This is a genomic window from Streptomyces sp. NPDC041713 (assembly GCF_055591085.1).
Map to the genome: position 1 here is coordinate 54,652 of NZ_JBVIZY010000010.1, position 55,097 is coordinate 109,748.

The 55,097-nt window shown below is 71.9% G+C and carries 54 protein-coding genes (2 of these 54 only partly in view); 29 read left to right on the top strand and 25 right to left on the bottom strand.

Going from position 1 to position 55,097, the window contains the following annotated elements:
• On the top strand, positions 1-462 hold the 3' portion of the coding sequence (locus ACZ6CV_RS27300; protein WP_469253290.1) for a GDSL-type esterase/lipase family protein. 741 nt of this gene lie to the left of the window's left edge; only the last 462 of its 1,203 coding nucleotides appear in the window; its start codon lies off the left edge, out of view; it ends in the stop codon at positions 460-462.
• Between the two features lie 53 nt (positions 463-515).
• On the opposite strand, the gene ACZ6CV_RS27305 is transcribed toward ACZ6CV_RS27300, so the two are convergent.
• Positions 516-1,346 (bottom strand): ANTAR domain-containing protein, encoded by an 831-nt coding sequence (locus ACZ6CV_RS27305; protein WP_469253291.1) that lies wholly within the window; start codon positions 1,344-1,346, stop codon positions 516-518.
• Positions 1,347-1,673: 327 nt separating this feature from the next.
• Here ACZ6CV_RS27305 and ACZ6CV_RS27310 point away from each other — a divergent pair, with 327 nt between their 5' ends.
• The 7 genes from ACZ6CV_RS27310 (at position 1,674) to ACZ6CV_RS27340 (ending at position 8,608) form a co-directional block, all read left to right on the top strand.
• Complete coding sequence (locus ACZ6CV_RS27310; RefSeq protein WP_469253292.1) at positions 1,674-2,810, top strand: LLM class flavin-dependent oxidoreductase; 1,137 nt, start codon at positions 1,674-1,676, stop codon at positions 2,808-2,810.
• A 62-nt stretch (positions 2,811-2,872) separates the two neighbouring features.
• Positions 2,873-3,895, top strand: a complete 1,023-nt coding sequence (locus ACZ6CV_RS27315; protein WP_469253293.1) for an alpha/beta hydrolase — start codon at positions 2,873-2,875, stop codon at positions 3,893-3,895.
• An 81-nt stretch (positions 3,896-3,976) separates the two neighbouring features.
• A complete protein-coding gene (locus tag ACZ6CV_RS27320) occupies positions 3,977-5,380 on the top strand; it encodes a DUF6421 family protein (protein ID WP_469253294.1) in 1,404 nt (467 codons plus the stop codon).
• A 26-nt stretch (positions 5,381-5,406) separates the two neighbouring features.
• Positions 5,407-6,147, top strand: a complete 741-nt coding sequence (locus ACZ6CV_RS27325; protein WP_469253295.1) for an SDR family NAD(P)-dependent oxidoreductase — start codon at positions 5,407-5,409, stop codon at positions 6,145-6,147.
• A complete protein-coding gene (locus ACZ6CV_RS27330; RefSeq protein WP_469253296.1) occupies positions 6,144-7,214 on the top strand; it encodes a threonine aldolase family protein in 1,071 nt (356 codons plus the stop codon). Before ACZ6CV_RS27325 ends, ACZ6CV_RS27330 begins: the two co-directional genes overlap by 4 nt.
• Positions 7,215-7,283: 69 nt before the next feature.
• Positions 7,284-7,877: a transglutaminase domain-containing protein gene (locus ACZ6CV_RS27335; protein WP_469253297.1), complete on the top strand. Its 594-nt coding sequence runs from the start codon at positions 7,284-7,286 to the stop codon at positions 7,875-7,877.
• A 26-nt stretch (positions 7,878-7,903) separates the two neighbouring features.
• A complete protein-coding gene (locus ACZ6CV_RS27340; RefSeq protein WP_362370066.1) occupies positions 7,904-8,608 on the top strand; it encodes a B3/B4 domain-containing protein in 705 nt (234 codons plus the stop codon).
• Here ACZ6CV_RS27340 and ACZ6CV_RS27345 read toward each other — a convergent pair whose 3' ends face one another.
• Positions 8,609-9,337 carry a lysophospholipid acyltransferase family protein gene (locus ACZ6CV_RS27345; RefSeq protein WP_355813075.1) on the bottom strand — a complete coding sequence of 243 codons (729 nt, stop codon included), beginning with the start codon at positions 9,335-9,337 and terminating at the stop codon, positions 8,609-8,611.
• A gap of 188 nt (positions 9,338-9,525) precedes the next feature.
• Between ACZ6CV_RS27345 and ACZ6CV_RS27350 the strand changes: the two genes are divergently transcribed.
• From ACZ6CV_RS27350 to ACZ6CV_RS27365, 4 genes are all read left to right on the top strand, one after another.
• Complete coding sequence (locus ACZ6CV_RS27350) at positions 9,526-9,891, top strand: thioredoxin family protein (RefSeq protein WP_469253298.1); 366 nt, start codon at positions 9,526-9,528, stop codon at positions 9,889-9,891.
• Positions 9,892-10,125: 234 nt separating this feature from the next.
• On the top strand, positions 10,126-10,635 hold the full coding sequence (locus ACZ6CV_RS27355) for a flavin reductase family protein (RefSeq protein ID WP_469253299.1): 510 nt from the start codon (positions 10,126-10,128) through the stop codon (positions 10,633-10,635).
• A 231-nt stretch (positions 10,636-10,866) separates the two neighbouring features.
• Positions 10,867-11,652, top strand: a complete 786-nt coding sequence (locus tag ACZ6CV_RS27360; RefSeq protein ID WP_362370055.1) for an electron transfer flavoprotein subunit beta/FixA family protein — start codon at positions 10,867-10,869, stop codon at positions 11,650-11,652.
• A 58-nt stretch (positions 11,653-11,710) separates the two neighbouring features.
• Positions 11,711-12,673: an electron transfer flavoprotein subunit alpha/FixB family protein gene (locus ACZ6CV_RS27365; protein ID WP_469253300.1), complete on the top strand. Its 963-nt coding sequence runs from the start codon at positions 11,711-11,713 to the stop codon at positions 12,671-12,673.
• Between the two features lie 77 nt (positions 12,674-12,750).
• Here the strand turns inward: ACZ6CV_RS27365 and ACZ6CV_RS27370 are convergent, their stop codons facing one another.
• A complete protein-coding gene (locus tag ACZ6CV_RS27370; RefSeq protein WP_469253301.1) occupies positions 12,751-13,650 on the bottom strand; it encodes an endonuclease/exonuclease/phosphatase family protein in 900 nt (299 codons plus the stop codon).
• 253 nt (positions 13,651-13,903) lie between these two features.
• Here ACZ6CV_RS27370 and ACZ6CV_RS27375 point away from each other — a divergent pair, with 253 nt between their 5' ends.
• The 3 genes from ACZ6CV_RS27375 to ACZ6CV_RS27385 all read left to right on the top strand — a co-directional run bounded on the left by ACZ6CV_RS27375 (position 13,904) and on the right by ACZ6CV_RS27385 (position 17,633).
• On the top strand, positions 13,904-15,196 hold the full coding sequence (locus tag ACZ6CV_RS27375) for a DUF6986 family protein (RefSeq protein ID WP_469253302.1): 1,293 nt from the start codon (positions 13,904-13,906) through the stop codon (positions 15,194-15,196).
• Positions 15,197-15,301: 105 nt separating this feature from the next.
• Complete coding sequence (locus ACZ6CV_RS27380; protein WP_469253303.1) at positions 15,302-17,125, top strand: serine/threonine-protein kinase; 1,824 nt, start codon at positions 15,302-15,304, stop codon at positions 17,123-17,125.
• 25 nt (positions 17,126-17,150) lie between these two features.
• On the top strand, positions 17,151-17,633 hold the full coding sequence (locus tag ACZ6CV_RS27385; protein WP_469253304.1) for a hypothetical protein: 483 nt from the start codon (positions 17,151-17,153) through the stop codon (positions 17,631-17,633).
• A gap of 84 nt (positions 17,634-17,717) precedes the next feature.
• Here the strand turns inward: ACZ6CV_RS27385 and ACZ6CV_RS27390 are convergent, their stop codons facing one another.
• Positions 17,718-18,785: a LacI family DNA-binding transcriptional regulator gene (locus tag ACZ6CV_RS27390; RefSeq protein WP_362370038.1), complete on the bottom strand. Its 1,068-nt coding sequence runs from the start codon at positions 18,783-18,785 to the stop codon at positions 17,718-17,720.
• A 189-nt stretch (positions 18,786-18,974) separates the two neighbouring features.
• Between ACZ6CV_RS27390 and ACZ6CV_RS27395 the strand changes: the two genes are divergently transcribed.
• A complete protein-coding gene (locus ACZ6CV_RS27395; protein ID WP_469253305.1) occupies positions 18,975-19,943 on the top strand; it encodes an ROK family protein in 969 nt (322 codons plus the stop codon).
• A gap of 401 nt (positions 19,944-20,344) precedes the next feature.
• Here ACZ6CV_RS27395 and ACZ6CV_RS27400 read toward each other — a convergent pair whose 3' ends face one another.
• The 3 genes from ACZ6CV_RS27400 to ACZ6CV_RS27410 form a co-directional block, all read right to left on the bottom strand.
• On the bottom strand, positions 20,345-22,393 hold the full coding sequence (locus tag ACZ6CV_RS27400; protein ID WP_469253306.1) for an NPCBM/NEW2 domain-containing protein: 2,049 nt from the start codon (positions 22,391-22,393) through the stop codon (positions 20,345-20,347).
• 208 nt (positions 22,394-22,601) lie between these two features.
• On the bottom strand, positions 22,602-23,366 hold the full coding sequence (locus tag ACZ6CV_RS27405; protein WP_469253547.1) for a class I SAM-dependent methyltransferase: 765 nt from the start codon (positions 23,364-23,366) through the stop codon (positions 22,602-22,604).
• A gap of 131 nt (positions 23,367-23,497) precedes the next feature.
• The gene (locus ACZ6CV_RS27410) at positions 23,498-24,694 is read right to left on the bottom strand and encodes an epoxide hydrolase family protein (protein WP_469253307.1); all 1,197 of its coding nucleotides are present in this window, start codon (positions 24,692-24,694) and stop codon (positions 23,498-23,500) included.
• Positions 24,695-24,796: 102 nt separating this feature from the next.
• Between ACZ6CV_RS27410 and ACZ6CV_RS27415 the strand changes: the two genes are divergently transcribed.
• Positions 24,797-25,372, top strand: a complete 576-nt coding sequence (locus ACZ6CV_RS27415; protein WP_469253308.1) for a CGNR zinc finger domain-containing protein — start codon at positions 24,797-24,799, stop codon at positions 25,370-25,372.
• A gap of 28 nt (positions 25,373-25,400) precedes the next feature.
• Here ACZ6CV_RS27415 and ACZ6CV_RS27420 read toward each other — a convergent pair whose 3' ends face one another.
• Together ACZ6CV_RS27420 and ACZ6CV_RS27425 are read right to left on the bottom strand one after the other, a co-directional pair.
• On the bottom strand, positions 25,401-25,967 hold the full coding sequence (locus tag ACZ6CV_RS27420) for a VOC family protein (protein WP_469253309.1): 567 nt from the start codon (positions 25,965-25,967) through the stop codon (positions 25,401-25,403).
• A 129-nt stretch (positions 25,968-26,096) separates the two neighbouring features.
• Positions 26,097-27,422, bottom strand: coding sequence for a low temperature requirement protein A (locus ACZ6CV_RS27425; protein ID WP_469253310.1), 1,326 nt, complete (start codon positions 27,420-27,422; stop codon positions 26,097-26,099).
• A gap of 149 nt (positions 27,423-27,571) precedes the next feature.
• On the opposite strand from ACZ6CV_RS27425, the gene ACZ6CV_RS27430 reads away from it, so the two are divergent.
• Positions 27,572-27,835, top strand: coding sequence for a hypothetical protein (locus tag ACZ6CV_RS27430; protein ID WP_469253311.1), 264 nt, complete (start codon positions 27,572-27,574; stop codon positions 27,833-27,835).
• 62 nt (positions 27,836-27,897) lie between these two features.
• Here the strand turns inward: ACZ6CV_RS27430 and ACZ6CV_RS27435 are convergent, their stop codons facing one another.
• The 3 genes from ACZ6CV_RS27435 to ACZ6CV_RS27445 all read right to left on the bottom strand — a co-directional run bounded on the left by ACZ6CV_RS27435 (position 27,898) and on the right by ACZ6CV_RS27445 (position 30,289).
• Positions 27,898-28,770: a DMT family transporter gene (locus ACZ6CV_RS27435; protein ID WP_469253312.1), complete on the bottom strand. Its 873-nt coding sequence runs from the start codon at positions 28,768-28,770 to the stop codon at positions 27,898-27,900.
• Positions 28,771-28,921: 151 nt separating this feature from the next.
• On the bottom strand, positions 28,922-29,686 hold the full coding sequence (locus ACZ6CV_RS27440; RefSeq protein WP_469253313.1) for a DUF998 domain-containing protein: 765 nt from the start codon (positions 29,684-29,686) through the stop codon (positions 28,922-28,924).
• 207 nt (positions 29,687-29,893) lie between these two features.
• Complete coding sequence (locus ACZ6CV_RS27445; RefSeq protein WP_469253314.1) at positions 29,894-30,289, bottom strand: anti-sigma factor antagonist; 396 nt, start codon at positions 30,287-30,289, stop codon at positions 29,894-29,896.
• 286 nt (positions 30,290-30,575) lie between these two features.
• Here ACZ6CV_RS27445 and ACZ6CV_RS27450 point away from each other — a divergent pair, with 286 nt between their 5' ends.
• A complete protein-coding gene (locus ACZ6CV_RS27450) occupies positions 30,576-31,619 on the top strand; it encodes an NUDIX hydrolase (protein WP_469253315.1) in 1,044 nt (347 codons plus the stop codon).
• Between the two features lie 101 nt (positions 31,620-31,720).
• Here ACZ6CV_RS27450 and ACZ6CV_RS27455 read toward each other — a convergent pair whose 3' ends face one another.
• Positions 31,721-33,076 (bottom strand): M20/M25/M40 family metallo-hydrolase, encoded by a 1,356-nt coding sequence (locus ACZ6CV_RS27455; RefSeq protein ID WP_469253316.1) that lies wholly within the window; start codon positions 33,074-33,076, stop codon positions 31,721-31,723.
• Positions 33,077-33,223: 147 nt separating this feature from the next.
• Here ACZ6CV_RS27455 and ACZ6CV_RS27460 point away from each other — a divergent pair, with 147 nt between their 5' ends.
• On the top strand, positions 33,224-34,483 hold the full coding sequence (locus ACZ6CV_RS27460) for a geranylgeranyl reductase family protein (protein WP_469253317.1): 1,260 nt from the start codon (positions 33,224-33,226) through the stop codon (positions 34,481-34,483).
• A gap of 64 nt (positions 34,484-34,547) precedes the next feature.
• Here ACZ6CV_RS27460 and ACZ6CV_RS27465 read toward each other — a convergent pair whose 3' ends face one another.
• The gene (locus ACZ6CV_RS27465) at positions 34,548-35,066 is read right to left on the bottom strand and encodes a nitroreductase family deazaflavin-dependent oxidoreductase (RefSeq protein WP_469253318.1); all 519 of its coding nucleotides are present in this window, start codon (positions 35,064-35,066) and stop codon (positions 34,548-34,550) included.
• 139 nt (positions 35,067-35,205) lie between these two features.
• Here ACZ6CV_RS27465 and ACZ6CV_RS27470 point away from each other — a divergent pair, with 139 nt between their 5' ends.
• The 4 genes from ACZ6CV_RS27470 to ACZ6CV_RS27485 all read left to right on the top strand — a co-directional run bounded on the left by ACZ6CV_RS27470 (position 35,206) and on the right by ACZ6CV_RS27485 (position 38,917).
• Positions 35,206-35,922 carry a TetR/AcrR family transcriptional regulator gene (locus tag ACZ6CV_RS27470; RefSeq protein ID WP_469253319.1) on the top strand — a complete coding sequence of 239 codons (717 nt, stop codon included), beginning with the start codon at positions 35,206-35,208 and terminating at the stop codon, positions 35,920-35,922.
• Positions 35,923-36,271: 349 nt separating this feature from the next.
• Positions 36,272-37,684 carry a sensor histidine kinase gene (locus tag ACZ6CV_RS27475; protein ID WP_469253320.1) on the top strand — a complete coding sequence of 471 codons (1,413 nt, stop codon included), beginning with the start codon at positions 36,272-36,274 and terminating at the stop codon, positions 37,682-37,684.
• Complete coding sequence (locus ACZ6CV_RS27480) at positions 37,681-38,346, top strand: response regulator (protein ID WP_469253321.1); 666 nt, start codon at positions 37,681-37,683, stop codon at positions 38,344-38,346. Before ACZ6CV_RS27475 ends, ACZ6CV_RS27480 begins: the two co-directional genes overlap by 4 nt.
• 169 nt (positions 38,347-38,515) lie before the next feature.
• Positions 38,516-38,917: a MarR family winged helix-turn-helix transcriptional regulator gene (locus ACZ6CV_RS27485; protein ID WP_469253322.1), complete on the top strand. Its 402-nt coding sequence runs from the start codon at positions 38,516-38,518 to the stop codon at positions 38,915-38,917.
• A 27-nt stretch (positions 38,918-38,944) separates the two neighbouring features.
• On the opposite strand, the gene ACZ6CV_RS27490 is transcribed toward ACZ6CV_RS27485, so the two are convergent.
• Positions 38,945-39,751, bottom strand: coding sequence for a maleylpyruvate isomerase family mycothiol-dependent enzyme (locus tag ACZ6CV_RS27490; protein WP_469253323.1), 807 nt, complete (start codon positions 39,749-39,751; stop codon positions 38,945-38,947).
• A 51-nt stretch (positions 39,752-39,802) separates the two neighbouring features.
• A complete protein-coding gene (locus ACZ6CV_RS27495) occupies positions 39,803-41,137 on the bottom strand; it encodes an MFS transporter (RefSeq protein WP_469253324.1) in 1,335 nt (444 codons plus the stop codon).
• An 86-nt stretch (positions 41,138-41,223) separates the two neighbouring features.
• On the opposite strand from ACZ6CV_RS27495, the gene ACZ6CV_RS27500 reads away from it, so the two are divergent.
• Positions 41,224-42,456: an ROK family protein gene (locus ACZ6CV_RS27500; protein WP_469253325.1), complete on the top strand. Its 1,233-nt coding sequence runs from the start codon at positions 41,224-41,226 to the stop codon at positions 42,454-42,456.
• Here ACZ6CV_RS27500 and ACZ6CV_RS27505 read toward each other — a convergent pair.
• The 7 genes from ACZ6CV_RS27505 to ACZ6CV_RS27535 all read right to left on the bottom strand — a co-directional run bounded on the left by ACZ6CV_RS27505 (position 42,453) and on the right by ACZ6CV_RS27535 (position 49,145).
• Positions 42,453-43,721 carry an MFS transporter gene (locus ACZ6CV_RS27505; protein WP_469253326.1) on the bottom strand — a complete coding sequence of 423 codons (1,269 nt, stop codon included), beginning with the start codon at positions 43,719-43,721 and terminating at the stop codon, positions 42,453-42,455. The genes ACZ6CV_RS27500 and ACZ6CV_RS27505 overlap by 4 nt on opposite strands.
• A 121-nt stretch (positions 43,722-43,842) precedes the next feature.
• The gene (locus tag ACZ6CV_RS27510) at positions 43,843-44,442 is read right to left on the bottom strand and encodes a TetR/AcrR family transcriptional regulator (protein WP_469253327.1); all 600 of its coding nucleotides are present in this window, start codon (positions 44,440-44,442) and stop codon (positions 43,843-43,845) included.
• Between the two features lie 137 nt (positions 44,443-44,579).
• Positions 44,580-45,902 carry a hypothetical protein gene (locus ACZ6CV_RS27515; protein WP_469253328.1) on the bottom strand — a complete coding sequence of 441 codons (1,323 nt, stop codon included), beginning with the start codon at positions 45,900-45,902 and terminating at the stop codon, positions 44,580-44,582.
• A gap of 223 nt (positions 45,903-46,125) precedes the next feature.
• The gene (locus ACZ6CV_RS27520) at positions 46,126-46,860 is read right to left on the bottom strand and encodes a S1 family peptidase (protein WP_469253329.1); all 735 of its coding nucleotides are present in this window, start codon (positions 46,858-46,860) and stop codon (positions 46,126-46,128) included.
• 115 nt (positions 46,861-46,975) lie between these two features.
• A complete protein-coding gene (locus ACZ6CV_RS27525) occupies positions 46,976-47,920 on the bottom strand; it encodes a phosphotriesterase family protein (protein WP_469253330.1) in 945 nt (314 codons plus the stop codon).
• On the bottom strand, positions 47,917-48,501 hold the full coding sequence (locus tag ACZ6CV_RS27530) for a DUF4865 family protein (protein WP_469253331.1): 585 nt from the start codon (positions 48,499-48,501) through the stop codon (positions 47,917-47,919). Before ACZ6CV_RS27530 ends, ACZ6CV_RS27525 begins: the two co-directional genes overlap by 4 nt.
• Positions 48,502-48,554: 53 nt before the next feature.
• Positions 48,555-49,145 carry a TetR/AcrR family transcriptional regulator gene (locus ACZ6CV_RS27535; protein WP_469253332.1) on the bottom strand — a complete coding sequence of 197 codons (591 nt, stop codon included), beginning with the start codon at positions 49,143-49,145 and terminating at the stop codon, positions 48,555-48,557.
• 161 nt (positions 49,146-49,306) lie between these two features.
• On the opposite strand from ACZ6CV_RS27535, the gene ACZ6CV_RS27540 reads away from it, so the two are divergent.
• Genes ACZ6CV_RS27540 through ACZ6CV_RS27550 form a run of 3 tightly spaced genes read left to right on the top strand, consistent with a single transcriptional unit; the run spans position 49,307 to position 53,102 of the window.
• Entirely contained in the window at positions 49,307-49,609 is a 303-nt protein-coding gene (locus ACZ6CV_RS27540; protein WP_469253333.1) for an SHOCT domain-containing protein, read from the top strand.
• Positions 49,606-50,499, top strand: coding sequence for an ABC transporter ATP-binding protein (locus ACZ6CV_RS27545; protein ID WP_469253334.1), 894 nt, complete (start codon positions 49,606-49,608; stop codon positions 50,497-50,499). Before ACZ6CV_RS27540 ends, ACZ6CV_RS27545 begins: the two co-directional genes overlap by 4 nt.
• A 41-nt stretch (positions 50,500-50,540) precedes the next feature.
• Entirely contained in the window at positions 50,541-53,102 is a 2,562-nt protein-coding gene (locus ACZ6CV_RS27550; protein WP_469253548.1) for an ABC transporter permease, read from the top strand.
• Between the two features lie 164 nt (positions 53,103-53,266).
• Here ACZ6CV_RS27550 and ACZ6CV_RS27555 read toward each other — a convergent pair whose 3' ends face one another.
• Together ACZ6CV_RS27555 and ACZ6CV_RS27560 are read right to left on the bottom strand one after the other, a co-directional pair.
• Positions 53,267-53,740, bottom strand: a complete 474-nt coding sequence (locus ACZ6CV_RS27555) for an ATP-binding protein (RefSeq protein ID WP_358707630.1) — start codon at positions 53,738-53,740, stop codon at positions 53,267-53,269.
• A gap of 192 nt (positions 53,741-53,932) precedes the next feature.
• Positions 53,933-54,265, bottom strand: coding sequence for a hypothetical protein (locus tag ACZ6CV_RS27560; protein ID WP_362369948.1), 333 nt, complete (start codon positions 54,263-54,265; stop codon positions 53,933-53,935).
• Between the two features lie 326 nt (positions 54,266-54,591).
• Between ACZ6CV_RS27560 and cds1 the strand changes: the two genes are divergently transcribed.
• On the top strand, positions 54,592-55,097 hold the start of the coding sequence (cds1, locus tag ACZ6CV_RS27565) for an L-cysteine desulfhydrase Cds1 (RefSeq protein ID WP_469253549.1). 634 nt of this gene lie beyond the right edge of the window; 506 of the gene's 1,140 nt are visible here — the first part of the coding sequence; it begins with the start codon at positions 54,592-54,594; its stop codon lies beyond the right edge, outside the window.

Genomic DNA, 55,097 nt, shown 5'->3' on the forward strand with positions numbered 1-55,097 from the left:
GTGGTCAACGCCGACGTGATGCGGCTGCGCGCCTTCGCCCCGGCGGTGCACGGCTTCCTCGACACCATCCGCGAGGGACACCCCGACGCCCCGCTCCTGGTGGTCTCGCCCATCCTGTGCCCGATGCACGAGGACACCCCCGGCCCGAGCGCGCCCGACTTCAGCGACTTCGGCGAGGGCAGGCTCACGTTCAAGGCCATGGGCGACCCGGCGGAGCGGGCGAGCGGAAAGCTCACGCTCAACGTGATCCGCGACGAGCTGGCCCGGATCGTCGAGCAGCGCTCGGCCGACGACCCGAACCTGTACTACCTCGACGGCCGCGAGCTGTACGGCGCCGCGGACTCCGTCGAACTGCCGCTGCCCGACCAGCTCCACCCGAACGCGGCCGCGCACCGCCGCATGGGCGAGCGCTTCGCGGAACGGGCCTTCGCCACGGGAGGCGCCTTCGCGGAAGCAGGGTGAGCCCGCAGTCCGGCAAGGCCGGAAGCCGATGAGCCCGGTGCGCCCGTCGGTCGCTACCCGCGGGACGCGAGCGCGAGCCGGTGCAGGTCCCGCAGCGCGTCGACGAGCACGGTCTCCCGGTGCCACCTGATCCAGGTGCCGAGAGCGCGACTCGTGCCGTCCAGCGCCCTCAGCTGGGTCTGGGAGAAGCCGGCGAGGGGGCGGGCGTGGTGGGAGGAGATCACGCCGCGGACCGTGTTCCGGTCGTCCACCAGCGGGACGCTGTGGCAGGCGCGGCTGCCGGAGGAGAGGATGATCCGGCGGGTGTCGTCGTCGAAGCCGGCCGACGAGGCCACCTCTTTGACGGTGACCTGGCGGCTGGCGGCGGCCGCCCGGGCACACGAGGTGTTCCCGTCGACGAACGCGAAGTAGTCGGTGAACTGGCGGGGGAGACCCGCGTGTTTCGCCATGCGCAGGATGTCGTCCTCGACGAGCTGGACGTTCCCCATGTCCGTGTCGGTGACGGACAACACACGGCGCAGCGCGGCGCCGAGGACCTCACCCTGGTTCGTCGCGTCGAGCTGACCCGCGCCGAGCACGGTCAGGTCGGGGGCCGGAAGCGGGGCCTGTCTGACGATCCAGGTCTGCTCTCCCGGGGCCGGCCCCGGCGTGCGGGCGACCGCGGCGGCGAGCTGGTGCAGCTTGACGTTGGCCCGCTGGGACGCCTGGCGCAGCAGCGTGAACGCGGCCTGCGCGTCGGCCAGACGGTACCGCTCGACCAGGATGCCCTCGGCCAGCGCGACCCTCGCGCGCGCACGCGACTGCACCCGCAGCTCGGTCACCTGGTCGCGCAGCTGCTCGGCTTCGGACGAGAGCGCAGGCTGAATGATCGAACGGTCTTCCATGGCTGCACCCTGCTCCGGCCTGCTCGTCGTCGGTGAACGGCAGTGGTGGCGACACCGGTCGACCGTGCCCGGCTCCGTCCACAGGAGGGGCCTGCTCCTTCACACTTCCGTGACCGTAACGCGACCGGTTGCCGATGTCATGCCCCGCCCTGTGGCCCCACAGGCTGCCCGGGCGCTTCCAGGCCAGCGGCCGCAACGAGAAATGCCCCCGCGGGATCCCTTGCATGTTGACGATGTGACGACTAGTCATATGGCTGATCGAAACAAAGGCCGTGCCGTGCAGGCACCGCGGGCATGGCACCGAGGGCACCACACCCTGGAGGGCACATGAAGTTCTCCGTCATCTTCGAGGCGCAGCTCGCCGACCCCACTGTCGACCGCGAGCACCAACTCATCCACGACTGCGTCGAACAGGCCGTACTCGCCGAGGCCATGGGCTTCGACCGGATATGGGCGGTGGAGCACCACTCGCTCAAGTGGTACGCGCACATGAGCGCGCCGGAGATCTTCCTGACCTGGGTCGCCGCGCGCACCAGCACCATCAGGATCGGGCACGGCGTCGTCTGCATGCCGTTCAACTTCAACCACCCGGCGCGGGTCGCCGAGCGCGCCGCCATGCTGGACCTGCTCTCCGGCGGACGGCTCGACCTGGGCGCGGGCCGGGGCGGCACAGAGCAGGAGACGTCGCTGTGCGGGGTCGACAGGGACCGTACGACGCAGGAGGTCGAAGAGGCGCTGCGGATCATCGGCAAGGCCTGGGAGAAGGAGGAGCTGGAGCACCACGGCGCTCTCCTCGACATCGGCCCGCACCCGATCCTGCCGCGCCCCGCGCAGACCCCGCACCCCCCGCTCTTCCTCGCGTGCAGCCGCACCGAGACGCTGCGGCAGGCCGCCGAACTCGGCGTCGGCGCCCTGGTCATGGGGTTCGCGGGCCCCGATGCGATCGCCGACATGCGCAGGGCGTACGACACCGCGCTCGCGGCCCGCACCGGCGCGCGGTTCGTGTCGAGCGCCGTCAACGACCACTTCTCCGTGCTCTGCCCGACCATCGTGCTGGACGACCGGGAGACGGCGCGGCGCGTGGGCATCCGGGGGCAGCGGTTCTTCGCCCAGTCCATCGGGCACTGGTACGGCGGCGCGGGCATCCCCGACGAGGCCGTCGTCGAGGGCAGCGACGAGGCCGCCGAGATGCGCAGGGCCGCCGAGCAGGTCGTCGCACGGCTGCACGAGCACGACATCCCGGTGCGGCCCACCTCGACCGCCACGTTCAACGCCGACCACGCCTACGGCACCGCGGACGACGCCATCGCCTACGTGGAGCGGCTGCGCGACGCGGGCGCCGACGAGATCATGTGCCTCGTCCAGATGGGCACCGTCCCGCAGGAGGCCTGCCTGGAGACCCTGCGCCAGTGGGGCGAGAAGGTCATCCCGTACTTCCGGGCCCAGGAAGCGGCCTCCTCCTGATGCGATCGGAAGCGGCGAGCGGCCCGGACCGCCGCACCCCCGCGCAGGCTCGCACTCCCTCCGTGCCGGATCCCCCTCCCTCCGCGCCGGACCGTCTCGACCCCCTCGCCCGCCCCCTGGTCTCCGCCCTGAGCGCCGGCTTCCCCGACCTCGGCGGCGCCGTCACCGACGCCGCCGAGGCGCGGCGGATCCTCGCCGCCTCCGCCGCGGCGACGCGCGGGAGGGCCGAGCGGCCCGCCGTCGGCTCGGTCGCGGACCGGACCGTCCCGGGGCCGCCGGGCGCGCCCGAGATCCCCGTACGCGTCTACCTCCCGGACCCGCGGCGTCACCCCGGTCCGCGCCCGACCGTCGTCTTCTTCCACGGCGGCGGCTACACGCTCTGCGGCCTCGACTCCCACGACGCCACGGCCCGCCGCCTGACCGCGCGATCGGGCGCGGCGGTCGTCTCCGTCGCGTACCGCCTGGCTCCCGAACACCGCTTCCCGGCGGCCGTCGACGACGCGTACGCGGCGCTGTGCTGGGCCGCGGGCCGCAGTGCCGTGCTCGGCGGCGACCCGGGCGCCCTCGTCGTCGCCGGAGACAGCAGCGGGGGCGGGCTCGCCGCCGCCGTGGCGCTCCGGGCGCGCGACGCGGGCGGCCCCGCGCTCGCCCTGCAGGTGCTGCTCTACCCGCTCCTGGACGCCGCCCAGAACACCGCCTCGTACCGCGAGAACGCCCACGGGTACTTTTTGACCGCCGCGCACCTGCGCTGGTTCTGGCGGCAGTACCTCGGCCCCCACGGCGACGGCGCCCACCCCCTCGCCTCCCCGCTGCGCGCCGCCGACCTCACCGGGCTGCCGCCCGCCCACCTCGTCACCGCCGGCTGCGACCCGCTGCGCGACGAAGGGATTGCGTACGCGGAGCGGTTGCGGGCAGCCGGGGTGGAGGTCGCCCTGGCCCACTTCCCGGGGATGTTCCACGGCTTCCTCGGCTTCCCCGAGCGGCTGCCCGACGCCGGGCGGGCGCTGACGGATGTGGCAGAAGCGATCGGCTCGACGGTGACCCACAGGAAAAACAGCGGTGGATCAGGGGGTCGCGCAGGATGATTTCCCGGGACCCCCCTTGTCCCGGAGAACCTCGCCCGCATACGGTGTGCTGACGCGAGGTTCTCCCGTGGAGGATGGGTTATGACGGAAATTCTTGTGCAGTCGGGTACGGAGGGTGCGGTTCCTTCCGCTGAAGGGCGTGTGGTGGACCACCCGGCGTGGCCGGTGCTCAAGGGCGCCGTAAAGGACATCCGGCCCTGGCAGTCGGCCGACGGTTCCATCGACTTCGAGGCGGACGGCGCCCCGGCGCAGGGCACCGCCGAACTCGCCGTGGGGCGCGTCATATCCGCGGTCGAGGAGCTCTCCCCGCTCCTCCCGCACGACGCCGCGTACCACCGGGCGCTCGTCGCGGACCTGCGCCGCTGGGCCGACGGCGGCTTCCAGGTGCCGGACTTCCTCGACTCGCTGCTCGCCTTCCAGCCCGCGGCGCACCGCGAGGACGGCCTGCAGCACCTCGTCGTCTTCCCGATGTACACGCAGAACGGCAACCCCGACCGCAACCTCGAGGCGGTCGTGCTGCGCATGGTCTGGCCCGAGTGGCTGGCCGAGCTGGAGCGCACGCGCTACGACAACCCGCTCTTCTGCGGCATCACCTTCGAGGACTTCACCGCCGGGTACGACACGAACTCGGCCGTCCTCTTCCCCGAGACCATCGCCGTGCGCGAGGCCCCCGAGCGTTTCTCCTGGGGCGGCATCTTCTGTGACCGCGAGGCGGCCCGCTTCCGCCGCGTCACCGAGGCCGCCGTCGGCCTCCTCGGGCTCGAACTGCCCGACGACATCCGCGAGATGGTCGGCGATCAGGACCGCTGCCAGCAGGCGTTCGTCCTGTGGGACATGGTCCACGACCGCACCCACAGCCACGGCGACCTGCCGTTCGACCCGTTCATGATCAAGCAGCGCCAGCCGTTCTGGATGTACGGCCTGGAGGAGCTGCGCTGCGACCTCACCGCCTTCAAGGAGGCCGTGAAGCTGGAGGCCGAGGGCGTCCCGCAGGCGCGCGACGTGCAGTACGCCGTGCTCTTCGACCGGATGTTCCGCTTCCCGGTCACCGGCGACCGCGTCAAGAACTACGACGGCCTCGGCGGCCAGCTCCTCTTCGCCTACCTGCACAAGCACGACGTGGTCCGCTGGACCGACAACCAGCTCCGGATCGACTGGGAGCGCGCCCCGCTGGTCACCAACCAGCTGTGCGGCGAGATCGAGGACCTCTACCGGGCCGGCATCGACCGCCCGAAGCTGGTCCACTGGTTCGCGGCGTACGACCTGGTCTCCCGCTACCTCGCCCCGCACCCCGGATCGCGCTGGGCCAAGGGCCCGGACGCCCTGGACACCTCGCTTCCGCCGCGCAAGCTCGTCGACGAGGTGCTTCCCGACGAGTTTCCGCTCAGCATGTTCTATGAGGCGCTCTCCAAGAAGCTCAAGAACGTGATCGCCTCCACGAAGGGGATCACTGCTTCCTCGGACGCCGAGAAGGTCGCCGCGTGAGCGGCCGCCAGGAGGAGGCGAGGACCATGTCCGCACTCGATGGAGCCGTGATCGCGGTGGCCGGCGCGGCCGGGCCCGCGGGACAGGCCACACTGCTCAGGCTGGCCGAGGCGGGCGCCACCGTCGTGGCCTCGGACGCCGACGCCGGACGCCTCGCCGAAGCGGTGGACGCCGCGCGGTACGCGCACGGCGGCGCGACCGTGATCGGTGACACGGTCGACCTGCTGGACCTGGACGCGACCCGCGAGTGGGCCACGCGCACGGAGAAGGAGTTCGGGCGGATCGACGGCCTGGTCCACCTCGTCGGCGGCTGGCGCGGCAGCAAGAGCTTCGCCGAGACCGACCTCGCCGACTGGGACCTGCTCGAAAAGCTCCTGATCCGCACCGTGCAGCACACCTCCCTCGCCTTCGAGGACGGCCTGCGGCGCAGCGACCGCGGCCGCTATCTGCTGATCAGCGCGGCGGGCGCCAGCAAGCCGACCGCGGGCAACGCGGCGTACTCCGCCTCCAAGGCGGCGGCCGAGGCCTGGACACTCGCCCTCGCGGACGCCTTCCGCAAGGCGGGGGGCGAGGACGGGCCGCGGGCGGCGGCTGCGATCCTGGTGGTCAAGGCGTTGGTGCACGACGCGATGCGCGCGGAGCGGCCCAACGCGAAGTTCGCGGGCTTCACGGACGTCAAGGAGCTGGCCGAGGCCATCGCCGGCGTCTGGGAGCGGCCCGCCGGGGAAGTGAACGGAAACCGCCTGTGGCTGACCGAGAAGCCGTGAACCCTCCGAAGACCGACGCCCGGCGGCATCACGACCCCGACGTCCGCGGCTTCGCGAGCGACAACTACGCGGGCGCCCACCCGGAGGTGCTGGCCGCCCTCGCGCTCGCCAACGGCGGCCACCAGATCGCGTACGGCGAGGACGACTACACGGCCCACCTCCAGCAGGTGATCCGCGGCCACTTCGGTCCCACCGCCGAGGCCTTCCCGGTCTTCAACGGCACGGGCGCGAACGTCGTGGCGCTCCAGGCGGTCGCCGACCGCTGGGGCGCGGTGATCTGCGCCGAGTCCGCGCACATCAACGTGGACGAGGGCGGCGCCCCCGAGCGCATGGCCGGCATCAAGCTGCTGACCGTGCCCACGCCGGACGGCAAGCTCACCCCCGAGCTGATCGACAAGCAGGCGTTCGGCTGGGACGACGAGCACCGCGCGATGCCGCAGGTCGTCTCGATCGCGCAGAACACCGAGCTGGGCACGCTCTACACGCCCGACGAGATCCGCGCGATCTGCGACCACGCCCACCAGCTGGGCATGAAGGTGCACCTCGACGGCTCCCGGATAGCCAACGCCGCGGCCGCGCTCGACGTCCCCATGCGGACGTTCACGAACGCGGTGGGCGTCGACATCCTCTCGCTGGGCGGCACCAAGAACGGCGCGCTGTTCGGCGAGGCGGTGGTGGTCATCAACCAGGACGCCGTCCGCCACATGAAGCACCTGCGCAAGATGTCCATGCAGCTCGCCTCCAAGATGCGCTTCGTATCGGTGCAGTTGGAGGCCCTGCTCGGCAAGGACCTGTGGCTGCGCAACGCCCGGCACGCCAACGAGATGGCGCAGCGCCTCGCGGAGGGCGTCCGGTCGGTGCACGGCGTGGAGATCCTCTACCCCGTGCAGGCCAACGCCGTCTTCGCACGGCTGCCGCACGACGTGAGCGAGCGCCTGCAGAAGCGCTACCGCTTCTACTTCTGGGACGAGGCGGCGGGTGACGTCCGCTGGATGTGCGCGTTCGACACCCGCGAGGAGGACGTCGACGGCTTCCTCGCGGCGCTCAAGGAGGAGATGGCGCGTTGACTGCATAGATATACGGTCGACCGGAAAGTCATTGACGTACGGTCGGCCGTATTTCTATGCTCCCGTGCCATGCAGCTGATCCAGGAAAACCCTGACCTCTTGGCGTACTTGGCGGCCGATGAGGTCATCGACCACCATCACCCGCTCGTGCGCGAGACCTCCGCGCGCCTCGCGGAGCACGCCGCTGATTCATACGTATACGCCCAGGCCGCCTACGAATTCGTGCGCGACGGCATCCCGCACTCCGCGGACAGCGGCGATCCGCGCGTCACCTGGCGGGCCTCGGACGTGCTGGCGAAGCGCACCGGCATCTGTCACGCCAAGGCGCACGCCCTCGCGGCGCTCCTGCGGGCCGAGGACATCCCCACCGCGCTCTGCTACCAGCGGCTGACCCACGACGCGGGCACCGGGCACTGTCTGCACGGCCTGGTCGCCGTGCGCTTCAACGGCGCGTGGCACCGGCAGGACTGCCGCGGCAACAAACCGGGCGTCGACGCCCAGTTCTCCCTGAGCGGCGAGCGGTTGGCCTTCGTCCCGGACGCCAAGGACAGTGAGATGGACCATCCCGTACTCTTTGCTGCACCGCATCCGGCGGTCCTGCGCGCCCTGAAGGACGCCCCGGACCGGCCGCATCTGTGGGAGAACCTTCCCGACGCGCTCTGAGCAGCCCCGACGCAGCAAGGCATCCGATGACCCTTCCGTCCTCCGAACCCCTCGCGCTCACCGTCTCCGACGAGGTGCGCGCCCTCGCGCCAGGCTTCACCCACGTCGCCATCGAGGCCCACGGGCTCGTCAACGGCCCCAGCACCGACGACACTTCGGCGCTCCTCGACGACGCGGCCCGCCGCCTCGCCGCACGCCTCGACGGGCGTGCCCCGCACGAGGACCCGCACATGGTCGCGTGGCGCGCCGCCTACAGCGCGTTCGGCGCGAAGCCCTCGCGCACCCGCAACTCCGCCGAGGCGCTGGCCAAGCGGGCCCTCGCCGACGGGGGGCTGCCCCGGATCAACGTCCTGGTCGACCTCTACAACGCGATCAGCGTGGCCCACCTGATCCCGGTGGGCGGCGAGGACCTGGACCGGATCGAGGGCGGCATGCGGCTGGTGCGGGCCACCGGCGACGAGGAGTTCGTGACCACCGCGGGGGGCGAGCGGGTCGTCGAGAACCCCGGCGCGGGCGAGGTCGTGTGGTGCGACGGCAAGGGCGTCACCTGCCGGCGCTGGAACTGGCGCCAGGGCCCGCGCACCGCTCTCACCGAGGAGTCGGTGAACGCGGTCTTCCTGCTGGAGGGCATGGGTCCGGACGCCGGCCTGGAGGCCGCGGGCGCCGAACTCGCCGAGCTCCTGGCGAAGTTCAGCCCCGGCGCACGGATCAACGTCCGCGCGCCGGAGTAGTCAGGTCGCCTCTGCGGCCTTCACCTCGGCCGGGGTCGGCGCGGTCCCGCCGAGGTGGGCCGGCATCCACCACGTGTCGTCCGGGCCCTTGGGGCGCACCGGATAGGCGCGCTGGGCGGCCTCGAGCAGTTCCTGGCAGCGCTCGCGCAGCCGCCGGGTGATCGCGCCCGCGTACTGGTCCTTGGGGGCCTCCACCGGCTCGCCCACGCGGATCGTGATCGGCAGGTGGCTGCGCCGGAAGTTGCGCGGGTGGCCCTTGGTCCACAGCCGCTGGGTTCCCCACAGGGCCATCGGGATCAGCGGCACCCCGGCCTCCTGGGCCAGCCGCGCGGCGCCCGACTTGAAGGTCTTCAGGGTGAACGACTGCGAGATCGTCGCCTCGGGAAAGACGCCGATGATCTCCCCGGAGCGCAGCGAGTCGAGCGCGTGCGCGTACGCCGTCTCGCCCTGCGCGCGGTCGACGGGGATGTGCTTCATCCCGCGCATCAGCGGTCCGGAGATCTTGTGCCGGAACACCGAGTCCTTCGCCATGAAGCGGACCAGGCGCTTCTGCGGCAGGGCGGCGAGACCGTCGAAGATGAAGTCGAGATAGCTGATGTGGTTGCTGACGAGGACCGCGCCGCCGGAGCGTGGGATGTTCTCCGACCCTTTGCAGTCGATCTTCAGGTCCCATGCCTTGAACAGGGTTTTCGCGGCACCGATGACCGGACGGTAGACAAGCTCTGCCATGGGTGGGGAGGGCCCTTCGTTTCTGCCTGGGGAGGGGGCTCCCGGCGGGAGGTTACGCAGCCGTAGGTTTTTCGGCGTTGCGCAGATCGTGCCCCAAGAACGGACGGCTGACCAGCCTTGGTGCCGCAGATCCGGGAGATTCTCGTCACGTAGGAATGTTTGCGGGCCCACCCGTGCTGTACAGGGGAATGATCGGAAACCGGGCCCTCGGGGCGGGAGGCAAGGACGTGCCAGGAGGCGACGGCGGGCGGCGGCTCGGCGCGAGCGACATCGGCGAGCCACTGGGGGAGCGGGCGACGCTCGTGCAGTTCTCCAGCGCCTTCTGCCAGCCTTGCCGGGCGACGCGCAGAGTCCTCGCGGACGTGGCCGCACTGGTCCCCGGCGTGGCCCACGTCGAGATCGACGCCGAGGCCCGGCTCGACCTCGTCCGCGAACTGCGCGTGGTGAAGACCCCCACCGTGCTCGTCCTGGACGCCGCGGGACACGAGGTGCGCCGCGCCGCCGGACAGCCCCGCAAGGCCGATGTGATCGCCGCGCTCGGCGCGGCGGTATGACCGCTCGACCCGCAGGTCACCGGGGGTGGCGGGGCCCGTGGGGCGTGACGCATCTTTCATCTCCCGGAAAGGACTTGACCGCGTGTGGCATCTGTCGGGAGCCTGCTGTCATGCCTCGGGACCTCCTTCTGTACGAGCGCGTCCACGTGGACCTCGCCCGCCACGCCAGCGCGCGCTGTCCGCGCCGCTGAGCACCGACGTCTTCGCTCGTACCTCCGGCAGAAGGACAACTCCATGACGGCATCGACGGCCCTCGGCACACCCCAGCTCGCCACCCCCGACCTGCTGCGCTCGGTCTTCCGGCAGCACGCGGCGGGTGTCGCGGTGATCACCGCCGCCCAGGGCGCGCGCCCCGTCGGCTTCACCGCCACCTCGCTCACCTCGGTCTCCGCCACGCCCCCGGTGGTCTCCTTCGGCATCGGCACCGGCTCCTCCAGCTGGCCCGCGGTCTCCGAGGCCACCCACGTCGGCGTGCACATACTCGGCGAGCACCAGCAGGAGCTCGCGGCCACGTTCGCGCGCAGCGGAGCCGACCGCTTCGGCCCGGCCACCCAGTGGCGCGAGGGGCCGGAAGGGGTGCCCGTGCTGGACGGTGCGCTCGCCTGGCTGGTCTGCCGGATCGTCGCGCGCGTACCCGCGGGAGATCACCGCATCGTCCTGGCGGAGGCGGTCGTCGGCGACCGCGCGGGCGAGGGGCGCCCGCTCCTGTACCACCAGGGCCGCTTCAACGCGCTGCGCGACTGAAAGTTCCCGGTGGGGGCGGCTCTCGGGCGCTCACGGAGCGTTGGGAACGTCACAGTTCAAAGCGCTTGCTCAGCGGGAATGAACTGGGTGTACTCATGAGTAATATTTCGGTCGGAGCGCGGGCCGCCCCGACCGGGATCCGCCGCTTCAGGCGCCTATGCTGCTGCAAGAAGGCAGTAGCCATAAGCCAAGGCAGCAGCCCAGTAAAGACGATGCAGTAGGAGAGCCGGCGTGAGCTTGAGGATCGTTGTCTGTGTGAAGTACGTGCCCGACGCCACCGGCGACCGGCACTTCGCCGATGACCTGACCGTCGACCGCGACGACGTCGACGGCCTCCTTTCGGAGCTCGACGAGTACGCGGTCGAGCAGGCGCTGCAGATCGCCGACGAGGCGGACGACGCGGAGATCACCGTGCTGACCGTCGGCCCCGAGGACGCCAAGGACGCGCTGCGCAAGGCGCTCTCCATGGGCGCCGACAAGGCCGTCCACGTCGAGGACGACGACCTGCACGGCACCGACGTGATGGGCACCTCGCTGGTGCTCGCCAAGGCCATCGAGAAGACCGGCTACGACCTGGTCATCACCGGCATGGCCTCGACCGACGGCACCATGGGCGTGCTGCCGGCGATCCTCGCCGAGCGCCTGGGCGTCCCGCAGGTCACGCTGCTCTCCGAGGTCTCCGTCGAGGACGGCACCGTCAAGGGCCGCCGTGACGGCGACGCCGCCAGCGAGCAGCTCGAGGCCTCCCTGCCGGCCGTCGTGTCCGTGACGGACCAGTCGGGCGAGGCCCGCTACCCGTCCTTCAAGGGCATCATGGCCGCCAAGAAGAAGCCGGTGGAGTCGCTCGACCTGGACGACCTGGACCTGGAGGCCGAAGAGGTCGGCCTCGAGGGTGCCTGGACCAAGGTCGACTCCGCCGCCGAGCGTCCGGCCCGCACGGCCGGCACGATCGTCAAGGACGAGGGCGAGGGCGGCAAGCAGCTGGCTGAGTACCTCGCGGGCCAGAAGTTCATCTGAGCTTCAGTCACCCCCTCAACCGCCCCAACTTCTTGTAATCGCAGGAGATTGAAGTCCCATGGCTGAAGTTCTCGTCTACGTCGACCACGTGGACGGCGCCGTCCGCAAGCCCACCCTGGAGCTGCTGACCCTGGCCCGCCGCATCGGCGAGCCTGTCGCCGTCGCCCTCGGCACCGGCGCCGAGGCCACCGCCGCCACGCTCGCCGAGCACGGCGCGGTCAAGGTCCTCACCGCCGACGCCCCCGAGTTCTCCGACTACCTCGTCGTACCGAAGGTGGACGCGCTGCAGGCCGCGTACGAGGCCGTGTCCCCGGCCGCCGTGCTCGTCCCGTCGTCCGCCGAGGCCAAGGAGATCGCGGGCCGCCTCGCCGTCCGCATCGGCTCCGGCATCATCACCGACGCCGTCGACCTCGAGGCCGGCGACGAGGGTCCGGTGGCCACGCAGTCCGCGTTCGCCGCCTCGTACACCACCAAGTCCCGGGTCTCCAAGGGCACCCCGGTCATCACGGTCAAGCCGAACTCGGCCGCCGTGGAGGCCGCCCCGGCCGCGGGCACCGTCGAGGCCCTCACCGTCTCGTTCTCCGAGAAGTCCACCGGCACCAAGGTCGTCTCGCGCACCCCGCGCGAGTCGACGGGCCGCCCCGAGCTGACCGAGGCCGCGATCGTGGTCTCCGGCGGCCGCGGCGTCAACGGCGCCGAGAACTTCGCGATCATCGAGGCGCTCGCCGACTCGCTCGGTGCCGCCGTCGGCGCCTCGCGCGCCGCGGTCGACGCCGGCTGGTACCCGCACTCCAACCAGGTGGGCCAGACCGGCAAGTCGGTCTCCCCGCAGCTGTACATCGCCTCCGGCATCTCCGGTGCGATCCAGCACCGCGCGGGCATGCAGACCTCGAAGACGATCGTGGCCATCAACAAGGACGCCGAGGCCCCGATCTTCGACCTGGTCGACTACGGCGTGGTCGGCGACCTCTTCGAGGTCGTCCCCGCGCTCACCGAAGAGGTCAAGACCCGCAAGGGCTGACCCCGTCGGTCACCGAGGCCCTCGTCCCGCACCGCGCGGAACGGGGGCCTCGGTGCGTCGGACGGCGCCCAAGTGCGTCAGAGCGTCAGCGTCGCCTGGATCGGCAGGTGGTCGCTCGGGTACTGCCCGCCGAGCGTGAACGTGTTCACCGAGGCCGAGTGCACCTGCGCCGTCGGCCTGGTCAGGATCCAGTCGATGCGCCCGGCCCCCACGACGGGCGGCTTGTAGCCGCCGAACGTGCCGTACGCCGGCCCGCGTTCCTTCGCGGCGTCCCAGGTGTCGACGAGGCCGGCGCCCAGCATCGTGGTGTACACGGCGTTGTCGTGCGCCGTCGCGTTGAAGTCGCCCGTCACGATGAGCGGCGTGCTCGTCTTCATCAGGGCGATGCGCTCGGCCATGAGGGTCGCCGAGCGCTCGCGCGCGTTCTGGCTGACGTGGTCGAGGTGCGTGTTGAGGACGTACAACTGGGTGTTGGTGACCAGGTCGAGGAAGCGCACCCAGGTGGCCATACGGGGCGAGTTGGCGCCCCAGGTGTTCGAGGCGATGGTGTACGGCGTGTCCGAGAGCCAGAAGTGTTCGTATTCGAGCGGGAACAAGCGGCGGTTGTCATAAAAGACGGCCATGAACTCGTCGCGGCTGCCGCCCCCGACCCCGGTTCCGACCCAGTCGTAGTCGGCGCCGAGATCGGCCTCGATGTCCTGCAGCTGGAAGTACAGGCCCTCCTGGGAGCCGATGACGTGCGGCTTGGCGCGCAGCAGCAACTCGCGCGTCACCGGGCGGCGCTCGGCCCAGGTGTGCGGCGGCTTGCTGCTGGCGAAGCGCAGGTTGAACGACATGACCTCCAGCCGGGCCGCCTCCGGCGCGGGGGCGGCGTGCGCGGGGGTCGCCGACAGCGCCGAGCCGAACAGCGGGAGGGCCGCGCCCGCGGCGAGCGCGCGCAGTCCGGAACGGCGCGTGAAGGGGGAGTCGATCGGCATCGGCACGCGGTCTCCTTGGCTTCGGACCCGCGTGAGGAGGGCACCGGGGCACGCGGGGAGGATGGGGCCACCTTGTCGGCGTCGGCGCCCCGCGCGGCCCGGGACACGCGTGAAGCCGCGAGGTCGGGTACGGATGCAGGACACGGGAGGGTGTTGACCTGCACGAAGGTCACGGATAACTTCGCTATACGGATTGTTGATTCCGTGGAGCGGAAATGCCGGGCGCGGCACCGAGCGTGTGGAGGATGCAGGAATGGGTCAGCAAGAGAAGGTGGCAACGAGCCTCGCCGGCACGGTCAGCGAGGGCATCAGCGCTTCCCTCGCCTCCGTCGACGCGAAGCTGGAGCGCCTCTACCCGGGAGACCCAGGCACCCGCCAGCCCGTCCACACCGTGTACGTGCCCGGTGAGCAGTTCACCGCGGACTCCCTGCGCACCTGGGGCGACAAGGCCCTGGAGATGCTCGACGAGCACGCCCCCGACGCGGCCGCCTTCGCCGCCGTCCTCGGCCTGGACGGCGCGCTCGCCGACGACGTCTACACGCGCGTGCGCGCCAAGCTGGAGCGCGAGCCGGTCGAGGACCTGCGCATCGACTTCGAGGACGGCTACAAGGGCACCGACGAGGACCAGGACGCCGCCCGCGCGGCCCGGCTCGTCGCCGAGGCGTACAAGAACGGCACCGCCGCCCCGTACATGGGCATCCGCATGAAGTGCATGGAGGAGGCGGTACGCGACCGCGGCATCCGCACCCTCGACATCTTCCTGTCCGGCCTCATGGAGGCCGGCGGCCTGCCCGACGGCCTCGCCCTGACGCTGCCCAAGGTGACGTACCCCGAGCAGGTCACCGCGATGGTGCGGCTCCTGGAGGAGTTCGAGAAGGCGCGCGGCCTGGAGCGCGGGCGCATCGGCTTCGAGATCCAGATCGAGACCAGCCAGTCCATCATGGCCACCGACGGCACCGCCGCCGTCGCCCGGATGATCCAGGCCGCCGAGGGCCGCGCCACCGGCCTGCACTACGGCACCTTCGACTACAGCGCCTGCCTGCACGTCAGCGCCGCCTACCAGGCCAGCGACCACCCGGCCGCCGACCACGCCAAGGCCGTCATGCAGGTCGCCGCCGCCGGCACCGGGGTCCGCGTCTCCGACGGCTCCACCAACGTGCTGCCCGTCGGCACCACCGAGCAGGTCCACGACGCCTGGCGGCTGCACTACGGCCTCACCCGGCGCGCCCTGGCCCGCGCGTACTACCAGGGCTGGGACATGCACCCCGGCCACATCCCCACCCGCTACGCCGCCGTGTTCGCGTTCTACCGCGAGGGCTTCGAGGCGGCCGCCGCACGCCTGGCCGCCTACGCCGGTCACCACGAGGGCGGCGGCGTGGCCGACGAGCCCGCCACCGCCAAGGCCCTCGCCGGCTACCTGCTGCGCGGCCTGGACTGCGGCGCCCTCGACGCCGGCGAGGTGACCCGCCTCACCGGCCTCACCCTCGCCCGTCTGCAGGGCTTCTCGGGCCCGCGCCGCGGCGACCTCACCGTCTCGGGCAAGTAGCCGGACGGCCTGCCGGTGTCAGGCACGTAACAGCGGTCCCTGCCTGTCACAGCTGCCCCGTACTCTGTACGCCACGGAACGTGGTGTCGCAGGAACGGGGCAGCGGTGCATTCGGGGGACCAGGAACAGACGGACGGGGTCGGCAGACTCCTCGCCGGGCGCTATCGCGTTGTGGCACAACTGGGGCGCGGCGGCATGGGGGTCGTGTGGCGCGCCGTCGACGAGGTGCTGCACCGCGAGGTCGCGGTCAAGGAGCTGCGCACCTACACGGACGCGGCAGGCCCCGAACTGGCCGATCTGCGTCTGCGGATGCAGCGCGAGGCGCGCGCGGCCGCCCGCGTGCGGCACGCCGGCGTCGTCGCGGTGCACGACGTGACGGAGGTCGACGGGCGCCCCCTCATCGTCATGGAACTCGTGGACGGCCCCTCGCTGGACGATGTGTTGCGCGACCGCGGCACGCTCGATCCCCGCGAGGCCGCCGCCATCGGCGCCAAGGTCATGGAGGCCCTGGCCGCCGCGCACCGGGTGGGCGTCCTGCACCGCGACGTGAAGCCGGGCAACATCCTTCTGGAGGCCGGGGGCCGCGTCGTCCTCACCGACTTCGGCATCGCCACGATGGACGACCCGGGCGACGGCTCGGCCACGCACCTCACCCGCAGCGGTGAACTGGTCGGCTCCCTGGACTACTTGGCGCCCGAGCGCGCCCAGGGCCACGATCCGGGCCCCGCCTCCGACGTCTGGGCGCTCGGCGCCACGCTGTACGCCGCGGTCGAGGGCGCATCGCCCTTCCGCCGTACGTCGACGTGGTCCACGCTCACCGCGATCGTGGCCGACCCGCTGCCCGAGCCCCGGCGTGCGGGGCCGCTGACGCCCGTACTGCAGCAGCTCATGCACAAGGACCCGCAGACGCGCCCGGACGCGGACGCGGCGGGGCGGCTGCTCGCCGGGGTGGCGTCGGCGGCGGCGCCGTACGCGACCACGGAACGCAGCATTCCCAGCGCGCCCCCGCCGGGCTTCGGACCGCCACTCGCGGGAACGGGAGCGGCAACGGGAGCGGGAGCGGGATACGGACAAGGGCTGCCCGGGTCCGGGCAGATGGCGAGCCCCGTGCCGCAGGCCCCCGAACCCTACGTACAACACGTACAACACCAGATGTCGGCCGGGCCCGCGCCGGCGTCCGCGTCGCCCAGCCGTGCCGAGACCCGGGCCACCCGCAGCCGCCCGCGCCGGAGCCGCGCGGTGCCGGTCGCCGCCGCGGTGGCCGTCGTCCTCGCGGCGACCGGAGTCACCGTCGCCGTCCTCAACGCCAAGGATGATGGCGGCAGTCAGGCCCGGCAGGACACGGCGGCGCCGGGGCGCGCGGGCTCGTCCGATGACGACGACAGCCGCGGCCCGCTCGGCGGCGGCTCGAAGCGCCCCAAGCCCTCGCAGCAGGGGGACGGGAAGTCCCGCAAGCCCGACGGGAAACGCGCCGACGGCGCGAAGGACGCAGCCGACAAGGACTCGTCCGACGCGGCGAAAGGCGAGGACGGGAAGAAGGGGAAGGGCAAGGACGGCGACCCGTCCGGCGCACGCCCCGACCCCACCTCCAAGCCGACGAAGGGCGGTTCGGGCGGGCCGTCGGGCGGCGGCGATTCCGCACCGGCTCCCGTCTGTCATCCGGCAGGTGGCGGCAAGTACAACTGCGACGTGTGGCGCACCGCGTCGTCGTACACGGCGGGCGGCGCGCAGGTCGGCACCCTCAACAAGGGTGCCAACTACTTCTACTGCCAGCAGAACCTGGGCCGCCGCGAGACGTACGGGCGGTGGACCAACGTCTGGTGGGCCAAGACGGACGACGACAGCGGCAACACCAACGTTTTCGTGAGCGACGTCTACCTCAAAGGCGGCGACAACGACAAGCCGCTGCCGGGCCTGCCGACCTGCTGAGCCGGACGAGAAGGGAAGCGATCGGATGAACACACCCCGCGCGGGCGGTGACTCCGAGGCGTTGTACGCCCGGCTGGCCGCCGCGACCGCCGGCTCGGCGTACCGCCTGCGGCGCACGGAGCGCGGCTTCGACCTCGTCGTGGACGTCCCGCAGGCGACCCGCCGCGAGCAGGTGCTGCACACGTACCGCGTCGAACTCCTCGCGCGGGAAGGCACGTTCACCCTGACGGACGTGGTCCGCACCCGGCAGCGCGGCTCGCTCGCCGGGCAGGGCCTCAAGGTGGAGATCGGCCGCAGCAGATACCGGACCTGGGGCACATCGCCGGACGGCACCCGCTTCTCCTTCTCGTCGTCCGACGGCCACCGCCTGATCCGGGGCGCGGCCGAGGAGCTGGGCTGGCGCGAACGCAGGCCGGCCACCGCGAGAACCGCCCTCATCGCCGGCGTCGCGGGCGGCCTGATCGCCTTCGGCACCCTTCTCGAGCTGGCGATCGAGTTCTGGCTCTGACCGGGGATCGCGTCTGCCCCTGACCGGGATCGCGTTCCGGCCCTGACCGGGACCGTGGTCCGGTCGTGAGCCGGACGGGACCCCTCACCGCGACGGCGGCAGTTCCCCTGACCCGCGGGTGATGAGCCGCGTCGGCAGTTCGACCCGCTCCGGCCTCTCCGACGCCCCGTCCAGCTGGCGGAACAGCCGCTCCGCGGCCGTCCTGCCCAGCTGCGCCGCGTCCTGCGCCACGACGGTCACGCCGGGGCTCAGCAGGTCCGCGAGCTCGATGTCGTCGAAGCCGACGAGCGCCACGGGGCGGTCGAGCGCCGCCAGGACGCGGACGACGGTGACCGTCACCCGGTTGTTGCCCGCGAAGACCGCCGTGACGGGGTCGGGCGCGCCCAGCATCGCCTCGGCCGCCGCCCGTACCCGTTCCGGGTCGGTGACGCCGAGCGACACCCACGCCTCGTCGACCGGGATGCCCGCGTCCTCCATCGCTGCGCGGTAGCCGCGCAGCCGCTCTATGGCGGTGTGGATGCGCGGCTGGTCGCCGATGAAGCCGATGCGGCGGTGCCCGTGGGCGATCAGGTGCGCGACACCGTCCCGCGCGCCGCCGAAGCTGTCGGAGAGCACCACGTCCGCGTCGATCTTCCCGGCGGGCCGGTCGACGAAGACCGTGGCGACGCCCGCGGCGATCTCCGGCTCCAGGTAGCGGTGGTCGTCACCGGCCGGGATCACCACGAGCCCGTCCACCCGCCGGGCACAGAGCGCGAGCACCAACTCCTGCTCCCGCTCCGGGTCCTCGGCGCTCGACCCGTTGATGAGCAACGCCCCGTGCTCGCGGGCCACCTCCTCGACCGCGCGGCTCAGCGGCCCGTAGAAGGGGTCGGCGAGGTCCTCCAGGACGAGGCCGATGCTCGCGGTGCGCCCCTTGCGCAGCACGCGCGCGCTGTCGTTGCGGCGGAAGCCCAGGGCCTCGATGGCCTCCTGGACCCGGCGTTCGGTGTCGGGCGTGACGCCGGGCTCGCCGTTCACGACGCGCGAGACGGTCTTCAGGCCGACTCCCGCGCGCGCGGCGACGTCCTTCATGGTCGGCCGGTTGCCGTAACGGTTCTCGGGTCGTCGGGCGGCGGTCTCGGCCACGGTGCGCTGTCCTGTCCTGTCGTCCACGAAAGTCCGTCCGCGGAGATTCGTCCATGAGGTCGTCCACAGTGTTCCCACGGGACGTCCACGCTTCTTCCACGGGTCCGGCCATGAGCATGTGGCGTCGAGCATAGGGCCTGGACAACGTTGTCAGATGCAAGGGAGACTGACCTTCGCACTCTCCGGCCTGCCGATACACCAGGAGACCCGACACAGATGCACATGGACCTCGTCGCCGCCCTCGACATCGGCGGCACCAAGATCGCCGGAGCCCTGGTGGACGGCCTCGGCCGGATCCTCCTGCGCGCGCAGCGGCCGACGCCCGCGCGCGAGGACGGCGACACGGTGATGCGGGCGGTCGAGGAGGTCCTCGGAGAACTGGCCGCAGGCGAGCTGTGGGGCCGGGCGACGGCCGTGGGCATCGGCAGCGCGGGCCCCGTCGACGCGTCGGCCGGTACGGTCAGCCCGGTCAACGTCCCCGGCTGGCGCGGCTACCCGCTGGTCGAGCGGGTCCGCGCGGCCACCGGCGGACTCCCCGTCGCCCTGGTCGGCGACGGCGTGGCGATGACCGCGGCCGAGCACTGGCAGGGCGCGGCCCGCGGTCACGACAACGCGCTGTGCATGGTCGTCTCCACGGGCGTCGGCGGCGGTCTCGTCCTGGGCGGCAAGCTCCACCCCGGCCCCACGGGCAACGCGGGCCACATCGGGCACATCAGCGTGGACCTCGACGGCGACCCCTGCCCGTGCGGGGCGCGCGGCTGCGTCGAGCGGATAGCCAGTGGTCCGAACATCGCGCGGCGCGCCCTGGAGGGCGGCTGGGACCCGGGCCCCGACGGCGACACCTCGGCCGCCGCGGTGGCGACGGCGGCGCGTGCCGGGGACCCGGTCGCGCTCGCCTCCTTCGATCGTGCGGCGCAGGCGCTGGCCGCGGGCATCGCCGCGACGGCCACGCTCGTCGAGATCGACATCGCCGTGATCGGCGGGGGAGTGGCGAAGGCGGGCGACGTGCTCTTCACCCCGCTGCGCCGGTACCTGCGGGACTACGCCACGCTCTCTTTCGTCCGGCAGCTGATCGTGACGCCCGCGTTGACGGGTACGGACGCGGGCCTGGTGGGTGCGGCGTCCGCCGCGCTCGACATGGAGCCGAGCGCGACGGTGGGGCTGCGGCCGGCGGTGGGGGGCTGAGGGTGCGGGCCGGGGGTGGGGGTTGACCGTACGAGACGTGGGGAGCGTACGGGGTGTGCGCGGGGGACCTTGCCCATGAGGCGTGCGCATGGCCTGGCCCATGAGGCGTGCGCGAGGTCTTGCCCACGGGGCGTGCGCGAGGTCTTGCCCACGGGGCGTGCGCGAGGTCTTGCCCACGGGGCGTGCGCGAGGTCTTGCCCACGGGGCGTGCGCGGAGCCTTGCCTACGGGGCGTGCGCGAGGCCTTGCTCACGAGGCGTGCCCGGGGCCGTGCCCACGAGGCGTGCCCCGGGGCTGCGCGGGGCCTTGCCCACGAGGTGTGCGCGGGGCCTTGCCCACGGGGCGTGCGCCGAGGGCCTACCCCGGCGCCCCCTCCCCGCCCCCACTCAAGAACTCAGCAACTCAGCAACTCAGCGTGGCATCCGCCCAGTCGCCGTGGTCCGAGTCGACGCCGTCCCCGCCGTCCGTGGCGACGAGCCGTACGACCCGGGCGCCGCGCACGTCCGCCGACAGCGGCTGCGCCGGCATGGCGTGGGTGAGCACGCCGGTCGAGGCCGCCTTCTTCCCGTCCGCCCAGATCTCGAAGGCGACCGAACCCTTCGTGCTCTTCTCGTCGTCGACGCCGACCTGCGCGGTGACCTTCTCGCAGGCCGCTCCGGTGTAGTACTCGACGGCGCTCTCCGCGTGTACGCCGAGCCCCTTCTCGTACACCGTGCCGCCGATGGTGAGCGGGTTGCCGTCGCCCGCCTCCTGCTCGCCGTTGCTGGTGTCGCGCTCGACGGGTCCCCAGCCGTTGGTCGCCGAGAGCCACGGCTGGTCGCCCAGTGACGACGTGCCCGAGGGCGGTGCGACGACCACCTGTGCGGTGAGCGGCAGCACCCGTTCCGCCCGCGTGCCATGCGGCGAGCGGTACGTGGCCTTCAGGGGCACGTCGTACGAGCCCGGCTTCGCGGCGGCGGGCGCGGTGACCTTCCAGGACGTGGTGAGCGATGCGCCGGTCCGCAGTGACTTCACGGTGTTCGCCGACGTGGCCCTGGCGGTCCACCCCTTGGGGGCGTCGAGCGTCACGGACACCCGCTGGGCGGACGAGCGGCCCGCGTTGGTGATCTCGGAGGTGACCTCGGCCGGCGTACCCGCCTCCACCAACAGGTCGCCGTCCAGGCCCAGTTCGGTGGCCGGCGGCTGGTGCTCCCACGCGCCGTCCGCGGTCACGCGCAGCAGTACGGTGCCGTGCGCGGGCACCGTCGCCGCGATGCGGCCCGCGGTGTTGTAGCTCTTGTGCTGCCACAGGTCGCGCAGCGTGTACGCCTCGGCGTCGGGCAGGCCCGCCTCCTGTGCCGTCGTGGCCACGGTCTGCGCGCTGCCGGTCTCGTTGAAGAGGGCGACGGCCCGGCTGCCGTCCTTCATCTCCTTGGCGACGACCCAGCGCCCGTCCTGCGACGAGACCACCCGGCCCTGCTTGCCCAGGGGGTCCTGGTCGACGGCGATGACCTCGTCGTTGCCGAGGATCTCGAAGGTCTCCGGCGTGGCCTTGCGCAGGTCGGAGCCGATGAGCAGCGGTGCGGCCATGATCGACCACATCGAGAAGTGGGTGCGGTACTCGGTGTCCGTCATGCCGCCGTTGCCGACTTCGAGCATGTCCGGGTCGTTCCAGTGCCCGGGGCCTGCGTGCTCCGCGAGCGGGAGGTTCTGCTTCATGATCGACAACATGGAGCTCCAGTTGTCGCTGATGTCGCCGGTGGTGCGCCACAGGTGGCCGACGTCCGCCGCCCACTCCCACGGCTTGTTCTCGCCCCACTCGCAGATGCTGTAGACGATGGGGCGGCCGGTGGCCTCGGCGGCGGCCTTCAGCGCGTCACGCATGGCGACGTACCGCTGCTTGGCGTCCACGCCCTGGTTGTTGCAGTTGTCGTACTTGAGGTAGTCGACGCCCCAGTCGGCGAACTGCTGCGCGTCGCTGCGCTCATGGCCGAGCGCGCCGGGAAACCCGGCGGAGTTGCAGGTCTTGGTGCCCGCGCTGGTGTAGATGCCGAGCTTGAGCCCCTTGGAGTGGACGTAGTCGGCAACTGCCCTGATGCCGCCGGGAAAACGCGCCGGGTCGGGCACCAACTTGCCGTTCGCGTCGCGCTCGGGGAGCGCCCAGCAGTCGTCGAGGTTGACGTACTGGTACCCGGCCTTCTTGAGGCCCTTCTCGACGAAGATGTCCGCGATCCCTTTGACCATCGCCTCGTCGAACTCGGCACGGCACTGCGTGGAGTTCCAGTTGTTGAACCCCATGGGCGGGGTGAGCGCGAGCCCGTCGGGGAGCCGCACGCCACCGGCCTCGGGCCGGGTCGGTTCGGCGGTGTCATGTGCCGCGGCGGGTGTGGCGAGCCCGGCGGCGCACAGCAGGGCGGCGGCCAGGGATCCGACCACTCTTCGGCGGATGGTGCGGGCGGGGAGTTGACGCATCGTTACGTTCCTCCGTACTCGCGGAAGATGGGGGGTTTGCATGTACGGGTCACACGCGCGCTTACGGTAGAGGTTGTTGGACTCTGTTGGAAGGGGAGCGGTACTGGTTCGTCCGGTCCGCGCGAGAACCGTCGATGGCGGCGCCGCTCGGGAGGGAGGTCCGACCTTTGCGTTCGGTTGTGTGGGGTTGGTCTTGAGGTGGGAGTCCTCAGGCTGCGGCGGCGCGGAAGACGTATGCCGTCATGGGGGCGGTGACCGGTCCCGGGCCCAGGCGGGTCGTCATCTCCTCGACGACGGTGGCCTGGACGGCCGGCCCGTCGCCGCGCTCCTCCACGGCTGCGCGCACGGGTGTCCCCGTGAGGTACCCGGTGGCGAGGTCGGCGATCGACGCGGCCTCGCCCTGAAGCGTCAGCTTCTGCTCATGCTCGACCGTGAACCCCGCGGCCGTCAGATCCGCGGCCACGACCGTGGGGTCGGCGTAACCGTGCGGCACCGTCGGGAGGAAGCGCGGCGGGTCGGCCGGAAAGGCCCGCTCCAGTCCGGCCTGCAGCGCCACTTCAAAGGCGTGCTCGGCGAACGGGCCCCAGGTGTTGAACAGGAACCGGCCGCCCGGACCCAGCACCCGGCGGATCTCGGCGAAGGCGCCGACGCGGTCGGGAAAGAACATCACGCCGAACTGGCAGACCACCAGGTCGAACCCCCCATCCGGGAACGGCAGCCGCTGCGCGTCGGCCTGCCGCCACATCGCACCCGGAGCCCGATCCGACCCGAGCGTAACCATGGCCTCGTTCAGGTCGGTGGCCGTCACCTCGGCCGAAGGTGCCGACGCGAGCAGGCGCGAGGTCAACGCCCCGGTTCCCGCGGCGAGTTCGAGGATCCGCTCAGGGTGGAGGGCCGCAGCCCGGACCGCCAAATCCTCGGCGAAGGGCCGGAAGACCACCGGCACCAGATACCGCTCATAGGCCGCGGACATGGACGCGGTCCACCCCCGGCCGGCATGGGTTCCTGTCACGTTTGTGACGGTACCGCCGCGTCAGAACCCTTTCCCTGCGCCGCGCCGCCACGCACCCCGCGCGCCACTTGCCGCCGCTTCACGTCTTCATGTCACCGGCCGGCGGCCAGGACCGCCGCGAGGCCCTCCTGCAGATCCTTGACGAAGAACTCGGGAACCTCCAGCGACGGGAAGTGCCCCCCGGCCTCGGGCGCCCTCCACCGGACGATCCGCCGGTACCGCTGCTCCGCCCAGGGGCGCGGAGTCTTCTCGATGTCACGGGGATACATGGTGATCGCCGACGGCACGTCGACCCGGAGCTCCGGGTCGAGCGAGTTGTGGCTCTCGTAGTAGATGCGGGCCGCCGACGCCCCGGTCCGCGTCAGCCAGTACAGGGTGACGTCGTGGAGGATCCGGTCCAGGGGCATCGTCTCGAACGGGCTGTCCTCGGTGTCCGACCACTCGGCGAACTTGTCGAGGATCCAGGCGAGCAGCCCGACCGGTGAGTCCACGAGCGAGTAGCCGATGGTCTGCGGCCGGGTGGCCTGCTGCTTCGCGTACGCCGCGCGGTGGTGCCAGAAATCGTGGGTCTCCTCGGTCCACCTGCGCTCGTCCGCGGTCAGCCCGTCCGTCGTCAGCCCGGGCGGCGCCTCCGCGAACAAGGAGTGGATGCCGAGCACGTGCGCCGGGAACCCGCCGCCGAGCACGGTGGTGATGTTCCCTCCCCAATCACCGCCGTGAGCAAGGAACTTGGCGTACCCGAGCCGCCCCATCAGCTCCACCCACGCGGCCGCGATCTTCTCGGTTCCCCACCCGGTGGTTTCCGGCTTGTCGCTGTAACCGAAGCCGGGCAGCGACGGGACCACGACGTGGAACGCCGGCGCGCCCCCGTCCTGCGGGTCCGCCAACTCGCCCGCCACGTCGACGAATTCGGCGATGCTGCCCGGCCAGCCGTGCGTCAGGAGGAGCGGAGTGGCGTCCGCGCGTGCGGATCGGCGGTGCAGGAAGTGGATTCCCAGACCGTCGACGGTCGTACGGAGCTGACCGATCTCGTCGAGGCGTGCTTCGAACGCCCGCCAGTCGTACTCGGTGCGCCAGTACTCCACGACATCGGTGAGGTCGCTGAGTGGGACGCCCTGCCCCCATCGGCGGGGGCCGGGCGCGGCGCCCTGGACCGTCTCGGCCTCCGGCAGCCGCGCTGCGGCAAGCCGCGCGCGCAGATCGTCCAGGTCCGCGTCGGCCGCGCGGGCCGTACACGCTTCTACATCTGCTTCTACGCCTGCTTCTACGTCGCTGGTCAAGCGGGGCATGAGACCTCCTGGCCGTCGCGGACCCGGCCACGCCTCCCGTGAACCGGCTAAGACGGTTCTAAGAGTTCTCCGTGGCGCGCGGCAACCGGCTAGGGTGGTTCCATGCCTGCTGAGTTCCCTGACTTCCGCCTCGGTGCCGTGCTGGCGACGAGCTTTACCGGGACGCTGTCGGAGCGTCATGGCGACCCCGTGGAGCGCATTCCCGTGCCGCACCGACTCGTCGACTGGCTGGCGGTGTACGGCCTGGCCGTGGACTCCTGCACCCCTGACCAACTCGACCGCGCCAGGGAACTGCGGGAGGCGATCCACGCCGCCGCGACGGCGGCCGCGGTCCAGGAGCCTCTCCCCGCGTCCGCCGTCCGGATCATCAATGAGTGGAGCGCTCGGGGCCGGGCCGCGGCGTTTCTGACGCCGGAGGGCACACGGGAGTGGCGACTCGGCCCGGCCCCGGGCGTGGAAGACGCCCTCGGCGTGATCGCCGCCGACGCGATCGGCGTCATCGCGGGCGAACGCGACGGAAAGCTGGCCCTGTGCGCCTCGCCGACGTGCCGGGCCGCCTTCTTCGACGCCAGCCAGAGCCGCACCCGCAGATGGTGCGACATGAACACGTGCGGCAACCGTCAGAAGAAGGCGCGCTTCAACGCCAACCGGCGAAAGAGGCCCGCGGCGGCGGAGTGACGCGCGCGCGTAGCCGCCCGTGGCGAGGTCAGCGCCAGCGGTTGTTGCTGGTGTGGTCACCGGCGAGCCAACGGGCGAGGTCGGCGTGTGCGGTGGCGCGCTGCTCGGCGTCGATCTTCTCCACGTCGGGGTGGTCGACGGCGAACTCCAGGATCAGCCCGTTGGGGTCCGTGATGTACAGCGAGACGCAGAATCCGTGGTCGATCACATGGGGGTTCGCGTCCGCGGAGCCGGCTGCGGCGACGCGCTCCCGGATGGCTTCCTGTGCATCGGCCTCGACCTTGAAGGCTATGTGCCGCAAGGGAGTTGCGTTGATGCTGGTCCGGAACTCCTTTTGGTCCTCGGGGTCGGCGAACTGGAAGAAGGCGAGCGCGCTGCCGTCGGCCAGACCGTAGAGGGCGTGACTGTAGGCGCGCTCGACGCCGGCCATGACCTCGCGCTCGGTCCACGTGGCCACCAACGGCAGACCGATCACCTCCTCGTAGAAGCGTCGGTTGGCTTCCTGGTCGTCGGTGATCCAGGCGTGGTGGTGGAGGCGGAGGGGCAGGGGCTGGCCCTGTGCCTGCGGCCGGGGCATCGTCTGCGTCTGCGTCATGGCTGGTCATCTCCTGTATGTGGCTTGCATGTTGGGCCGCCACCGAGGTGGTTCGGTGGCGCCCTGAACAGCATGCCGCCACATCAGGTTGAACGTTAAATCATTTCGCGCCATATTCGTGGTGGGACGTCAGTGGGCCTCCGGGTGCGCCTCCGGCATACCGCTGTCCCGCCCGCGGAGCCGTTCCAACATCTGGCGCTGGTGGCGGTGGCCGATCGTCTCGTAGCCGATGACCGTGACGAAGGGGGCGACCATGATCACCAGCAGGCACACCGCGATGGCGACGCCCGCCGCGGCCAGCAGGACCGCCGCGAGGAGCACGGCGAGCGTCACGGAGATCAGGAGCAGGTGGAAGCGGTCCGTCGCGGACAGCAGCAGGGTGTGCAGCAGGTAGACCATCAGCAGATAGAGGCCGACGGGCAGGGCCAGCGACAGGACGACGGCGACGTCACCGAGCTCGGAGTGGTGCTCCAGGTGCAGCCCCGCCACGTGCAGTCCCGCGCCCGCGCCGGCGATCCCGATGAACAGGGGGATGTGGCCGTACCCGAAGAGATAACCGCGCCCGCGGCGGTGTACGAGGACGTCGCCGAAGGGTGTCGCGAAATACACCCACCACATGCCGAAGGTCAGTCCGACGCCGGCGACGACGACGGCGACGGCGTTCCCGCTCCAGTCCATGCCGTCCGCGCCGCCCAGCAGGTCACCGGAGGACGCGACCGTGCCGACGACGCCCTCGCCGAGGACGATGATGGCGAAGAGCCCGTACCGTTCGGCGACGTGGTGGGGGTGCCACGGCGTGCCGCCCGCGTTGCCCTGGGTGAGCACCGGCAGGACCAGCTCCAGGGCGCCCAGTACGACGAAGGCGGCGAAGACCGCGGCGAGCGGCATGGGCGTGAACGCGACCACGACCCAGCCCAGTTGGGCGACCACGGTCCACAGGATGTTCGCCCTGCCGATGTGCCGGAACGAGGGGGACTGCCGGGCCGCACGCCACCACTGCAGGATCATCGCGACCCGCATCACGACGTAGCCGATCACCATCACCCGGAGTTCGAGGTGGCCGCCTTCCTCGACGGAGTGGAACATCGCGGGCAGGCCGAGCGAGAACACGACGACGCCGATCATCTGCACCATCGTGAGCGCCCGGTAGAGCCAGTCGTCGGTGCCGAACGCGGAGGCGAACCAGCTGAAGCTGATCCAGGCGACGCTGATCGCGAACATCGCCAGGACGAACGCCGTGACGGCCTGCCCCGGGTGCCCCTCGGCCGCCATCTCGGCGAAGTGCGAGGCGGCCGTGCCGACCGCGACCACGAAGGTGAGGTCGAACAGGAGCTCAAGCGGCGAGGAGGTCCGGCCCCGTTCGTCCGGGTCGCGTCCGGTCATGGGCACCATGCTGTGCGCCAGCCTGCCGGTGGTGTCGTCGGCGGGCCTGCTGGGGTGTGCGGAGTGACTCATGGCCAGCATTATGTTGGGCGTCCAGCTGTACGACGGTGAGCCCTGCCGGGGCGGTCCGCAACTGCGTCCGGTCGGCGCCGGGCGGCCCCCGGTGCGCCCGGAACGGCGTACCTCTCATGTTGGCGCATTTCAGGGGTAGTTGACACGCCATGACACTTTCGAAGCCGATGAAGTACGTCCTGCTCTTCCTTGCGCTCTACGCGGTGGGGGTGCTGTACCTGCACTTCACGCCCCGTCACCCGATGAGCTGGGGAGAAGCGTTGCTGTTCTCCCTGCTGATCACCACCGTCATCCTGCTCTGGTGGCGGGTCCGCGACTGGATGATGGACCGTAGCCGGGAGGCCGGTGAGGGAATGCGCGAGGCCCGCCTGGCCCGCAAACGGGAGCGGAGAGAGGCGCGCCGGGCCGGATGAGCGCCCCGTACCCCTGGGACGCGTACTCCTGGAGGGGCGGGGGCTTCCCTTTCTCCCTCACCTCAAGCTTGTGGCTCCTCCGCGGAACCGGGCAGGCGGGCCAGGAGCACGACGCCCAGGATCGTGAGCAGGGCGCCGGCGGTCTGCGGCAGGAGCCACCAGCCGGTGCGGACGCGGTCCGCGGTGAACGTGATGCCCAGGACCAGGCTGGCGCCCGCCTCGCCCAGGGTGACGGCGGGCTGGGAGGCGATCAGCGGTCCTGCCTGCATCGCGTGGGCCAGGAGGAGCAGGGCAAGGCCGCCGGCGGCGACGCACGCGTACGTCTGCCAGGCGCTCACCAGGGCGGACACGCCTCCCTGCGCCAGGCGGGCCATGGCCTCCTTCATGAACAGGGCGGTCAGACCGTAGGCCAGGGCCGAACCGGTGGCCAGGAGCGCGGCCCGTGCCTTGCCCTCGGGGCGACGCAGTGCGGCGCCGGTGCACAGGGCGATGGCCAGGAGCGTCGCCGCCACGGCCAGGGCCCAGTCCCGGCCGTCGAGGCTCCTCGCCCCCTCGTGCGGGGCGGCACTCGCCAGCGCGAGCGCGAGCCCCGCCGCCGTCAGCCCGGCCGCACGCCAGCCGCCCGGGGGCATGGTCGCGGTGGTGGCGACGTGCGCGATGACCAGCGCGAGCGGCAGTTCGAGAACGAGGATCGGCTGGACCAGGGAGAGCGGACCCCACAACAGCGCCGTCGCCTGCAGCACGGCCGCGGCACAGATGACCAGAATGCTGCCCAGCCAGACCCGGCTGTGCACGAGCCGGTTCACGAAACGGGTGCTGAAGGCGTCGGTCGCGGGAATGCGGCGCGCCGCCTGCCGCTGCAGCACGGTGGCCGTCGCGTTTGCCCCGGCCGCCGCCACCGCGCACAGGGCCGACGCCCAGAGCACCTGCGTCACCGGCGGCCCACGTCATCCGGGCGTCGGCGGGACGTCCACGGCCGGGCACCCACAGGCCCCTTCCGAACGGCACGGACGCGGTGACTCGGGTGAGAGACCGGCCCCGCACGACAAACCGGCCGGGCGACCGCCGCCTCGCGGAATGTGCCCGTCACGGTGCCTGAGGAACGCCGGCGCCGGCCCGTACGACAGGAGGGTCCCCGGCGTCCGGCGGCGGGGCCGGGGCGGGTGCCGCGGAGCGGGCCGCGTACGACGCCAGTAGGACCAGCCACACTCCGACGAGCAGCACATGCACCCGCTGCGGAACCCCGTGCCAGCCCGGGTGGCCGAGCAGCGCCCCCACCGTCCCCAGCGCGGAGAGCAGCGCGGCGCCCGCCAGCCACCAGCCCCAGACGGCGACCGGGCCGCCGGGCGCGTCCTTCCTGTGCCGCGCGGCCCACGTGTGCGCCGCGAACGAGGCGAAGAGGAAGAAGTGGCAGAGGGCGCTCGTGATGGTGTGCGCAGGATGGACCGGGCGGCACGCGGGATCGAGCGAGGGCGCGCACGCCATCGGCCACAGCACGTCGCCCAGCGAGGCGGCGGCGAACCCCGCCAGCATCCACCAACCGCACCGCTGCGCCCGCGCGGCGGACGGCGGGAGGGACCGCGGCGTGCACCAGCGTGCCGCCAGGGCGCCGATGAGCACCAGGACCCCGCAGGTGAACTCGAACCCCGCGAACAGCTCGCGGTACGGCTGGTGTTCGGCGTACAGCTCACTGATGTAGGAGTGCCGGGGATCCAGCGACGTCGGCACGGTCCACTCCAGCACCCACGCGTTGTACAGCAGACCGCCCGCGACCAGCGCCGCCACCGCGGTGTGCCGGACGATCGCCGACCGCCGCCCTCCCGCTGGCTGCGCCGGCCGCCCGGCGGTCATGAGATCGGTCCTCACGGAATCGGTTTGCACGGAACCCGAGCCCTTCCTGCGCCACGGCTGAGTCGAGGAGGCCAAGTGGCCATTGTGGCCACGCACGACACCGGGTCCGGGCCGCGCCGGGCTGCTTTCACTCGTCCGGTGCGGCGGATGGGGGAGGGGGTCAGGAGGGGTGGGGCCGGGCCTCCTCGCACGGTGGTCAGCGGCGCGTCAGTTCCCGTCGTCTCCGCGGGAGTCGCGCAGCGCCGCCTCCACCGTCGGTGCCGGAGCCAGCACCGACGCGAGGCCCGTGACGTTCAGCATGCGCAGCATCAGCGGGCGCGTGCAGACGAGGCGGAGTCGGCCGTTCGCCGCGGCCATGCGCCGGTGGGCCCGCATCAGCAGGGAGAGCCCGGAGCAGTCGAGAAAGGTGACCCGGGTGAGGTCGACCACCAGGAGGGGCTCGGGTCCCGCGGCTACCGCGTCGAGCAGGGGGACCGACTGCTGGAAGGTCACGACGTCGATCTCGCCGCGCAGTTCGACCACGATCGCGTGGTGGTCCCCGTACACCCGAGGGGCCTGATCGGAGTCCTCGTACGTGGCGTCGTTCAAAGTCTCCTGTCGCATGCATCCCCCAGCACCGGGGGCTGCGGCGCCCCGAAGGAACCTGTCCGACGGGAGCAACCGTCGGATGAGGGCGCCGGGGGCCGGGGTGCCTGCGGGGAAACGCTAACGGGGCCGGGGGTGATCCGAGGTGAGGGAACGATTCATACGCCGTGATCACCACACGTTGGGGTGAAGGTGACACAACCCCCTTGACGTACCGCAGGGCGATGGCACTCCCATCAGTGCCGGGTTTCCATGGCAGGGTGTTGCGGGCAAGCCACAGGGGGCCAACAGAAGAGGGGGAACCGTGATCGTCTGGATCAACGGCACGTTCGGTGCGGGAAAGACCAGCGCCGCACGGGAACTGATCGAGCTGATCCCGAACAGCACACTCTTCGACCCCGAGGTCATCGGCGGCGCACTGCCGTACCTGCTGCCGTCCAAGCGCCTCGACGAGGTGAACGACTATCAGGACCTGCCGATCTGGCGGCGTCTCGTCATCGACACCGCCGCCGCCCTGCACGCCGAGGTGGGCGGCGTCCTCGTGGTGCCGATGACGCTGCTGCGCCAGGAGTACCGCGACGAGATCTTCGGGGGTCTCGCCTCGCGCAGGATCCCCGTGCGTCACGTGTTGCTCGACCCGGATGAAACGATCCTGCGCGAGCGAATATCCGGCCGCGACGTGCCGCGGGACCTGCCCGACGGGGAGCTGCGGGTGCGGCAGTGGTCGTTCGACCACATCGAGCCCTACCGCGCGGCCCGCGCCGCCTGGCTCGACGCCGACGCCCACCGCATCGACACCAGCTCCCTCACCCCGTACGAGACCGCCGAACGGGTCGCCGAGGCCGTCCGTAACGACACCGCCTCCGTGTGCGACATCGTGCAGACGCCCGAACCCACCGCCGAGACCCTCGCCGCCGGCGTGCTGCTCTTCGACGAGCACGACCGCGTCCTGCTCGTCGACCCGACGTACAAGGCGGGCTGGGAGTTCCCGGGCGGCGTCGTCGAGCCCGGCGAGGCACCCGCGCGCGCGGGCGTGCGCGAGGTGGCCGAGGAGACCGGCATCCAACTCACCGATCTCCCGCGCCTGTTGGTCGCCGACTGGGAGCCGCCGCAGCCGCCCGGCTACGGCGGCATGCGGTTCCTCTTCGACGGCGGCAGTCTCGACAGCGACGAGGCCCGCCGGCTGCTCCTGCCCGGCCCCGAACTGCGCGGCTGGCGCTTCGTCTCCGAGCAGGAGGCCGCCGAACTGCTGCCCGCCGTACGCTACGAACGGCTGCGCTGGGCGCTGCGCGCACGTGAGCGCGGGGCCACCCTCTACCTGGAGGCCGGTGTCCCGCTCGGCGGATAGGCGTCCGCTGCCCGCCATGAGAAAAGCCCCGCCCTGAGGCGAGGCATTCTGGCTGTCGGCAGGGCGACCGGGCCCCGTGCGAGGTCCCGGTCGCCGCCGCGTCAGTTCGCCGCGTACTTCCGCAGGAACAGCGCCTCTGCCACCGAAAGGCGCTCCAGCTCGCTCGGCGACACGCTCTCGTTGACCGCGTGGATCTGCGCCTCCGGCTCGCTCAGGCCGATCAGCAGGATCTCGGCCTGCGGGTAGAGCGTGGAGAGGGTGTTGCACAGCGGGATCGAGCCGCCCTGGCCCGCGTACTGCATCTCCTCGCCCGGGTAGGCCTCACCCATCGCCTCGGCCATGGCCGCGTAGGCGGGGCTCGTCGTGTCCGCGCGGAACGGCTGGCCCTGTCCGATCTGCTCCGTGCGCACCTGCGCGCCCCACGGAGTGTGCGCCTCCAGGTGCGCCCGCAGCAGCTTCGTCGCCTCGGCGGCGTCCACACCCGGCGGCACCCGCAGACTGATCAGCGCCCGCGCGGCGGCCTGCACCGACGGCGTCGCGCCGACCACCGGCGGGCAGTCGATGCCGAGGACCGTGACCGCGGGGCGCGCCCAGATGCGGTCGGCTACGGTGCCCTCGCCGATGAGCTCCACCCCGTCGAGGACCTTCGCGTCCTTGCGGAACGCGCCCTCCTCGTACTGCAGTCCGTCCCAGACGGCGTCGCTCGTCAGACCGTCGACCGTCGTCGAGCCGTCCTCCGCGCGCAGCGAGTCCAGCGCGCGGACCAGCGCGGCGAGGGCGTCCGGGGCCGCGCCGCCGAACTGACCCGAGTGCAGGTTCCCGCCGAGGGTGTCCACGCTGACGCGCACGAGCGTCATGCCGCGCAGCGTCGACGTCACCGTCGGCAGGCCGACGCGGAAGTTGCCCGCGTCGCCGATGACGATCGCGTCCGCCGCGAGCAGCTCGGGGTGCTGCTCCGCGTACCGCTCGAGGCCGCCCGTGCCCTGCTCCTCCGAGCCCTCCGCGATCACCTTCACGTTCACGGGCACGCCGCCGTTCGCCTTCAGGGCGCGCAGCGCGAGCAGGTGCATGATGACGCCGCCCTTGCAGTCCGCGCTGCCCCGGCCGTACCAGCGGCCGTCGCGCTCGGTCAGCTCGAAGGGCGGGGTGGCCCAGCCGGCCTCGTCGAGCGGCGGCTGCACGTCGTAGTGCGCGTAGAGGAGGACCGTCGGCGCGCCCGCGGGGCCCGGCAGGAAGCCGTACACCGACTGCGTGCCGTCCGGGGTGTCGAGCAGGGCGACGTCTTGGAATCCCTCGGCGCGCAGCGCGTCCGCCACCCAGCGGGCGGCGCCTTCGCTCTCGCTCTTCGGGAACTGATCGAAGTCCGCCACCGACTTGAAGGCCACCAGTTCGGTGAGCTCCGCCTTCGCCTTCGGCATCAGTGAGGCGACCGTCTCGGCGATGGGATCCGGCGACATGGGCACGCTCCTCGTGGGTGCGACGTTGTACGTGTGGGCCGTACATGTGGGTAGTTGTGATCCTCCCACAGGAGGGGCCCGCGGGGCTCCGCCGTAGGATGCCTTGGACAGCGCGGCCAACAGCGGGATCAGGAGCGGTAGACCAACGTGAGCAGCGAGAACTCAGCGGACGACGCCCGGCACGTGTGGGACGTGGTCGTGGTCGGAGCCGGCCCCGCGGGGGCCTCGGCGGCCTATGCGGCAGCGGTCGCGGGGCGCACGGTGCTCGTCCTGGAGAAGGCCGAGATCCCCCGTTACAAGACGTGCGGCGGCGGCATCATCGGCCCCTCGCGCGACGCCCTGCCGCCCGGCTTCGAGCTGCCCTTCCGGGACCGCGTGCACGCGGTGACGTTCTCCCTCGACGGCAAGTTCACCCGCACCCGCCGCTCCCGGCAGATGCTGTTCGGGCTCATCAACCGCCCCGAGTTCGACCAGCAGCTCGTCGAGCACGCCCAGAAGGCCGGCGCCGAGCTGCGCACCGGCGTCACGGTCGCGCGCGTGGAACAGCACGGCTCCGAGGTGCCCGACCGGCGCACCGTGGCCGTCGTGCTGCAGGGCGGCGAGACCGTGCTGGCCCGCGCCGTGGTCGGCGCCGACGGCAGCGCGAGCCGCATAGGAGCCCACGTCGGTGTGAAGCTCGACCAGGTCGACCTCGGTCTGGAGGCCGAGATCCCGGTGCCGGAGACCGTCGCGGAGGACTGGGCGGGCCGGGTCCTCATCGACTGGGGCCCGATGCCCGGCAGTTACGGCTGGGTCTTCCCCAAGGGCGACACCCTCACCGTCGGCGTGATCTCCGCACGCGGCGAAGGCGCGGCCACCAAGAGGTACTTGGAGGACTTCATCGCCCGGCTCGGCCTCGCCGGCTTCGAGCCCAGCATTTCCTCGGGACATCTGACGCGCTGCCGCAGCGACGACTCGCCGCTCTCGCGCGGCCGGGTCCTGGTCTGCGGTGACGCGGCGGGACTCCTGGAGCCGTGGACCCGCGAGGGCATCTCCTTCGCGTTGCGCTCCGGACGGCTCGCGGGGGAGTGGGCGGTGCGGATCGCCGAGGCGCACGACGCGGTGGACGCCCGCCGCCAGGCCCTGAACTACGCCTTCGCCATCAAGGCGGGGCTCGGTGTGGAGATGAGTGTGGGGCGCCGGATGCTCCAGGCCTTCGAGCACCGGCCCGGCGTGGTGCACGCGGCGATCACGGGTTTCCGCCCCGCGTGGAACGCCTTCGCGCGGATCACGCGCGGCTCGACGACACTGGGCGAGCTGGTCCGCGACCATCCGATGGTGGGGCGTGTGCTGCAGGCGCGGGATCGGAGCCGGGGCCGGGACCAGGATCGGGTGGTCGCGGACCAGGAGCGGGACGGGGACCGCTAGTCGGTCGTGTGTCGGCTGCCTCTGCGGCGTCCCAGGCGTCCCGCCGCTCCGGCCGATGCGGTGTCTAGCGCTTATTCTGCACGGTGATGCGGAAGACGGGGTGGTCGGGCGCGGCCGTCAGGATCTCCTCGTCGGAGGACTTGGCGGTCACGCCCTGGAAGTACTGGTTGACCTCCCAGCCCCACCGCTCCAGATAGCCGCGCAGCAGCGGCAGCTTCTCGGCGTCGGGAATCTCCACGGCCGTGAACTGCCGCACCTTGCGCCCCACTCGCAACTCCCCGCCGCCGGCTGCCCGCATGTTGCGCACCCACTGGGAGTGCCCGCGCGCCGATACGAGGTACTGGCTCCGGTCTCCCTCCGGCGTGTACGGGTTGACCGGGACGCGCTGCATCTTGCCGCTCTTGCGTCCCCGTACGGAGAGCTCGGCGCTGCCCATCAGACTGACCCCGTGCCGCGCCAGCCACCCGATCACGCCGTTGAAGCGGACGTTGAGGCTGCTGCCCTTGAGGTAGTAGGGGGAGGCGGGGGACGAGGGGGATGAGAGGGATAGGGCGGGGGTCAGGGGCGACGAGGACGACGACATGGGGCCCTCCAGGGCTGCGGAAACCTATTCCGAGAGCAGTGCTCTCGCTTGAGAGCAGTGTGCACGAGACGGGTGCTCCAAAGCAAGAGCACTGCTCTCGATTGTGTGCACCGCTTCCACTTCGTGCCACACTGGGCCCATGACCAGCGACACCAGCAACGCCGCCGCCACCAAGGGCGCCCGGGCCCGCGCCCGCGAGGAGATCACCGCGGCGATCAAGGACGAGGCGCGCAGACAGTTCGCGGCCGAGGGCGCCGCCAAGCTCTCCCTGCGGGCCGTCGCACGCGAGCTCGGCATGGTGTCCTCCGCGCTCTACCGCTACTTCCCCAGCCGCGACGACCTGCTGACCGCGCTGATCATCGACGCGTACGACTCCCTCGGCGTCGCTGCCGAGACCGCGCACGCGGGTGTCGCCGGGGAGCGGCCGGTGCGGCGGTGGACCACGGTGTGTGAGGCGGTACGGGACTGGGCGCTCGCGCATCCGCACGAGTACACGCTCATCTACGGTTCGCCCGTCCCCGGCTACAGCGCGCCGGACTCGACCGTGCGGGCGGCGGCGCGGGTGGGGCTGCTGCTCATCGCCGTGGTGCGGGACGCCCATCAGGGGCGGGGTGTCGCCGTGCAGCCGTTGCCGGCGGAGCTGCGGGCGGAAGGCGAGCGACTCGCGGCGGACCTCGCGCCCGATCTGCCGCCGGCGGTCATGACGGCGCTGGTCGCGGCGTGGGCGCAGCTCTTCGGCCTGGTGAGCTTCGAGGTGTTCGGCCAGTACAACCGCCTCGTCGAGGACCGCTCGGCGTTCTTCACACAGGCAGCCACGCAACTCGCCCATGGTGTGGGGCTGTTGCCTCAGGGGTGAGGGGGCGGGGGTGCCTGAGGTGTGTCCTGAGGTGTGTGGGGTGCCCGGCTTGAAGCCCGGCGCCTGCCCCCGGCCAGCAGTTCGCCGGCCGCCCCCGCGCTGAAGCCCGCCGACCGCCCCGCCCTGGAGCCCGCTGGCTGCCCCGCCCCTGCGGCTCGCTGACCGACCCCTGCCCTGAAGCCTGCCGGTCGCCCCCGCGCGGAAACCCGCTGGCCGCCCCGTCCCGGAGCCCGACGCCCGGCGGCCGTCCCAGCCCCGCGCCCCGCCCCCGGATACTCCCCCGGGAGTACCCGTGATCACCACGCCCGTCGGACGCCGCCAGGAGCCGTCGCGGTCTAGCGTTGCCGTCATGGATGAGCAGCGCGAACGCGGGCCCGGCGGGCCGTCCCGGGCGGGGGGCGGGCCGTCGATGTGGCGGCAGGGGCCGCCCTGGTGGAACTCCGGGGGTGAGGAGCGGGCGGGGCGCAGGCTGCCGTGGCTGACGACGCTCGCGCTCACCGTGTTCGTGCAGATCGGGTCCGGTTTCGCCGAGCACGCCCAGTCCGCCTCCCGCGAGCACCTCACGCCCTTCGCACGGGTGCTGCTGTTCCTGGCGACGGCGGTCCTTCTGCTGCGTCACCGGCACCCGGTGCCCGTCGTGTACGCCACGGCCGGGGCCACGTTGGTCTACGTCGGGGCCGGGTTCCCCTACGGTCCGGTCTTCCTCGCCGTCGCCGTGGCCTGCTTCGCCGCCGTCGTGGCGGGGCACCGGCGCGCGGGCTGGGGGGCCGTCGGCGGGCTCTGGGTCGGACATCTGCTGATCGCCCACTGGCTCTACCGGTGGCTGCCGCCCGGCGACGACGCCGTGCGGCCCTGGGGCGAGGAGATCATCGTCGCCGTATGGGTCGTCGCGATCGTCGCGGTCTCCGAACTCGGCCGCGTACGACGGGAGCAGTGGGCCAAGGAGCGTGCCGAGCGTGCGCGCGCCGCCGAGCGGCGCGCGGACGAGGAGCGGCTGCGGATGGCGCGGGAGCTGCACGACGTCCTCGCGCACAGCATCTCCGTCATCAACGTCCAGGCGGGCGTCGGCCTCGCCCTGCTCGACTCCGACCCCGAGCAGGCCCGTACCGCACTGACCACCATCAAGGCCGCCAGCAAGGAGGCGCTGGGCGAGGTGCGCCAGGTCCTGGGCACGCTGCGCGCCCCCGGAGAGGCGCCCCGCGCGCCGGCGCCCGGCCTCGACCGGCTGCCCGAACTCGTGGAGCAGGCCCGGAGCGCCGGCCTGACCGTCGAGGTCACCACGGAGACCGCCCCGGAGGACGGCACCCCCGAAGGCGGCATCCCTGAGGGCGGCACTCCCGAGGGCGGCACCCCCGAGGGTGCGACCGAGCCCGTCCCCAAAACCAGCCCACCCCCCGGCACCCCGCCCGCCCCCGCGGACAAGCTGCCGCCCGGCGTGGACCTCGCCGCCTTCCGCATCGTCCAGGAGGCGCTGACGAACGTCGTACGGCACTCCGGTTCACGCCACGCGCGCGTGCTGGTCCGCCACGAGCCGGCCGCGCTCACCCTGCGCATCGACGACGACGGTCCCGCCACCGGCGACGACGCGGGCGGCAGCGGCAACGGACTTGCCGGGATGCGGGAGCGCGCCGCCGCCCTTGATGGCACGATCGAGGCGGGCCCGCGCCCGGACGGCGGCTTCCGCGTGACCGCCGTACTGCCCCTGCCGGCGGGCCGGAACCCCCGGGGCCGGGGCCGCACCGCACCTCGGGAGGACCAGTGATCCGCGTACTGCTCGCCGACGACCAGTCCCTGGTCAGGGCAGGCTTCAAGGCGCTCCTCGACGCGCAGCCCGACATCGGGGTGGCCGGCGAGGCCGCCGACGGCGAGGAAGCCGTGCGGATGGTGCGGGAACTGCGCCCCGACGTCGTCCTGATGGACATCCGCATGCCGCTCCTCGACGGTCTGGCGGCGACCCGCCGGATCACCGACGAGCCCGCTCTGCAGGGCGTGAAGGTGGTCATGCTCACCACCTTCGAGCTCGACGAGTACGTCTTCGAGGCGATCCGTTCCGGAGCTTCCGGCTTCCTGGTCAAGGACACCGAACCGGACGAGCTGCTGCGCGCGGTGCGAGCGGTGGTCGGGGGTGACGCGTTGCTCTCGCCGGGCGTGACGCGCCGCCTCATCGCCGAGTTCGCGGCCCGTTCCAAGGAGCCCGCGGCCGCGGATGCCCTGAGTGGTCTGACCGACAGGGAGCGGGAGGTGATGGCCCTGGTCGGCATCGGCCTCTCGAACGAGGAGATCGCCCGCCGTCTGGTGGTCAGCCCGCTCACCGCCAAGACGCACGTCAGCAGGACCATGGTGAAGCTGGGCGCCCGGGACCGCGCCCAACTCGTCGTACTCGCCTACGAGTCGGGCCTGGTCCGCCCCGGCTGGCTGGGCTGACGCTTCGCCCTGGACCGGCCCAAGCCGGACCGGACCAGACCGGCCCGATCCCCACCTGTACGCGCGCCTCTGTACGCGCGCCTCCGCGCCCCCACCCCGCACCTTATATGTGCGCATGCATTTAATGACGATGCAACAAAAGTCGGAAATTCTGCTAGCGTGCGATGTCATGGCGGCGAAAACGGCCGAGCAAGGGCTCGTGGACCAATGGCGCGACATCCTCGCGGTGCATGCGCGCACCCTGTGCGAGCTCGACCGGGAGCTGCATCCGCACGGCCTGGGGGCGAGCGACTTCGAGGTGCTCGACGTGCTCGCGGAGGGCTCGTCGGACGACGGCGGCTGTACGTTCCGGGTGCAGGAGATCTCCGCGCAGGTCCACCTCAGTCAGAGCGCCCTCTCCCGTCTGATCGGACGCCTGGAGAAGGACGGTCTCGTGGAGCGCGGGATGTGCAGCGAGGACCGGCGGGGCGTACGGGTGTCGCTCACCGACAAGGGGCGGGCGCTCCACACCGAGGTGCGGCCGTTGCAGCGCGCGGTCCTCGGGCGGATGCTCGGCGGTCACGACGGCTGAACTCCGCGTGCCCCGTCAGTTGCCGCGTCAGCTCATGACGATCGCCGACTTCTCCCGCCACAGCTCGGCCAGCGTGGGGTCGCCCGCCACCTGCGGGAACGGCAGCCGGTTCCACAGCGCCGGATAGAGGCGTGCCGCGGGCCCCGACACCTCGCCGTCGGCAGGCGCCGTCGCGCCGCGCTCCGTGACCGGCGGCCCGTCGGAGAGGTGTACGGTCCAGATCCGCTCACCCGTTGAGCCCGGCGTATCCGATGGGCCTGAGGGACCTGGTGGACCCGACGCACCCGCTGCGCCCCGCACATCCGTGGCCCGCACCCGCAGCACGCGCGGCACGGCACTGCGTACGCGGCTCTTCTTACGCGCGTGCAGGCCGAGCAGCAGCTCCTCGATGCCGTCCACGGCGAACTCCGCGTCGATCAGGGACGGTTGACCCCCGCGGGCGGACTCGGCGTCCACCCGGTGGATGGTCGTCTCGTTGGCCTGGCGCCGGGCCCAGAAGGCCAGCGGGGAGGGGGCCGGCAGGAAGGCCCAGCACTGCACGTCGGGCGGCGCCGAACGGAGCGTATCGACGAGTGCGGCGTGCCCCTCGCGGAACCACTCGACGAGCGCGTCCCCGTCGAGGTCGGGGAGTTCGCCGCCGAGCCGGTACGCCGTGCGCCGCTCCCTGATGAAGGCGGCGGCCCAGCGGTGCACCATCCCGGTGTGCTGCAGCAGGTCCCGCACCTGCCAGTCGGGGCAGGTGGGCACCTTGGCGTCGGAGCCGGCCTCCGCTGCGGCACGGGCCAGCAACTCGCCCTCGCGCTCCACGACTTGGATGTGCCGGAAAATGTCCATGCGGAAGATTGTGTCGGACGGATTGCCGTCGAACGGGAACTCCGCGTGATGTCAGACCCTTTCCGTACCCTTCGTACGCTCCGTGATTTCCGTACGGTCCGTACCCTCCGTACGACGCGTCGCGAAGCCGATGACCGCGGCGACGCCTGCGAGCAGCGCGACGCTGGTCAGGGCGGTGGGCAGCGAGTACCAGTCGGCCATGAACCCGATGAGGGGCGGCCCGACCAGCATGCCGCCGTAACCGAGCGTCGACGCCGCGGCGACCCCGCCGGGGCCGGCGAGGGCGCCCGCACGCTCGACCGCCACCGGGAAGATGTTGGCGAGGCCGAGTCCGGTGACCGCGAATCCGGCAAGGGCGAGGCCGGTCGACGGGGCGAGCGCGCCGAGCAGCATCCCGGCGCACGCCGTCGCGCCGCCGCCGACCACCGTGCGGGTCCTGCCGAGCCGTTCGAGGAGCGTGGTCCCGGAGAACCGGCCGATCGTCATGGCGAAGGCGAAGCACGAGTACGCCGCGGCGGCGACGCCCGGGTGGACGTGCAGGTCCTGCTCCAGGTGGAGCGGGCCCCAGTCGGCGATGGCGCCCTCGCCGTACGCGGTGCACAGCGCGATGAGCCCGAAGACCGACACGAGTCCGCGGGTGCGGCGGTCCATGCGGCGCTCACTGGCACCCGAACCGCCCTGTTCCGCCGGGGTGTTGGCATCGGCGGCGGTTGTCGCGGAGGGAGGCGTGGCCGCCGCGTCGACGCTCGCGCGCGGCCGAAGCGACGCGCCGTGGCGCAGCAGGGTGGGAGCGGCCGCCACGGTGATGGTCAGGCCGACGACGGTGATCCCGAGCAGGTGCGGGGTGGGGGAGAGGCGGCCCGCGACCAGCCCGCCGAGGCCCGAACCCAGCATGCCGCCGAGGCTGAAGGCCGCGTGGAAGCTGGGCATCACCGGACGTCGCAGGGCGCGTACGAGATCGACGGCCGCGCTGTTCATCGCGACGCTGATGCCGCCGTACGCGGCTCCGAAGATCAGCAGGACGAGTCCGAGGACGAGGACCGAGCCCGTCAGCGGCGGCAGCGCCACGCTCAACGGCAGCAGGACGGCGCAGGCGACCGTCACCGGAATGCTGCCGAAGCGGGTGCAGAGACGCCCGGTGAGCGTCATGGTGACGACGGCCCCGGCGGAGACCGCCAGCAGGGCGAGCCCCAGCTGGGCCGCCGACGCCCCCGTCTGTTCCTTGATCGCGGGAATGCGGACGACCCAGCCGGCGAAGACGAAGCCGTCGAGGGCGAAGAAGACGGTCAGGGCGACACGCAGGCGGCGGAGGTCGGGTACGGAGGCGGGATCGAGGGGGCCGGTGGGCCGCGACGCTGCGTTCCCGAGTTTGTTTAGTGGCGGCACAAAGTCAGGGTAGAGGTGCGCGCGGGTGTCGTACAAGACGGTTGCAGGCGGCGAGGTGGTGTACGGATCATGGGAGACTCGCCCTCATGAACGGCAAGGCTGACCCCCGTGCCGAGGGGGAATCGACCACGCGTACCCGCCTGGAGCGGGGGCGCGGCGCGCTGGGCCCTGCGCTGGAACTGGTCCACACCGGACGCGCTCCCACCCGTGCCGTGCTCACCGCCGAGCTGGGTGTTACGCGCGCCACGGCCGGCGCGGTCGCCGCCGAGCTGGAGGCGCTGGGGCTGATCCGGATCGACGCGAAGCCCAGCGCCGCCGCGGGGTCGCAGGGCAGGCCGTCGCACCGGCTCGCGGTCGCGGAGGAGGGGCCCGTGGCCCTCGCCGCGCAGGTGCACGCCGATGGTTTCCGGGCCGCGCTGGTCGGGCTCGGCGGCTCGATCGTGGCGACCGCGCCGGGCTGCGAGACCGTCGGCGCCGACCCCGCGGAGGTCCTCGGCGCGGTGGTCGAGGCGGGCGCCGGGCTGCTGCGCGCGACCGGCAGGCGCTGTGTCGGCGCGGGCCTGGCGGTGCCGTCCGCGGTGGCCGAGCCCGACGGAACCGCCCTGAACCCGCTGCACGTGGCGTGGTCCGCGGGTGCACCGGTCCGCGAGATCTTCGCCGACTGTGTACGGGACGCGGGCATCGTGGGACCGGCGTTCGCCGGCAACGACGTGAACCTCACCGCGCTGGCCGAGCACCGGCACGGCGCCGGGCGCGGCGCCCGTGACCTGCTCTGTGTGGCGACCGGGCACCGCGGCGTTGGGGGCGCCCTGGTCCTCGACGGCCGTCTGCACACCGGGAGTTCGGGCCTCGCGCTGGAGGTGGGCCACCTCACCGTGCACTCCGAGGGACGCCCGTGCCACTGCGGCAGCCGGGGCTGTCTGGACGTCGAGACGGATCCGCTCGCCTTCCTGACGGAGGCGGGGCGTGAGCCGGGGCCGGAGGGTCTTCTCGTACAGGCCCGGGAGTTGCTCCGCGACGGGTACGGCGACCCGACGGTGCGCGCCGCGGCCGAGGCGCTGATCGACCGGCTCGGTCTCGGGCTCGCGGGCCTGGTCAACATCCTCAACCCCGACCGGATCATCCTGGGCGGGCTGCACCGCGCCCTTCTGGAGGCGGACCCGGAGCGGTTGCGCGCCGTCGTCGCGGACCGGAGCCTGTGGGGGCGCAGTGGTGGCGTGCCGATCCTGGCGTGCACGCTGGACCACAACAGCCTGGTGGGGGCCGCCGAGCTGGCTTGGCAGCCGGTGCTCGACGACCCCTTGGGGGCGTTGGCTTAGGCGGGCTGAGGGAGATCCTCGGTGGCCGCGGGCGTGGGTGTGGCCGTGGTGGCGGCGGGCGGTGCGGTATCGCCGACGCCCGGGGCGGTGGCCGGGGCGGGGTGCGGCGCCGTGGTGGCGGACGCGGTGCGGCGGCGGAGCAGATCCGGTACCAGGGAGAGCAGGCCGAGCGCGGCCAGGCCGGCGCCGATCCACAGCGGTGACCGCAGTCCGAACGTGTCGATGGCGGGCCCGCCGACGGACGTGGCGATGATGATGCCGAGCGTGATGAACGACGAGTGGACCGTGTTCACCAGTGGCCGCGCGTTGCCGACGCGCTGGACGCGGGTCACCAGGGCGGGGTTCATGGTGACGCCGACCAGACCGATGCCCAGCATGAACGCGACGGCGGGGACGGTCAGTTCGGCGAAGAGCGCGAACCCGGTGAGGAAGGTCAGGTTGAGCGCGAGTCCGACGACCAGGACGGGCACGGTGCGGCGGTCGGCGAACCGGCCGACGACGGTGTTGCCGAGGACGGTGGCGGCGCCGTACGCGATGAGGAGCAGCGGAACGGTCCCCGTGGAGAAGCCGGTGAGCTCCGTGAGGATCGGGTTGAGGTAGCTGAACGCGGAGAAGGTCGCGCCGATCACGAACGTACTGGTGGTGAGCGTCAGCCAGAGCCGGGGGTTGCGGAAGGCGCCGAGCTCCTGGCGCAGGCCGCCGGCCGCCTCGTCGTCACCGTCGGCGCTCGGCACACCGGCGAACGTGGCCGCGGCGGCCAGTGCCGTCAGTCCCGTGATCACCCAGAACGCGGCACGCCAGCCCAGGTGTTCACCGACGACGGTGGCGAACGGAAGTCCGAGCAGCGTGCCCAGCATCAGCCCGTTGAGCGCCACCGCCACGGCGCGGGCGCGCACTTCGGGCCGGGTGAGGCGGGATGCCAGCGATATGGAGACGCCGAAGAAGGCCTGGGACGCGATGCCGGTGAGGACGCGGGCGACGAGCATGGTGCGGTAGTCGGGTGCGAGGGCGGCGAGCACGTTGCCCGCGATGAAGATGCCGAACAGCAGTATCAGGGCCGACTTTTGACGCATCCTCAGCACGGCGACCGTGAGGAAGGGGCCGCCGAAGGCCATCGCGGCGGCGAAGGCGGTGATGAGATAGCCGATCTCCGGGATCGTGGCGTCCAGTCCGTCGGCCATCTGCGGCATCAGTCCGGCGACCACGAACTCACTGGTCACCATGGCGAAGATGCCGAGAGCCAGTACGTAAACGGCGCGAGGCATGGCGGGGTGCTCCTGTCGGGCAGGTTTTGGATGGTTCGGTACAGAAAAAGGGCGTGCGGGAGCGCGGAAGGGCGGCGCGGCTCTACAGAGGTGGGGTGGCGGCGGGGGTGTCCGGCTTGGACTAAGGGGCGGTCAGCGCGGCGAGGGCGGTTTCGGCGATGCCCTGCAGCGTGTCCCGGTCGGCGCCGCCCTGCGCGGCGACCCGCATGCCGCCGATGACTGCGTTGACGAACTGGGCGAGGGTGCCCGCGTCCCGCGCCGACGTGATGTCGCCGTCGCGCTGGCCGGACCGGATCGTGGCGCGCAGCACGGTGAGCCGTGCCGCGAGATCGCGTTCCAGTATCCGGGCGGCCTCGGGGTCGCGCCCGGCGAGCTCGACGGTCGTGTTGACGGTGAGACAGCCGATGCTGTGACCGTTCTCGCGGTGCTCGAACTCCCCGTCGATGATCCGGTCGAGCAGGGCGCGCACGCGGTCCACGGCCGCGAGTCGGGTGTCCTCCAGGAGCGCGAGCTGGTTCGCGTTCATCGTCTCCATGTACCGGGTCAGGGCGCGCCGGAACAGGTCGTGCTTGCTGGTGAACGTGTTGTAGATGCTGCTGCGGCCCAGTCCGGTGGCCTCGCACAGGTCCTGGGTCGAAGTGGCCTCGTAGCCGTTCGCCCAGAAGGCGTGCATCGCCGCGTCCAGGGCCCGCTCCTCGTCGAAACTCCTCGGTCGGGCCATGTCGGTACCGTACCGGTTCTGGAACGGGCAGTGCAATACGTTGTGGAACGCGCGATGCAAAAGTGCGGAGGGGTGCGGTCGAAGGGGGGCGTTGCCTGTGGTTGACGGCTAAAGGTGGAGTCGCGGGTGCTTATGAGTCAAGGGGAACGCAGCGCCGACGTCAGTTCCGGAGGGCACTCCGCGGCGGGGCAGCCCGCCGTCCGCAAGAACGTGTCGAAGAGATTCACTGCGGACAGGAACATGCCCCGGCCCTCACGCATGAGGTCCGCACTCTTGGCCCGTTCCTCCCGCTCCCCGCGCACATCGAGCAACCGTGTCCCCTGAAGGAAGCGGTTGATGCCGTCGGTCGCCTGCTGGGCCAGCTCGTCCAGCCGTTTCTGGTCCGCCGCCTCGCTGGCCAGACGGGCGATGCCCCTCCGTACTTCCACGTTCTCGCGCAGGGAGTCGGCGAGCTCGTCGGCCATGCGTATGACCATGGGGATCTCTTGTCGCGCCTGCACCGTTCCCAGCGGGGCGGGGTGGGTGACGCCGGTGCCGTCCGCGAGGGGGTCGTCGAGGCCGAAGCTCCTGACCGGCAGCATGGCCAGGGCGGCCTTCTTGGCGACCGAGTCCGACGTCGGCTCCCAGGCCGAGCCGAACTGCGCGCCGTGCCATCCGACGAGCTCGTCGGTGCCCTCCGGAACAGGGCGCCCGGCGGACCCGTCGGACGGCTCGTACACGGCCCGCTCGTGCCCCGCACCCGTCGCCTTCAGCCGGAGGAACTCGCGCTGCGCCTCGTCCGCGTCGAACGCGACGCCCGAACGCTCCCTCTCCTTCAACCAGTTGACGAACTGCTGCTGGTACTCGGGGTCGCGCGGCCGGTTCAACGAGTTGTATCCCGCCGCCTCCAACTGGTCGAGCGCGGCGAAGTGCTGCGAGGTCTGGTCCATCGTGAAGCCGGGCGACTGGTGGGCCTGGTACTCCCCGGTGCGTTCCTTCGTGCCGTATCGGGGGCCGTTCTTTTCGTGCGTGGCCCACTTCTCGGGACCCGACCAGAGGTTGTACTGCGTGAGGTCCATGGGCTGACCCCCCGATGCGAGGGCCCGTTCGCTCAACTCGGCCATGCTCGCGCGCATCTGGTCATAGATCTGCTGCGTGTGGAGCTGAAGTGCCGTCATCTTGTCGAGCACCAGCTGGTTGGACAGGCCGTCGTCGCCTTCATGGTCGTGCGCGAACGCCCCTATGGACTTGGCCCGTTGGAGTACGGGGGCCTGTTCGTGGCCGCTCCCGTCACCGCGCTGGTGCTGATCCTGCGCCCACGCGTGGCCGGCCGCACGGAGCATTTGGGCGACGGCCGCGTTCCCCGCGGCACCCGGCCCGGCGAGCGGGCCCGCCGCCGGGCCCATGGTGCGGGGGGACTTCGGTGCCGAGCGGCCGCCTGCCTTCCGCTCGGAGGCGCGGGCTTGCTCGTTTGCGTGCATCGGGTGCCTCTCGCGGACTGGGGGCTCGCGGCTCCATGCCCGCGCGGCCGAGCGGATCAGGCGTGAGAGAGCGAGCGTCTCAGAGGCAGGCTCTCAAGGGTGGCCAAGGTGTGTCCAGAGTCGCCATGGGCAGCCACGGGCCGACAACGGCACGCGCAATTGCCCTTTGGGGCAAGGGCAATTGCACGATGTGCCGACGGATCGAGATCAAGGGCAGCCGCGACTAGCGCCGGATGACCGAGCGGATCCAGGAGAGCTGCTGGGAGACCTCTCCGGCCTCGGCGCTCTTCTCCCGGTCGGAGCCGTTGAAGACGCCGATGAGGGTCTCGGTGCCGCGCGGGCCGATGGTCATCACCGGGCCCCCGGAGTCGCCGCCGGCGGGAATGCCGGACACCTTCTTCATGCAGAAGTCGGGGCCGCCGGGCGCGGTGTGGCCCGCGCACAGGGGGTCGTTCGCCCGGACGACCTTCAGCTTCGACTGCTTGAGGACGGGGGACTGGCAGGCGCTCTCATCGGTGGTGCAGGTGGCGCCCCACCCGTACTGCCGCACGAGCTGGCCGCGCTTGACGCCGACCGTGGACAGGCGGGCGGTGCGGACGTTCATCGGCGCGACCTTGACGAGCATCATGTCGGCGTGCGCGCTGCCCACGCGCTTGCCGCGGAGGGGGCGGACCGTGGTGCCCTTGCGCATGTCGAGATCGCCCACCCGGAAGGAGATCCGCTTGTCGGCGACCGGCTGTGCCTGCTCGTAGAAGCAGTGCGAGGCGGTCAGGATCCACTGGCGGGCGACCGCTGTCCCGGTGCACGCCGGTTTGCCGTCGACGAGCATGCGGACCGCCCACGGGCCGTAGGTGGCTTTCGAGCCGCCGATGACGGCGGAGGCGGGGGTGGAAGACATCACCGAGCCCACGACCAGCGTCAGCGCGGTCAGCAACAGGACACGAACGCGTCGCACCATGCGGAACAACTCCCTTTCAGCGGGTACTGCCGTACGGGTAGTGAGAGACCCCGCTGAGCCAAAGCGTTCCGCACGCGCCCTACGATTTCACCACTCCACTCCACTCCACTCCACATCACCACTCCACCCCGAACGCCCGCCCCGGGTTCACCGTCAGGATCCGTTCCACCAGTTCCCCGCCCACGGCGCGTTCGAGCCGGGGCCGCACCCCGTGCAGCAGATGCGGCATGCCGGGGCCGCCGTGCACCGAGCGCGCCCCGGCCGTCGTCGTGTCGCCCCCGAGCAGGATCCGGCCGCCGAACCCCGCCTCCGCGAGGGAGCGCACCGCGTCCGGCATGCGCCAGTCCGTGGCGTGGTGGGCGCGCGAGGGGCCGTCGAACGCCACGTACGCGCCCGCCTCCGCGGCTCCCAGGTGGCACGTCAGGTCGGGGGAGCGGTTCAGATGGCCGAGGATCACCCGGTGCGGCGGCACGTCGAACGTGCCGCAGAGCAGGTCGAGTACGAGGGCCGCGGCGGTCCCCAGCTCCAGGTGGACGCAGACCGGGGCGCCGGTCGCACGGTGTGCCTCGGCCGCCGCGCGCATCGTCCAGCGGGCGTGCGCGTCGAGTCCGTGGAAGCCGCCCGCGACCTTGACGATTCCGGCCCGTACGCCGGACTCACCGATGCCCTCGGTGAGTTCGCGGACGAAGAGCTCCGCGAGGTCCGTCGCGCGGAGGGCGTCGAGGAACTCCGGTGCGTAGTGGGCCGCCTGGTGCAACCCGGTCGCCGCGACCAGCTGGACCCCGGTCGCCCTGGAGAGGCCGGGCAGCAGCTCCGCGTGACGTCCCATCCCGTGCGGCGTCCACTGCACGACGCTCTGTCCGCCCGCGGCGCGGAACGCCGCCAATTCGGCGGCCGCGTGCTCGGCCGAGTCCAGTTCCTGCCCCGGCAGTTGGGGGCTGCGCAGGAAGGCATGGTCGTGGGCGTCGCACACGCCGAGGCGCTCCGGTGCGATGTCCCCGAGAACGGTACGGACGGCGGGGCCGGCCGCCGCCTCATCCGGCCTCGCGGGCCCGGTCACCAGTGCCGCCCCCGCGGCAGCTTCTCCCGCTCGGGCGCGGAGACGTGCAGCACCTCGAAGACCTCACCCTCCGCCTCGGGCGACGCGTGGTCCCAGAGCGAGAAGTGCACGGCTTCCCACGTGCGCGGATCGACGGCGGTCAGAACGCTCACCGCACCCTCCTTACGGCTCAACCGGGCTGCTTCGTGGACCAGTTCGTCCGCGAACTCGGGCAGTGGCGTCGGCTCGGCGATCCGCTGCCGGCGACGGACCGCCGCCCGCGGCACGGTCGCGGCCGCGCCGCCCTCCTCGTACGCGAGCACCGTCCAGTTCTGCACCACCGGCCGCCCGAAGTCGTCGACGATGCCACGGAAACCGGGGCCCCACAGAAAGGAGTTCATGCCCTCGGTGGCGTTCCAGAGGTAGAACGGGGCGTACTGGTTGACCGGCGATCCGTTCGCGCCGCGCTCACGTATCAGGTAGGCCTTCAGGCCCAACCCGGGGAAGTCGTCCAGGAGGTGGCCCTTGGACTCGACGCGGTGGCGGATGACGCCCATGTCGTAGTCGGCGGGCAGGGTGATCTCGTACTGCATCGCATGCATCGGGTACTCCCTGGGGCGCAGATGTGCAACGGAGGCGTCCTCACGGGTGGGCGTTACGGGGTGGGGGTGGTGCGGGCCACGGCGAGCAGGGTGAGCAGGCCGCGTACTCCCGCGTCGAACGCGGCGGGCGAACCGGACGAACGGGCCAGCACATAGCCGCCCTGGACCGTCGCGACGACTGCCGACGCCACGTCCCGCGCGTCGAGCGCACCGCTGAACTCGCCCTCCGCGCAGCCCTCTTCGACGATCGCGGCGATACGGTCGCGCAGCCAGTCGAGGGTCTCGGTGACGGGTGCGCGGAGCTCGTCGCTGGCGATGATGTCCGGGTCCATCGTGAGCCGCCCCACGGGGCAGCCCTTCAGCACGTCGCGCTCGCGCAGCAGATAGGCCTCGACGCGGGCGTACGCCGAGCCGGGACCGCTGAGGACGGCCTCCGCGGCGGCGCGCATCTCCTCGGCGGTGCGCCGGATCGCGGCGAGCGCGAGGTCGGGCTTGCCGGCGAAGTGGTGGTACATGCTGCCCTGCCCCGCGCCCGCGTGCTGCTGGATGGCCTTGGGGCTCGTACCGACGTACCCCCGCTCCCACAGCAGCTCGCGGGTGGACTCGATCAGCCGCTCCGAAGTGCTCATGACCTCACTGTACATACTAGTAGGTACAGAAACCAGGGCTGGTGGGAGCAGGCCGGCCCGCCCTACGTACTCCCGGGGTGGTACGCGCGGTGCCGCTGGCCGTACGACGACGTGAGGGCACCCGCGGAGCGAGTTTGGAGGCATCGAGGAAAACGCTCTGAAGGAGATGAGTTCAGATGGAGACCCTGGCGCAATGGGACGGCGGACCCGGCCCGTGGATCCTGTTCTTCCCGCTGATCTGGGCGGCCGTCGTCATCGGCGTCGTCACCCTGCTCCGCCGCACCGTGTGGCGCGGCCGGCGCGGCCCGTTCCGGGGCATGGCCGCACCCGCCGGGCACACCGGCGTCGACGAGAATTCGCCCATCGCCGTGCTCGGCCACCGCTTCGCCTCCGGCGAGATCGACGAGGACGAGTACTGGCGGCGGCTGACCGTCCTCAACGAGGAGTTCGGCCGTACCCGCAAGGACGGTGCGGCATGAGCACCGCCACCGGACGGGCGGCGCGGCCGGTGCGGACCGGCGCCGCCCGTGTCGCCGACGCCGTGAAGGTCTACGGCAGCGGGGACACCGCCGTACGGGCCCTGGACGGGGTGAGCGTCGCCTTCCCGGCCGGACGCTTCACCGCGATCATGGGCCCGTCCGGGTCCGGCAAGTCCACCCTGATGCACTGCGCGGCGGGCCTGGACACGCTCACCTCGGGCGCCGCCTTCATCGGCGACACCGAGCTCGGCACGCTCGACGACCGGCGCCTGACCCTGCTGCGCCGCGACCGCGTCGGCTTCGTCTTCCAGGCGTTCAACCTGGTGCCGACGCTGACCGTCGCCGAGAACATCACCCTGCCCATGGACCTCGCGGGCATCCGCGGCGACCGCGAGTGGACGGATGCCCTCATCGATGTCGTGGGGCTGCGCGACCGGCTGCACCACCGGCCCTCCGAACTCTCCGGCGGACAGCAGCAACGCGTCGCCGTGGCACGGGCGTTCGCGGGCCGGCCCGATGTCGTCTTCGCCGACGAACCGACCGGCAACCTCGACTCGCGCTCCGGCGAAGAGGTGCTGCGCCTGCTCGGCCGCGCGGTGCGCGGGATGGGCCGCACCGTCGTCATGGTCACCCATGACCCGGTGGCCGCCGCCCACGCCGACGAGGTCGTCTTCCTCGCCGACGGACGCCTGGTGGACCGCATGGAGGAGCCGACGGCCGACCGCGTCCTGGACCGCCTGAAGGCCTTCGACACACGGCCGCCCGCCGCAGACCCACGGCCATCCGCCGCAGACCCACGGCCATCCGCCGCACACACACGGCCGCCCGCCACGCCGGACGCACACTCGGCCAAGACCTCGGGCCGAGGAAGGAAGGAGCCGTCGTCATGAGCTCCCCGCATTCCACGAATGCCCCGAATTCCCTGAACTCCCTGAAGGCGTCGGCGCGCATCAGCCTGTCCTCGCTGCGGGGCCACAAACGCCGCTTCGCCGGTACGTTCCTCGCGGTCCTGCTCGGCGTCGCCTTCCTCGCGGGCACGCTCGTCATGGGCGACACCCTGCGCGCCAGCTTCGACACGATGTTCGGCAACGCCACCCGCGGCACCGACGCCGTCGTCCGCAGCGCCGACACCATCACCACCCCCGACGACACCCAGGGCACCCGTAAGCCCGTCGCCACCGACCTCGTCGCGACGATCGAGAAGTCCGACGCGGTGGCGGCGGCCGCCCCCAGCATCCAGGGCGCGGGCCAGCTCCTCGGCAAGGACGGCGAACCCATCGGCGGCCAGGGCCCGCCCACCCTCGCCGGCAACTGGATCGACGACGCCGGCCTGAACGCGTACCAACTCGCCGAAGGGCGCGCGCCGTCGAAGCCCGGCGAGGTCGTCGTCAACCGCGGGGCCGCCGAGTCCGGCGACCTCAAGGTCGGCGACACCACCACGCTGCGCACCCCCGACCCGCTCCGCGTGAAGATCGTGGGCCTCGCGACCTTCGGCGGCGAGGACGGCATGGCGCAGAGCACCTTCACCGGCATGACGCAGGCCGACGCCGAGAAGTACCTCACCCCGAAGCCCGGCCAGGCCTCGGCCATCCAGGTGCGGGCCGGACCCGGCGTGAGCGAGCAAGAACTCGTCGACGCGCTGAGCCCCGTCCTGCCCAAGGGGGTCGAGGCGATCACCGGTGAGGCGTCGGCCGCGGAGAACACCGACAACATCTCCGGTCAGTTCCTCTCCGTCTTCACCACCTTCCTGCTGGTGTTCTCCGGAGTGGCGCTGCTCGTCGCCACCTTCAGCATCCACAACACCTTCGCCATCGTCGTCGCCCAACGCACCCGCGAGAACGCGCTGTTGCGCGCCCTCGGCGCCTCGCGCCGCCAGGTCACCGCGTCGACCCTCGTGGAGGCGGGCGCCGTCGCCGTCGTCGCGTCGGCCGCGGGCCTCGCGGGCGGCATCGGCGTCGCGGCCGGACTGCAGGCGCTCTTCCCCGCCATCGGATTCCCCTTTCCCGAGGGCGACTTGGTGATCAGCGCACTGTCCATGCTGCTGCCGCTCGGCGTCGGTGTCGTGGTCTGTCTGGGCTCCGCACTCGCGCCGGCCGTCCGGGCCGGGCGCACCGCCCCGCTGGCCGCGCTGCGCGAGACCGCGGTCGACCACTCGGCCGCCTCCCGCCGCCGGGCCGTCGTGGGGGCCGTCCTCGCACTCGCCGCCGTGGCCCTCGCCCTGACCGGCACCCTGGTGAGCCCGTCCGTCTGGGCGGCGGGCGCCGGCGCGGTCCTCGCCCTCGTGGCCTTCGTGGTACTCGGACCGGTCGCGTCCTCGCGTGCGGTACGCGTGCTCGGCGGGCCCCTGGACCGGCTGCGCGGCGTCACCGGTGGCCTGGCCCGGCGCAACGCCCTGCGCAGCCCCAAGCGGACCGCCGCCACCGCGAGCGCGCTGATGATCGGCGTCGCCGTCGTCTCGCTCTTCACGGTCTTCGGCGCCTCGCTGAAGGCCACCATGGACCAGACCGTCAACCGCTCCTTCGCCGGCGACGTCGCGGTGAGCACCCCCGGCTTCGGCGCGGGCGGCAGCGGTCTCAGCCCCAAGCTGGCCCCGGCCCTCGCGGAACGCCCCGAGGTCGCGACCGCCGTCGGGCTCGGTGAGGGCACCGCCGAGGTGAACGGCGAGGGCCGCGCACTGACCGTCACCGACCCCGGCGCGTTCGCCGCGTCCTTCGAACTCGGCACGGTCGACGGGTCCTTGGCCGGGCTCGGCGCGAACGGCATCGCCCTCACCCGCTCGGAGGCCGACAAGCAGGACCTGAAGGTCGGCTCCCGCGCCGAACTCGCCTTCGCCGACGGCGAGAAGCAGACCTTCACGGTCCGCGCCGTCTACGGCCGCTCCGAGCTGGCGGGCGACTACGTCATCACCCGCGAGGCGTGGGCCCCGCACCGCATGCAGGACTCCGACCGCCTCGTCTCCGTCACCTTCAAGGACGGCGTGAGCACGGCCGAGGGCAAGGCGGCGGTCGCCGAGACCGCGCGGAAGTACGGCAATCCGGACGTGCAGACCCGCTCCGAGTACGCCGAGACCTCCGCGAGCGGCATCGACATGATGCTCACCCTCGTCTACGCGCTGCTCGCCCTGGCGGTGCTCATCGCCCTGCTGGGCATCGCGAACACCCTGACCCTCGCGATCCACGAACGCACGCGTGAACTCGGCCTGTTGCGCGCGGTGGGGCAGACCCGGGCGCAACTGCGGGCGATGGTCCGCTGGGAGTCGGTGCTCGTCGCCGCCTTCGGGACGGCGGGCGGCCTCGCGCTCGGCGGGTTCCTCGGATGGGTGCTCGTCAAGGCGTCCGACAGCACGACCGAGAGCGCCTTCGCGTTCGCCGTGCCACCGGTGCAACTCGTGGTGGTCGCCCTGGTGGGCCTGACGGCGGGAGCCTTGGCGGGCCTGCGCCCCGCTCACCGGGCGGCACGTCTCGACGTACTGCGGGCCATCGCCACCGAGTGACGGGCTGCCCGCCCGCGTACGGGAGGACAGAACCGTCCGTGTACGGGAGGACAGACCCGCCCGTGTACGGGAGGACAGACCCGCCCGTGTACGGGAGGACAGACCCGCCCGCGTACGGGGGAGGGTGCCCCCAGGGGGCGAACACCGGGACGATCACCGCCCGGTCAGCCGGCAACGGCCGACCGGGCGGGAGTCTTGGCGGCCACCCCGTACACGGGGTACGAGGACACGGCGGCCGCGGCGACCGGCGTGGGCAGCGTGAACCACACGGTCTTCCCGGCATCGCCCTGCGGGCTCACGCCCCAGGCCTCGCTCACCGCGGCGACCATCGCGAGTCCCCGGCCACAGGTGGCGAGGGGGTCCGGTTCACCGATCTGCGGGAGGCGGGGATCGTGGTCGTGGACGGAGACCGTGAGCCGGTCGAGCAGGAGCTCGATCTCCACGGTGCACACCTTGTCCGGTTCGGCATGCCGATGGACGTTGGTGAGCAGTTCCGTCACCCCGATGGCGGCCTGGTCGATCAATGGATCCAGATGCCAGTAGCGCAACTGCGCAGATACGATTCTGCGGACCTGGCGGATCCGCGACGGCAGGGCTTGGAGCTCTACCGTGCAATGCCTGCTCGGCTGGCTGATCACGGCTGCGACTCCCCGAATTGAGGTCCGGAAGAAGACGAGATTCGGATCCAGCAGGGGCCGCGTGGTCTGCCGCCTGCTGTGTGGCCGGCGGGGCTGGTTCGCAGCGTCATCGCCGGTAAACCCAGAGTGATGTGAGACCAGAGTGACCCAGGGGGTGCGGGCGTGCAACTCGCGCGTCTCGCGCGGCCCCGCTCAGCCTCGCGGGCGACGGTGCTCCGTGGCGCTGCGCACCGCCTCGATGAATCTGCGCACCGTCGGCGGTCCCGGCTCGCCGGGACGTGGCTCGTGCTCGCCGAGCGTGAGCCGGTAGCGGGTGCCGTTGACCTCTGCCAGCGCCCTGTCCTGCGCGGCGAACCACGGCTTGCCCGTGCGCACCGCCTGCAGCGGCGCGCTGTCGATCTCGGTGCCGTAGCTGGTGAGCAACTCCAGCCGGCCGTCCGTGATGCGTACTTGTCCGGCGCGCGTGAGCGAGCGCAGACGCCGCTCGATCCGCACACCCCTGGCCGTGAATTCCGGCTCCGCCATGGCACCGCCCCCTTGTGAGCGCCGGTGGTCCCGTTCCACGGGGCGAGTGCCCCGTGCGGTGAAGTCTGCACGCACCGTGCGTCGAGCACCAGTGTGCGGGGAGACGTCGGGCCATCGCCCCGGCCCGTCCCGCCCGGGCGTCCCGCACACTCTGGCCAAGGGTGCGCCAGGCGCGCCTTTGAGCTGCTCAAAGGTGTGTTTATGCAGGTGAGAAGCGTGTGGCGGGTGTCTAAGATCGAGGTGTACGGCCGCGTCGAATCGCGTCCGGCACGACGCGAAGGAGCCCCGCCGTGAGCACCCCACAGCAGGATCGAGTCGACGAGCCGATGCCGACGCTCGACGTCGACCACAGCGACGACGCCTACCGGAACTGGCTCAAAGAAGCCGTCCGCAAGGTCCAGGCCGACGCCAACCGGTCGGCCGACACCCACCTGCTGCTCTTCCCGCTGCCCGAGCAGTGGGGCATCGACCTGTACCTGAAGGACGAGTCGACCCATCCGACGGGCAGCCTCAAGCACCGCCTGGCCCGCTCCCTGTTCCTGTACGGCCTGTGCAACGGCTGGATCCGGCCGGGGCGCCCGGTCATCGAGGCGTCCAGCGGGTCGACGGCCGTCTCCGAGGCGTACTTCGCGAAGCTGATCGGGGTGCCCTTCATCGCGGTGATGCCCCGCACGACGAGCGCCGAGAAGATCCGCCTGATCGAATTCCACGGCGGTCAGTGCCATTTCGTGGACGACTCACGCACGATGTACGCGGAGTCCGCGGCCCTCGCCGTCGAGACGGGCGGGCACTACATGGACCAGTTCACCTACGCGGAACGCGCCACCGACTG

Excerpts from the sequence above, each read along its gene's own strand:
- ACZ6CV_RS27305 (WP_469253291.1), bottom strand. The coding sequence starts at position 1,346 with ATGGAAGACCGTTCGATCATTCAGCCTGCGCTCTCGTCCGAAGCCGAG.
- ACZ6CV_RS27310 (WP_469253292.1), top strand. The coding sequence starts at position 1,674 with ATGAAGTTCTCCGTCATCTTCGAGGCGCAGCTCGCCGACCCCACTGTC.
- ACZ6CV_RS27320 (WP_469253294.1), top strand. The coding sequence starts at position 3,977 with ATGACGGAAATTCTTGTGCAGTCGGGTACGGAGGGTGCGGTTCCTTCC.
- ACZ6CV_RS27325 (WP_469253295.1), top strand. The coding sequence starts at position 5,407 with ATGTCCGCACTCGATGGAGCCGTGATCGCGGTGGCCGGCGCGGCCGGG.
- ACZ6CV_RS27335 (WP_469253297.1), top strand. The coding sequence starts at position 7,284 with ATGCAGCTGATCCAGGAAAACCCTGACCTCTTGGCGTACTTGGCGGCC.
- ACZ6CV_RS27340 (WP_362370066.1), top strand. The coding sequence starts at position 7,904 with ATGACCCTTCCGTCCTCCGAACCCCTCGCGCTCACCGTCTCCGACGAG.
- ACZ6CV_RS27345 (WP_355813075.1), bottom strand. The coding sequence starts at position 9,337 with ATGGCAGAGCTTGTCTACCGTCCGGTCATCGGTGCCGCGAAAACCCTG.
- ACZ6CV_RS27350 (WP_469253298.1), top strand. The coding sequence starts at position 9,526 with ATGATCGGAAACCGGGCCCTCGGGGCGGGAGGCAAGGACGTGCCAGGA.
- ACZ6CV_RS27355 (WP_469253299.1), top strand. The coding sequence starts at position 10,126 with ATGACGGCATCGACGGCCCTCGGCACACCCCAGCTCGCCACCCCCGAC.
- ACZ6CV_RS27365 (WP_469253300.1), top strand. The coding sequence starts at position 11,711 with ATGGCTGAAGTTCTCGTCTACGTCGACCACGTGGACGGCGCCGTCCGC.
- ACZ6CV_RS27370 (WP_469253301.1), bottom strand. The coding sequence starts at position 13,650 with ATGCCGATCGACTCCCCCTTCACGCGCCGTTCCGGACTGCGCGCGCTC.
- ACZ6CV_RS27375 (WP_469253302.1), top strand. The coding sequence starts at position 13,904 with ATGGGTCAGCAAGAGAAGGTGGCAACGAGCCTCGCCGGCACGGTCAGC.
- ACZ6CV_RS27385 (WP_469253304.1), top strand. The coding sequence starts at position 17,151 with ATGAACACACCCCGCGCGGGCGGTGACTCCGAGGCGTTGTACGCCCGG.
- ACZ6CV_RS27395 (WP_469253305.1), top strand. The coding sequence starts at position 18,975 with ATGCACATGGACCTCGTCGCCGCCCTCGACATCGGCGGCACCAAGATC.
- ACZ6CV_RS27400 (WP_469253306.1), bottom strand. The coding sequence starts at position 22,393 with ATGCGTCAACTCCCCGCCCGCACCATCCGCCGAAGAGTGGTCGGATCC.
- ACZ6CV_RS27405 (WP_469253547.1), bottom strand. The coding sequence starts at position 23,366 with ATGTCCGCGGCCTATGAGCGGTATCTGGTGCCGGTGGTCTTCCGGCCC.
- ACZ6CV_RS27410 (WP_469253307.1), bottom strand. The coding sequence starts at position 24,694 with ATGCCCCGCTTGACCAGCGACGTAGAAGCAGGCGTAGAAGCAGATGTA.
- ACZ6CV_RS27415 (WP_469253308.1), top strand. The coding sequence starts at position 24,797 with ATGCCTGCTGAGTTCCCTGACTTCCGCCTCGGTGCCGTGCTGGCGACG.
- ACZ6CV_RS27420 (WP_469253309.1), bottom strand. The coding sequence starts at position 25,967 with ATGACGCAGACGCAGACGATGCCCCGGCCGCAGGCACAGGGCCAGCCC.
- ACZ6CV_RS27425 (WP_469253310.1), bottom strand. The coding sequence starts at position 27,422 with ATGAGTCACTCCGCACACCCCAGCAGGCCCGCCGACGACACCACCGGC.
- ACZ6CV_RS27430 (WP_469253311.1), top strand. The coding sequence starts at position 27,572 with ATGACACTTTCGAAGCCGATGAAGTACGTCCTGCTCTTCCTTGCGCTC.
- ACZ6CV_RS27440 (WP_469253313.1), bottom strand. The coding sequence starts at position 29,686 with ATGACCGCCGGGCGGCCGGCGCAGCCAGCGGGAGGGCGGCGGTCGGCG.
- ACZ6CV_RS27445 (WP_469253314.1), bottom strand. The coding sequence starts at position 30,289 with ATGCGACAGGAGACTTTGAACGACGCCACGTACGAGGACTCCGATCAG.
- ACZ6CV_RS27455 (WP_469253316.1), bottom strand. The coding sequence starts at position 33,076 with ATGTCGCCGGATCCCATCGCCGAGACGGTCGCCTCACTGATGCCGAAG.
- ACZ6CV_RS27465 (WP_469253318.1), bottom strand. The coding sequence starts at position 35,066 with ATGTCGTCGTCCTCGTCGCCCCTGACCCCCGCCCTATCCCTCTCATCC.
- ACZ6CV_RS27470 (WP_469253319.1), top strand. The coding sequence starts at position 35,206 with ATGACCAGCGACACCAGCAACGCCGCCGCCACCAAGGGCGCCCGGGCC.
- ACZ6CV_RS27475 (WP_469253320.1), top strand. The coding sequence starts at position 36,272 with ATGGATGAGCAGCGCGAACGCGGGCCCGGCGGGCCGTCCCGGGCGGGG.
- ACZ6CV_RS27485 (WP_469253322.1), top strand. The coding sequence starts at position 38,516 with ATGGCGGCGAAAACGGCCGAGCAAGGGCTCGTGGACCAATGGCGCGAC.
- ACZ6CV_RS27490 (WP_469253323.1), bottom strand. The coding sequence starts at position 39,751 with ATGGACATTTTCCGGCACATCCAAGTCGTGGAGCGCGAGGGCGAGTTG.
- ACZ6CV_RS27500 (WP_469253325.1), top strand. The coding sequence starts at position 41,224 with ATGAACGGCAAGGCTGACCCCCGTGCCGAGGGGGAATCGACCACGCGT.
- ACZ6CV_RS27505 (WP_469253326.1), bottom strand. The coding sequence starts at position 43,721 with ATGCCTCGCGCCGTTTACGTACTGGCTCTCGGCATCTTCGCCATGGTG.
- ACZ6CV_RS27510 (WP_469253327.1), bottom strand. The coding sequence starts at position 44,442 with ATGGCCCGACCGAGGAGTTTCGACGAGGAGCGGGCCCTGGACGCGGCG.
- ACZ6CV_RS27515 (WP_469253328.1), bottom strand. The coding sequence starts at position 45,902 with ATGCACGCAAACGAGCAAGCCCGCGCCTCCGAGCGGAAGGCAGGCGGC.
- ACZ6CV_RS27520 (WP_469253329.1), bottom strand. The coding sequence starts at position 46,860 with ATGGTGCGACGCGTTCGTGTCCTGTTGCTGACCGCGCTGACGCTGGTC.
- ACZ6CV_RS27530 (WP_469253331.1), bottom strand. The coding sequence starts at position 48,501 with ATGCATGCGATGCAGTACGAGATCACCCTGCCCGCCGACTACGACATG.
- ACZ6CV_RS27535 (WP_469253332.1), bottom strand. The coding sequence starts at position 49,145 with ATGTACAGTGAGGTCATGAGCACTTCGGAGCGGCTGATCGAGTCCACC.
- ACZ6CV_RS27540 (WP_469253333.1), top strand. The coding sequence starts at position 49,307 with ATGGAGACCCTGGCGCAATGGGACGGCGGACCCGGCCCGTGGATCCTG.
- ACZ6CV_RS27545 (WP_469253334.1), top strand. The coding sequence starts at position 49,606 with ATGAGCACCGCCACCGGACGGGCGGCGCGGCCGGTGCGGACCGGCGCC.
- ACZ6CV_RS27560 (WP_362369948.1), bottom strand. The coding sequence starts at position 54,265 with ATGGCGGAGCCGGAATTCACGGCCAGGGGTGTGCGGATCGAGCGGCGT.